49 protein-coding genes (1 of these 49 running past the window's edge) are annotated in these 57,671 nt (G+C 62.4%); 12 read left to right on the top strand and 37 right to left on the bottom strand.

The window, feature by feature from the left end:
* Positions 1-2,324 carry the 5' portion of a xanthine dehydrogenase family protein molybdopterin-binding subunit gene (locus C5J22_RS23890; protein WP_105440347.1) on the bottom strand. 22 nt of this gene lie to the left of the window's left edge, so only the first 2,324 of its 2,346 coding nucleotides appear in the window; it begins with the start codon at positions 2,322-2,324; the stop codon falls past the left edge of the window.
* Between the two features lie 120 nt (positions 2,325-2,444).
* A complete protein-coding gene (locus tag C5J22_RS23885) occupies positions 2,445-2,933 on the bottom strand; it encodes a (2Fe-2S)-binding protein (protein ID WP_105404613.1) in 489 nt (162 codons plus the stop codon).
* Positions 2,934-3,246: 313 nt separating this feature from the next.
* On the opposite strand from C5J22_RS23885, the gene C5J22_RS23880 reads away from it, so the two are divergent.
* The 6 genes from C5J22_RS23880 to C5J22_RS23855 all read left to right on the top strand — a co-directional run bounded on the left by C5J22_RS23880 (position 3,247) and on the right by C5J22_RS23855 (position 13,667).
* Positions 3,247-3,510, top strand: a complete 264-nt coding sequence (locus tag C5J22_RS23880; protein ID WP_046633911.1) for a YMGG-like glycine zipper-containing protein — start codon at positions 3,247-3,249, stop codon at positions 3,508-3,510.
* A 169-nt stretch (positions 3,511-3,679) separates the two neighbouring features.
* On the top strand, positions 3,680-5,605 hold the full coding sequence (locus tag C5J22_RS23875; RefSeq protein ID WP_371412663.1) for an autotransporter assembly complex family protein: 1,926 nt from the start codon (positions 3,680-3,682) through the stop codon (positions 5,603-5,605).
* Between the two features lie 27 nt (positions 5,606-5,632).
* Complete coding sequence (locus C5J22_RS23870) at positions 5,633-10,132, top strand: translocation/assembly module TamB domain-containing protein (protein ID WP_105440278.1); 4,500 nt, start codon at positions 5,633-5,635, stop codon at positions 10,130-10,132.
* A 44-nt stretch (positions 10,133-10,176) separates the two neighbouring features.
* On the top strand, positions 10,177-11,106 hold the full coding sequence (rocF, locus tag C5J22_RS23865) for an arginase (RefSeq protein WP_105440277.1): 930 nt from the start codon (positions 10,177-10,179) through the stop codon (positions 11,104-11,106).
* Positions 11,107-11,400: 294 nt separating this feature from the next.
* Positions 11,401-13,188, top strand: a complete 1,788-nt coding sequence (locus tag C5J22_RS23860) for a methyl-accepting chemotaxis protein (protein WP_105440276.1) — start codon at positions 11,401-11,403, stop codon at positions 13,186-13,188.
* The gene (locus tag C5J22_RS23855; protein WP_038546443.1) at positions 13,188-13,667 is read left to right on the top strand and encodes a chemotaxis protein CheW; all 480 of its coding nucleotides are present in this window, start codon (positions 13,188-13,190) and stop codon (positions 13,665-13,667) included. The genes C5J22_RS23860 and C5J22_RS23855 overlap by 1 nt, the downstream gene beginning before the upstream one ends.
* Positions 13,668-13,800: 133 nt before the next feature.
* Here C5J22_RS23855 and C5J22_RS23850 read toward each other — a convergent pair whose 3' ends face one another.
* From C5J22_RS23850 to C5J22_RS23785, 14 genes are all read right to left on the bottom strand, one after another.
* Entirely contained in the window at positions 13,801-14,850 is a 1,050-nt protein-coding gene (locus C5J22_RS23850) for an aldo/keto reductase (RefSeq protein ID WP_105440275.1), read from the bottom strand.
* A 240-nt stretch (positions 14,851-15,090) separates the two neighbouring features.
* On the bottom strand, positions 15,091-16,749 hold the full coding sequence (locus C5J22_RS23845; protein WP_105440274.1) for an OFA family MFS transporter: 1,659 nt from the start codon (positions 16,747-16,749) through the stop codon (positions 15,091-15,093).
* Between the two features lie 72 nt (positions 16,750-16,821).
* A complete protein-coding gene (locus tag C5J22_RS23840; RefSeq protein ID WP_046665055.1) occupies positions 16,822-17,181 on the bottom strand; it encodes a formate dehydrogenase subunit delta in 360 nt (119 codons plus the stop codon).
* A complete protein-coding gene (gene fdhD, locus C5J22_RS23835; RefSeq protein ID WP_105440273.1) occupies positions 17,171-17,998 on the bottom strand; it encodes a formate dehydrogenase accessory sulfurtransferase FdhD in 828 nt (275 codons plus the stop codon). The genes C5J22_RS23840 and fdhD overlap by 11 nt, the downstream gene beginning before the upstream one ends.
* A 4-nt stretch (positions 17,999-18,002) precedes the next feature.
* Positions 18,003-20,882: a formate dehydrogenase subunit alpha gene (gene fdhF, locus C5J22_RS23830; RefSeq protein ID WP_105440272.1), complete on the bottom strand. Its 2,880-nt coding sequence runs from the start codon at positions 20,880-20,882 to the stop codon at positions 18,003-18,005.
* Positions 20,883-20,886: 4 nt separating this feature from the next.
* Positions 20,887-22,443, bottom strand: a complete 1,557-nt coding sequence (locus tag C5J22_RS23825) for an NADH-quinone oxidoreductase subunit NuoF (protein ID WP_105440271.1) — start codon at positions 22,441-22,443, stop codon at positions 20,887-20,889.
* Complete coding sequence (locus C5J22_RS23820) at positions 22,440-22,919, bottom strand: formate dehydrogenase subunit gamma (RefSeq protein ID WP_105440270.1); 480 nt, start codon at positions 22,917-22,919, stop codon at positions 22,440-22,442. The genes C5J22_RS23825 and C5J22_RS23820 overlap by 4 nt, the downstream gene beginning before the upstream one ends.
* Before the next feature lie 184 nt (positions 22,920-23,103).
* Positions 23,104-23,997 (bottom strand): LysR family transcriptional regulator, encoded by an 894-nt coding sequence (locus C5J22_RS23815; RefSeq protein WP_105440269.1) that lies wholly within the window; start codon positions 23,995-23,997, stop codon positions 23,104-23,106.
* A gap of 151 nt (positions 23,998-24,148) precedes the next feature.
* Entirely contained in the window at positions 24,149-24,556 is a 408-nt protein-coding gene (locus C5J22_RS23810; RefSeq protein ID WP_105404599.1) for a F0F1 ATP synthase subunit epsilon, read from the bottom strand.
* A 170-nt stretch (positions 24,557-24,726) separates the two neighbouring features.
* A complete protein-coding gene (gene atpD / locus C5J22_RS23805; RefSeq protein WP_105422655.1) occupies positions 24,727-26,157 on the bottom strand; it encodes a F0F1 ATP synthase subunit beta in 1,431 nt (476 codons plus the stop codon).
* Between the two features lie 23 nt (positions 26,158-26,180).
* The gene (locus tag C5J22_RS23800) at positions 26,181-27,059 is read right to left on the bottom strand and encodes a F0F1 ATP synthase subunit gamma (protein WP_105422653.1); all 879 of its coding nucleotides are present in this window, start codon (positions 27,057-27,059) and stop codon (positions 26,181-26,183) included.
* 30 nt (positions 27,060-27,089) lie between these two features.
* Positions 27,090-28,619 (bottom strand): F0F1 ATP synthase subunit alpha, encoded by a 1,530-nt coding sequence (atpA, locus tag C5J22_RS23795; RefSeq protein WP_105440268.1) that lies wholly within the window; start codon positions 28,617-28,619, stop codon positions 27,090-27,092.
* Positions 28,619-29,185, bottom strand: coding sequence for a F0F1 ATP synthase subunit delta (locus C5J22_RS23790; RefSeq protein ID WP_080950990.1), 567 nt, complete (start codon positions 29,183-29,185; stop codon positions 28,619-28,621). Before C5J22_RS23790 ends, atpA begins: the two co-directional genes overlap by 1 nt.
* 261 nt (positions 29,186-29,446) lie before the next feature.
* Positions 29,447-29,830 carry a DUF4345 domain-containing protein gene (locus C5J22_RS23785; RefSeq protein ID WP_105440267.1) on the bottom strand — a complete coding sequence of 128 codons (384 nt, stop codon included), beginning with the start codon at positions 29,828-29,830 and terminating at the stop codon, positions 29,447-29,449.
* Positions 29,831-30,055: 225 nt separating this feature from the next.
* Between C5J22_RS23785 and C5J22_RS23780 the strand changes: the two genes are divergently transcribed.
* Positions 30,056-31,099 (top strand): nucleotidyltransferase domain-containing protein, encoded by a 1,044-nt coding sequence (locus tag C5J22_RS23780; protein WP_105440266.1) that lies wholly within the window; start codon positions 30,056-30,058, stop codon positions 31,097-31,099.
* Positions 31,100-31,133: 34 nt separating this feature from the next.
* Here the strand turns inward: C5J22_RS23780 and C5J22_RS23775 are convergent, their stop codons facing one another.
* The 3 genes from C5J22_RS23775 to C5J22_RS23765 are packed head-to-tail and all read right to left on the bottom strand — an operon-like array spanning position 31,134 to position 35,523.
* Positions 31,134-33,356 (bottom strand): primosomal protein N', encoded by a 2,223-nt coding sequence (locus C5J22_RS23775; RefSeq protein ID WP_105440265.1) that lies wholly within the window; start codon positions 33,354-33,356, stop codon positions 31,134-31,136.
* A 48-nt stretch (positions 33,357-33,404) separates the two neighbouring features.
* Positions 33,405-34,541 (bottom strand): AAA family ATPase, encoded by a 1,137-nt coding sequence (locus C5J22_RS23770; RefSeq protein ID WP_105440264.1) that lies wholly within the window; start codon positions 34,539-34,541, stop codon positions 33,405-33,407.
* Between the two features lie 52 nt (positions 34,542-34,593).
* Positions 34,594-35,523 carry a GNAT family N-acetyltransferase gene (locus C5J22_RS23765; RefSeq protein ID WP_105440263.1) on the bottom strand — a complete coding sequence of 310 codons (930 nt, stop codon included), beginning with the start codon at positions 35,521-35,523 and terminating at the stop codon, positions 34,594-34,596.
* A gap of 152 nt (positions 35,524-35,675) precedes the next feature.
* Between C5J22_RS23765 and C5J22_RS23760 the strand changes: the two genes are divergently transcribed.
* Positions 35,676-36,611, top strand: a complete 936-nt coding sequence (locus C5J22_RS23760; RefSeq protein WP_046605268.1) for a tyrosine recombinase XerC — start codon at positions 35,676-35,678, stop codon at positions 36,609-36,611.
* A 97-nt stretch (positions 36,612-36,708) separates the two neighbouring features.
* Positions 36,709-37,788 carry a TraB/GumN family protein gene (locus tag C5J22_RS23755; protein WP_105440262.1) on the top strand — a complete coding sequence of 360 codons (1,080 nt, stop codon included), beginning with the start codon at positions 36,709-36,711 and terminating at the stop codon, positions 37,786-37,788.
* A 13-nt stretch (positions 37,789-37,801) separates the two neighbouring features.
* Here C5J22_RS23755 and C5J22_RS23750 read toward each other — a convergent pair whose 3' ends face one another.
* Positions 37,802-38,293 carry a cytochrome b gene (locus tag C5J22_RS23750; RefSeq protein WP_105440261.1) on the bottom strand — a complete coding sequence of 164 codons (492 nt, stop codon included), beginning with the start codon at positions 38,291-38,293 and terminating at the stop codon, positions 37,802-37,804.
* 234 nt (positions 38,294-38,527) lie between these two features.
* Between C5J22_RS23750 and C5J22_RS23745 the strand changes: the two genes are divergently transcribed.
* Entirely contained in the window at positions 38,528-38,920 is a 393-nt protein-coding gene (locus tag C5J22_RS23745; protein WP_105440260.1) for a GFA family protein, read from the top strand.
* A 76-nt stretch (positions 38,921-38,996) separates the two neighbouring features.
* Here the strand turns inward: C5J22_RS23745 and lpdA are convergent, their stop codons facing one another.
* The 15 genes from lpdA to sdhC all read right to left on the bottom strand — a co-directional run bounded on the left by lpdA (position 38,997) and on the right by sdhC (position 55,309).
* Complete coding sequence (gene lpdA, locus C5J22_RS23740) at positions 38,997-40,403, bottom strand: dihydrolipoyl dehydrogenase (protein ID WP_105440259.1); 1,407 nt, start codon at positions 40,401-40,403, stop codon at positions 38,997-38,999.
* A 25-nt stretch (positions 40,404-40,428) separates the two neighbouring features.
* Positions 40,429-41,181: an SDR family oxidoreductase gene (locus C5J22_RS23735; RefSeq protein WP_105440258.1), complete on the bottom strand. Its 753-nt coding sequence runs from the start codon at positions 41,179-41,181 to the stop codon at positions 40,429-40,431.
* Positions 41,178-41,666 carry a hypothetical protein gene (locus C5J22_RS23730; protein ID WP_245440517.1) on the bottom strand — a complete coding sequence of 163 codons (489 nt, stop codon included), beginning with the start codon at positions 41,664-41,666 and terminating at the stop codon, positions 41,178-41,180. The genes C5J22_RS23735 and C5J22_RS23730 overlap by 4 nt, the downstream gene beginning before the upstream one ends.
* A 16-nt stretch (positions 41,667-41,682) precedes the next feature.
* Positions 41,683-42,099, bottom strand: a complete 417-nt coding sequence (locus C5J22_RS23725) for an MAPEG family protein (protein ID WP_046665075.1) — start codon at positions 42,097-42,099, stop codon at positions 41,683-41,685.
* Between the two features lie 15 nt (positions 42,100-42,114).
* Entirely contained in the window at positions 42,115-43,371 is a 1,257-nt protein-coding gene (odhB, locus tag C5J22_RS23720) for a 2-oxoglutarate dehydrogenase complex dihydrolipoyllysine-residue succinyltransferase (protein WP_105440256.1), read from the bottom strand.
* A gap of 57 nt (positions 43,372-43,428) precedes the next feature.
* Entirely contained in the window at positions 43,429-46,425 is a 2,997-nt protein-coding gene (locus C5J22_RS23715) for a 2-oxoglutarate dehydrogenase E1 component (protein ID WP_105440346.1), read from the bottom strand.
* Between the two features lie 238 nt (positions 46,426-46,663).
* A complete protein-coding gene (gene sucD / locus C5J22_RS23710) occupies positions 46,664-47,569 on the bottom strand; it encodes a succinate--CoA ligase subunit alpha (RefSeq protein WP_046665078.1) in 906 nt (301 codons plus the stop codon).
* Between the two features lie 19 nt (positions 47,570-47,588).
* Positions 47,589-48,782 carry an ADP-forming succinate--CoA ligase subunit beta gene (gene sucC, locus C5J22_RS23705; protein ID WP_046665079.1) on the bottom strand — a complete coding sequence of 398 codons (1,194 nt, stop codon included), beginning with the start codon at positions 48,780-48,782 and terminating at the stop codon, positions 47,589-47,591.
* A gap of 36 nt (positions 48,783-48,818) precedes the next feature.
* Positions 48,819-49,781 (bottom strand): malate dehydrogenase, encoded by a 963-nt coding sequence (gene mdh / locus C5J22_RS23700; protein WP_007757753.1) that lies wholly within the window; start codon positions 49,779-49,781, stop codon positions 48,819-48,821.
* Between the two features lie 176 nt (positions 49,782-49,957).
* A complete protein-coding gene (zapE, locus tag C5J22_RS23695) occupies positions 49,958-51,121 on the bottom strand; it encodes a cell division protein ZapE (RefSeq protein WP_105440255.1) in 1,164 nt (387 codons plus the stop codon).
* Positions 51,122-51,151: 30 nt separating this feature from the next.
* Entirely contained in the window at positions 51,152-51,691 is a 540-nt protein-coding gene (locus tag C5J22_RS23690; RefSeq protein ID WP_046637470.1) for a protease inhibitor Inh/omp19 family protein, read from the bottom strand.
* A gap of 187 nt (positions 51,692-51,878) precedes the next feature.
* Positions 51,879-52,658, bottom strand: coding sequence for a succinate dehydrogenase iron-sulfur subunit (locus tag C5J22_RS23685; protein WP_007757759.1), 780 nt, complete (start codon positions 52,656-52,658; stop codon positions 51,879-51,881).
* Positions 52,659-52,675: 17 nt separating this feature from the next.
* Complete coding sequence (gene sdhA, locus C5J22_RS23680; RefSeq protein ID WP_105425954.1) at positions 52,676-54,517, bottom strand: succinate dehydrogenase flavoprotein subunit; 1,842 nt, start codon at positions 54,515-54,517, stop codon at positions 52,676-52,678.
* A 7-nt stretch (positions 54,518-54,524) separates the two neighbouring features.
* Positions 54,525-54,905, bottom strand: coding sequence for a succinate dehydrogenase, hydrophobic membrane anchor protein (gene sdhD, locus C5J22_RS23675; RefSeq protein WP_105404581.1), 381 nt, complete (start codon positions 54,903-54,905; stop codon positions 54,525-54,527).
* An 11-nt stretch (positions 54,906-54,916) separates the two neighbouring features.
* On the bottom strand, positions 54,917-55,309 hold the full coding sequence (gene sdhC / locus C5J22_RS23670; protein ID WP_046637443.1) for a succinate dehydrogenase, cytochrome b556 subunit: 393 nt from the start codon (positions 55,307-55,309) through the stop codon (positions 54,917-54,919).
* 288 nt (positions 55,310-55,597) lie between these two features.
* On the opposite strand from sdhC, the gene C5J22_RS23665 reads away from it, so the two are divergent.
* Positions 55,598-56,023 (top strand): hypothetical protein, encoded by a 426-nt coding sequence (locus C5J22_RS23665; RefSeq protein WP_105440254.1) that lies wholly within the window; start codon positions 55,598-55,600, stop codon positions 56,021-56,023.
* A 54-nt stretch (positions 56,024-56,077) separates the two neighbouring features.
* Here the strand turns inward: C5J22_RS23665 and C5J22_RS23660 are convergent, their stop codons facing one another.
* Complete coding sequence (locus tag C5J22_RS23660) at positions 56,078-56,446, bottom strand: helix-turn-helix domain-containing protein (RefSeq protein WP_105422611.1); 369 nt, start codon at positions 56,444-56,446, stop codon at positions 56,078-56,080.
* A 125-nt stretch (positions 56,447-56,571) separates the two neighbouring features.
* On the opposite strand from C5J22_RS23660, the gene C5J22_RS23655 reads away from it, so the two are divergent.
* The gene (locus C5J22_RS23655) at positions 56,572-57,156 is read left to right on the top strand and encodes a glutathione S-transferase N-terminal domain-containing protein (protein ID WP_105440253.1); all 585 of its coding nucleotides are present in this window, start codon (positions 56,572-56,574) and stop codon (positions 57,154-57,156) included.
* 44 nt (positions 57,157-57,200) lie between these two features.
* Here the strand turns inward: C5J22_RS23655 and C5J22_RS23650 are convergent.
* The coding region (locus C5J22_RS23650) for a methyltransferase (RefSeq protein ID WP_105440252.1) at positions 57,201-57,671 on the bottom strand (471 nt) is incomplete at its 5' end.

Below are 57,671 nucleotides of genomic sequence, written 5' to 3'. Positions count from 1 at the left end.
TGCCAGACCTTCATCGGGGTCGCCGGCATGGTGAGCTTGTTATGGCCGATCGCATCGGTGATGGCGTTGATGAGCGCCGGTGGTGAGCCGATGGCACCCGCCTCGCCGCAGCCCTTGATGCCGAGCGGATTGCTGGGGCAAGGCGTGTTCTGATGCGACAGCGTGAACGACGGCAGGTCGTCGGCGCGCGGCATCGCATAATCCATGTAGCTTGCCGTCAGCAGCTGGCCGTTCGCATCATACTGCACGTTCTCGAGCAGCGCCTGGCCGATGCCCTGGGCAATGCCGCCATGCACCTGGCCCTCGACGATCATCGGGTTGATGATATTGCCGAAATCGTCCGCCGCGACGAACTGGACAATGTCCGTCTCGCCGGTATCCGGATCGATCTCCACCTCGGCAATGTAGCAGCCGGCCGGGAAGGTGAAGTTGGAGGGATCGTAGAAGGCGGTTTCCTTCAGGCCCGGCTCCATGCCCGAAGGCAGGTTATGGGCGGTATAGGACGCCAGCGCCACCTGGAACCAAGGCACCGACTTGTCGGTGCCTGCGACCTTCAGCTCGCCGTTCTCGATGACGATATCCTCTTCGGAAGCCTCCATCAGATGCGCAGCGATCTTCTTCGCCTTGGCCTCGACCTTGTCGAGCGCCTTGACGACGGCCGACATGCCGACGGCGCCGGAGCGCGAGCCGTAGGTGCCCATGCCCATCTGCACCTTGTCGGTATCGCCATGGACGATGCTGATGCTCTCGATCGGCACGCCGAGACGACCGGCGACAAGCTGCGCGAAAGTCGTTTCATGGCCTTGGCCATGGCTGTGGGAGCCGGTCAGCACTTCGATCGTGCCGACCGCATTGACCCGCACTTCGGCGGATTCCCAGAGGCCGACCCCGGCGCCGAGCGAACCGACCGCAGCCGATGGCGCGATGCCGCAGGCCTCGATATAGCAGCTCATGCCGATGCCGCGTTTCTTGCCTTTGGCTTCGGATTGCGACCGCCGGGCGGCAAAACCTGCCCAGTCGGCGGCCTGCATCGCCGCATTCAGCGAAGCTTCGTAATCGCCCGCATCGTAGTTCATGATGACGGGCGTCTGGTAGGGGAAGGAACGGATGAAGTTCGTCCGGCGCAGTTCCGCCGGCGAGACGCCGAGTTCGCGGGCCGCCGTCTCCATGGTCCGTTCCAGCAGATAGGTTGCTTCAGGACGGCCGGCGCCGCGATAGGCGTCGACCGGCACCGTATTGGTATAGACGGTGCGGACATTGGCGTGGATCGCCGGGATCGCATACTGGCCGGACAGCAGCGTCGCATAGAGATAGGTCGGCACGGCCGAGGAGAACAGCGACATATAGGCGCCGAGGTTGGCGATCGTATCGACCTTCAGCGCCGTAATCCGGTTGTTGGCGTCGAAGGCCATCTTCACCTTCGAGACGTGGTCGCGGCCATGCGCGTCGGTGAGGAAGGCCTCGGTGCGGTCCGATGTCCATTTCACCGGCACGCCGGTCTTCTTCGAGGCCCAGAGACAGATGATCTCTTCCGGGTAGATATAGATTTTCGAGCCGAAACCGCCGCCGACATCCGGCGCAATGACGCGCAGCTTGTTTTCCGGCGCGACATTATAGAAGGCGCTCATCACCAGCCGTGCCACATGCGGGTTCTGGCTGGTCGTATAGCAGGTATAGTGATCTTCCGCCGTGTCGTAGATGCCGAGCGTGGCGCGCGGCTCCATCGGGTTCGGCGACAGGCGGTTGTTGAGGATCTCGATTTCGGTGACATGCGCTGCCGCCGCAATCGCCTTGTCGACGGCATCAGGTTCGCCGATCTGCCAGTCGAAGATCAGGTTGCCGGGCGCTTCCGGATGGATCTGCGGCGCGCCGGAGGCGAGTGCTGCAACGGCCTCGGTCACCACCGGGAGCTGTTCGTAATCGATGACCACGGCTTCCGCGGCATCGCGGGCCTCGCCGGAGGTATCGGCGACGACGATGGCGATCGCGTCGCCCACATAACGCACGGTATCGACCGCGAGCGGATGCCAGGCGCCCATCTTCATCGGCGACCCGTCCTTGGAATGGATCATCCAGCCGCAGATAAGATTGCCGATGCCGTCCGCCTGAAGCTGCTTGCCGTCGAGCACGTCGATGACGCCCGGCATGGCCTTCGCCGCGGTCGCGTCGATATTGCCGATTTTCGCATGCGCATAGGGACTGCGGACGAAACAGGCATATTTCATGCCCGGCACGGTCATGTCGTCCGTGTAACGACCCTTGCCGGTCAAGAAGCGTTTGTCTTCCTTGCGGGTAACGCGTGCACCGATTCCTTCAACACCCATGTTCATCTCCTCCCGAGATGGTGGTTAAGTGAGTAGTGATTAGGAATTAGTCGGTAGTAAGGAGTTCAAAACCAAAGCGGCGCGTGAACTACTGCTCACTAACGACTACTCACTACTCACCTATTCAGCGGCCTGACGCCCCGTTGCCATTTCGGCATCGGCGGCAAGGATCGCCTTGACGATGTTGTGGTAGCCGGTGCACCGACAGATATTGCCTTCGAGCCCGGCGCGGACCGTCTCTTCGGTGAGCGTCCCGCCTTCGCGGTTGATCAGGTCGACTGCCGTCATCACCATGCCGGGCGTACAGAAGCCGCATTGCAGGCCATGGTGCTCCTTGAAGGCGGCTTGAACCGGATGCAATTCGCCCTGGCCGGCGAGCCCCTCGATCGTCGTGATCGACGAACCGGATGCCTGCACCGCCAGGATCGAACAGCTCTTCACCGAATGGCCGTCCATATGAACGACGCAGGCCCCGCACTGGGTCGTATCGCAGCCCACATGCGTTCCCGTCAGACCAAGTTTTTCGCGGATGAAATGCACGAGCAGGGTGCGGTCCTCGCACTCGCCGCTCATAGCGCGGCCGTTCACGGTCAGCGTCACTTTCGTCATATGATCCTCCTCGTATCCCTCCCGGACACGCCCATCATCATTTGCTTTTTTACCTAAGGGATCAACCGCTACTTTCTAGGGAAACGGCAATATTTTGGTCGGCAGCCAGACGAGCGGCCGCCCTTCGCTTCCGTCGAATACCGAGTAACTATCGGCAAACCAAAACAAAAATCGGTGCGCAAAATATTGAGCTCATATGGACTCTTGTTCGCCGCGACCTATTGTTCCCATTGATGGCTGTTGAATTGACCCGCGGAAACGTTCGGAGTCTGCGAGACAGCCGGGCAAGATGAAGAACAAACAGGAGGATCTCATGAAGAAGGCCTTGGTGCTTTTGATCGTCGGCGCTTCGCTCGCGAGCTGCACGGCAACTGAACAGGGCGCCGGCATCGGCGCAGCATCCGGCGCCGTGATCGGCGGCCTGGCTACCGGCAACGTCCGCGGCGCGGCCGTGGGTGCTGCGATCGGCGGCGTTTCCGGTGCCTTGATCGGCTCCGTCGCCGAACAGCCGGGACAGTGCTACTACCGCGACCGTTATGGCCGCCGCTATATCGACAGCTGCCCGCGCCGTTACTGATAGACGCGTGGATTGCAGGGAAAAACTGTGGCCCCGGAGCACACTCCGGGGCTTTTTCTTTCATGAAATCATCACGAAGGGGTACCCGGCTTCGTCTTTTGCAGTTAGATAGTCCGCTTCGTCGGATGCTATGAAGGCTTCCAGCCGGGGGATCCACAGCAGTTTGCGTATGCGGAACGAAAACACTGGGCGGACAGAAAAGCGGAGGTTGAGGGGGGCAGGCACGGCCACGATGCTCGCCGCTGCACTTCTCGTTTCCCCGCCGCTTTCCGGCAACGCCTACGCTTTCAAACTCTTCGGCATCACGCTCTTCGGCGACGACGAAGACAAGGTCGAGGTCATCGATCCCGTCCGTTACGACGCGACACTCGAAGCCGGCAATGCGGACAAGGACCTCAAGAAGCGTCTCGAATCCGCAGCCTCCCTGATCACCGACGAAAAGCAGCCGGTCTCCGGCGATCTCGGCGTCATCATCAAGGCGCGCGAAGACCGCGACCGGCTCGTCGCCGTGCTCTACGAAGAGGCCCGTTACGGCGGCACCGTGCATATCTCCGTCGCCGGAACCGATATCGACCGCCTGCCGCCCAACCCTGCATTCGACCACGCGGCACCCGTGCCGGTCACGGTCCGCGTCGATCCCGGCCCGGTTTTCAAACTTGGCTCGGTCCGTTTCGAGGGGGACGCCGTCGGCCGCGATCCGGAAAAATACGATCTCGTCGCCGGCGGCGCGGCGGGTTCGCGGCTGATCCTGAAGGCCAGCCAGCAGCTTCTCGTCGATTTGAAAGACGAGGGCCGTCCGCTCGCAAAGCTGACCGAGCGGCAGGTGACGGCCGATCACCGCACGAACACGATCAACGTGGTGCTCGGTGCGATCGGCGGCCCCGTTGCCCCGTTCGGAGCTGTCGCCGTCAAGGGATCGCGCACCGTCGATGCCACCTTCATCAGCCGTTATTCGCGGCTCGACAAACATGGACAATATTCGCCCGGACAGTTGAAGAAGGCGAACGACCGTCTGCGCGAGCTCGGCGTCTTCTCGAGCGTGACGATCCACGAGGCGGACAAGCTGGCGCCGGACGGTTCGTTGCCGCTGACGATCGAGGTGTCGGAAGGCAAGCATCGCTATTTCGGCTTCGGCGCCGAATATTCCTCGATCGACGGCGCAGGCCTCGAAGGATACTGGGGCCACCGCAACCTTTTCGGGGAAGCGGAATCGCTTCGCATCGAAGGCAAGGTGTCCGGCATCGGCGCCACCACCGATGTCACCACCTTCGATTATTCCGCCGGGATCATCTTCACCAAGCCTGGCGCTTTCGTGCCCGAAGCGACCTTCGAATCCCGCCTGGAAGCCAAGAGTGAAACGCCTGACGTCTACGAGGCGCAGACCATCATCTATTCGGCCGGCATCACCTACGAGCTGAACGAGACCGACAAGCTCAAGGGCGGCGGCGAGATCGCCTATATCGACGCCGACGATGCGTTCGGCAACAACCAGTACCTCACGCTCAGCCTGCCGGTCAGCTTCGAGCGCGATGCGCGGGACAACAAGCTCGACCCGACCAAGGGATATTACGCGACCCTCTCCGCCAAGCCGAGCTACGAGCTGATGGACGGCACGATCTTTTCGTCGTTCGAGGGCTCGATCTCTGGCTATCTCGGCCTCGGGCAGGAGGACAACATCGTGCTCGCCGCCCGCCTGGCCGCCGGAACGCTGGTCGGCGGAAGCGACCTTGAAAGAATCCCGGCGACACGCAGATTCTTCGCCGGCGGCGGCGGATCGGTGCGCGGTTACGCCTATCGGGAAATCTCGCCCTATAACAGCGCCGATGAAGCCACGGGCGGGCGGTCCTATACGCTGGGATCTTTTGAGGTGAGGGTAAAAGTGTCAGAAAACATAGGCATTGTACCTTTCGTCGACATTGGTACGGTATCGACCGGAATCGTGCCCGATTTTTCTGATATACGTGCTGGTGCAGGGATTGGCGTGCGATATGCCACGCCTTTTGGACCGCTGAGATTGGACGTTGCAATTCCCTTGCAGCGCTATGACGGCGGTAGCCAGTACGGTATCTATGCGGGCATAGGACAGGCTTTCTGAAAGGCAGTGAAGGGTAGCGTTTAAGGCATGATGCTGATGGTACGCCTGTTGAAATGGGTCTTGAAGGCTGCGCTTGGCGTGGTCGCGATCCTGTTCGTCATGGCCTTGGGCGTCTTCCTTTTCGTCGCCCTCACCCCGGTCGGCGGACGCGTCGCCGCGGACCGCATTTCCGCCATCGTTTCCACGCCCGACCGCAGCATTTCCTTCACGCGCCCGGAAGGCCTTCTGACCGGCGACCTGCGTATCGATGCCCTTACGCTGTCCGACGACGCAGGCCCCTATGCCCAGATCGGCGGAATCAAGATCGACTGGTCGCCGACATCCCTGGTGACCGGGGTCTTCCGCGCCGAGCACATTTCGGCCGACACCGTCAATTTCATCCGTGCGCCGCGGCCGCCGAAAGCGCCCGCCCCGACCCAGACGGCATCGACGGGCTCCTCCGGATCGCCCTTGCCGGTCGGCATCCGCGTGGCACAGATCGACCTGCCGGACATCAATCTCTCCCAGGCATTTTCGGGACGGGACTTTTCCCTTTCGGTGAAGGGATCGATCGACGCGACCGGGCCCGACATTTCGCTCGACCTGCAGGCAACCCGCAAGGACGAGCCGGATGCCAGGGCATCTGCCGACGTGGTCTACGCGCCGTCCGAAAATCGCCTGACCCTCAAGGCTGCCGTGTCCGAGCCGCAGGGCGGCCTGCTCGCCCGCCTTCTGCGTCTGCCCGGCACTCCGGCGGTCGAGCTGGCGCTCGATGGCGAAGGACCTCTTTCCGACTGGGCCGGCAAGTTGCAGGGCAGCGTCGGCGGCACTCCCGTCATCGCGGTCGACGGCAAACACGTGCTGGTCGAAAACGGCAGACACAGGGTGGAGGTGACCGGCGGCGGCCAGCTGTCGACGCTTCTTCCGCCCGCCTTTCGTCCGCTGTTCGGCGGCACGACGGATATCAACATCGCCGCGATCTATGCGCCCTCCGGCCGGGTGGACATCGAACGCGGCGATCTCACCTCCGGCGCCGTGAAGATCGCCGCCAAGGGGGCCTGGGACCCGACGGGCGACAACAGCCTCACCGCCAGCCTCAACGGCGTGAAGGGCCCCGTCGATTTCGTCTGGCCGATCAGCGGTCAGGAGAGCCGCTTCTCCTTCGAAAGCATCAATTTCACGCTGACCGGAGCATCCACCTCGGCGCGCTTCAACGCGACGGCGGCGCTTAGTGCCGCCGAACTGCCGCAGGGGCGCTTCGGCCAGATCCGCCTGCAGGCGGAAAGCGAGGACCTCAACCTCATCAGCCGCTCGGGCAGCATCCGCAGCCGCTTCACCGTCGCCCGCACGGATTTCGCCAACGACGATCTCGACCGGGTGATCCGCGGGCCGGTGACATTGGATGCGCCGCTCAGGCTCGCACCACCGGCGATCGGCCTGGATGCGGCGACCTTCGACAGCGGCAACGTCAACGGTACGCTTTCCGGCGCCTATGACATGTCGAAACAGGCGGTCACCGGCAATTTCCGGGTTTTCGCCAATCCCGCCGTCCTGCCACCGGGACTGGTTTCGAAGTTCGAGGGCAAGCTTTCCGCCGAAGGCTACGTCAATATGGTGAACGGCGGCCGCGTCAGTCTCGAGAACTTCGTGATGCGCTCGAACGCCATCGAAGCGCACGGAAACATGCTGCTCGACAATCGGACCGTCACCGGGCGCCTCGCCGGCCGCGTGCCGGATCTGAAGCGTTGGCTGCCGGAGGCCGAGGGGGCTGCCGGTTTCGACATCTCCGCCAAGGGACCGTTGACTGCAATGGGCGTCAGGGCGGTAGTCAATTCCGCCGACGCGCGACTGGTCGGCCGCAAGCTCCAGGACATGAGCTTCATCCTCGAAGGCACCGCCGATCCGAACGCACCCAAGGGCAAGCTGACCGGCACGGGTTCGCTCGACGGCCAGCCGATCCGTGTCAATGCCGACGTCGCCTCCGTCCAGGGCCGCACAAGCGCGCCGGCGATCACTGCCCAGATCGGCCCGAACAAGCTGACCGGCGCCCTGAACTTCTCTCCCGCCTTCCTCCCGGAAGGCCAACTCACGTTCGATTTCCCGGATGTCTCCCTGCTTGCGGCACTTGCAGCCCAGCAGGCCCAGGGCGACCTGAAAGGAACGGTGATGTTCAGCAATACCGGCGGCAAGGCCGGCGCCGTGATCCGGGCTTCCGGCAAGGCACTTCGCCGCGGCACGATCGAGATCGCCCAGCCGAATATCGACCTCGCCATTGCCGACATCAAGGCGATTGCGGCCGAGGGTACGGTCCGCGCCGCGCGCATCGGCGCCGGCTCAGTCGGCGTCAGCGACGTCAACCTCGGCGTCAGCCAGGGCGGCAACCGGACCAACTTCAATCTCGCCGCTCAGTATGACAACGCCCCCCTCACCGCGGTCGGCGATATCCAGACCGGCGCCGATATCTCGGTCGGCATCGAGAGCTTCGCAGCTGCGCCACGCAACATCCCGGTCCGGCTTGCTGCCCCGACCCGCGTCGCGGTCGCCAATGGCGGTGCGCGTCTTGCCGACCTCACGATCGCAACCGGGTCCGGCAGCGTCACCGTCAACGGCACGGCCGGCTCGGCACTGGATTTGACCGCCAATATCAGGGCGCTGCCCGCCAATCTCATCAACGCGTTCGTCCCCGCGATCAACGCTGCCGGCATGATATCCGGCACGATCAACGCCACCGGCGCCGCGTCTGCCCCTGCCATACGTTACGATTTAGAATGGAGTGATGCACAGCTTCGCCAGTCGCGCGATGCTGGCATCAGTCCGTTTCGAGTCCAAGCAAGCGGCAGCTTCGCCAACGGAACAGTCACGTTAGACAAGACCCGCCTGACGGGCTCCGGCGGCCTCGATCTCTCGGCTGCCGGCAAGGTCATCCTGAAGGACGGCATTCCCGCACTCGACATCAACGCCCGCGCCAATGCCGTGCCCGCCAGCCTGGTCAACGCGTTTGCGCCGAGCCTCGGCGCCCGCGGCACGATTTCCGGCACGGTTACCGCGACGGGAACGCCGCAAGCTCCCGCTGTCCGTTATGATCTGCGCTGGGCCGATGCCGGTGTTGCGCAGACCACCTCCGCCGGGGTCGCGGCTTTCAACATCACCGCCGGCGGCACGTTTCAGAACGGCACCGTTACCCTCGACACCCGCCTTTCGGGCGGCGGCGGCGTCTCGTTGTCGGGCGGTGGCTCCATCTCGCTTGCAGGCGAAAAACCGCTCAATCTGAAATTCAGCGGGAAACTGCCCTTCTCGATCCTCGCCGGGCAGATGGCCGCGCAAGGCTTCGTCCTGGAAGGCACCGGCAATGTCGACCTCGCGATCGGCGGCACGGCGGCAGCGCCGGCGATCACCGGCACGGCATCCTCGTCCGGCGCGAGGCTGGTGGATGTCCGACGCAATCTCGCCCTGACGGATCTTGCCGCCAATGTCGCCTTCGATGGCAAAAGCGCCAATATCTCCAGGCTCACGGGCAAGCTCTCGGGTGGTGGCACGGTTTCGGTCCAGGGTTCGGTCGGCATCACGCCGGGCTCCGGCTTCCCGGCCGACCTCAGGATCACTCTGGCTCAGGCAGCCTATGCCGATGGCGCGCTTTTCGCCGCCACCGCCGACGGCGCCCTGACCATCACCGGCCCTCTGACCTCAGGCCCCGTCCTCGGAGGCCGTGTAACGCTGACCAAGGCGGCGATCACCGTGCCCGCCCGCCTGCCGACCTCGCTTTCCGCCATCGATATCCGCCACCGCAACGCACCGCCCGACGTGCTGCGGCAGATGGAAAAGATGCGGCCGAAGAGCGCCAGCGGCAGCTCGAACCCGATCGCCCTCAACCTTCAGATCAGCGCACCGAACGGCATCTTCGTTCGCGGGCGCGGCATCGACGCCGAACTCGGCGGCGAGCTGACCGTGTCGGGCACGGCGATCGCACCGGTCGTCGCCGGCGGCTTCGAGATGCGCCGCGGCCGTATCGTGATCCTCGCCAAACGGATGGATTTCACCGATGGCGACATCACCTTCGGCGGCGGCCTGATCCCGGTTCTCAACATGGAGGCGAACACGACCTCCGCCTCGACGACGATCACGGTGAAAGTCACCGGCGTCGCCAACGACCCGACAATCGCCTTCTCCTCCTCGCCCGCCCTGCCCCAGGACGAGGTTCTGGCGCGGCTGATCTTCGGCCAGTCGATGTCGCGGCTGTCGCCGCTGCAGATCGCCCAGCTGGCCGACGCCGTCGCGCAGCTGGCGGGCGGGGGCTCCACATCGCTGCTCGAAACGCTGCGCAATAATCTCGGTGTCGACGATCTCGACATCAACACCGATGCGACCGGCCAGACCACCGTGTCGGTCGGCCGCTACATCAACAACCGAACCTATATCCAGGTCGAGCAGGGCGGCGAGAGCGGTGCCGAAGCGACGATCAACCTCGATGTCGGCCGCGGTGTCAAGCTCAAGGCCGGGGCCGGCACCGAAGGTGGCAAGGCCGGCATCTTTTATGAGCGCGAATACTGATCTCGCATATTTCGTTTCATTCCTGCTTGCTCGGGAGAAAAAGCATGACCTCCAAAGACATCACATTGATCGGCGTTCCTCTGGAAGAGGGCTCCGGTCGCGGCGGATGCGCCATGGGTCCCGCGGCCTTCAGGCTTGCCGGCATCGTCAAGGCGCTGGAGGGCCTCGGTTTCCGGGTAGTCGACAATGGCGACCTGCGCCCGGAACCGGCATCTGACCTGCCGGAGAGAAACGACGCGAAGAACCTGCCGATCGTCGCTGCGTTCACGCGCGCGCTCGAAACCCGGACTTATGAAATGGCCAAGGCCGGCACCATTCCGGTGATCATGGGCGGCGACCACGCCCTTTCCATGGGCAGCGTGCCGGGCATGGCGCGTTACGCTGCCGAGATCGGCCGGCCGCTCTTCGTTCTCTGGCTCGATGCCCATACGGATTTCAATACGCCCGAAACATCACCCTCCGGCAACATCCATGGCATGCCGGTCGCCTTCTTTACCGGCCAGGCGGAATTTGCACCTATCCTCGACAGCGCCCGGCCCAAGGTCGATCCCAAAAACGTCTTCCAGATCGGCATCCGCTCCGTCGATGAGATCGAGCGGAAACTCATCGCCGATCACGGCGTCAACGTCTTCGACATGCGCGCCATCGACGAGCACGGGATCGCCGCCATCATGCGCCAGGTGATCGCGGCGGTGAATGCCGCCGATGGCCTCCTGCATGTGAGCCTGGACGTCGATTTCCTGGATCCCGACATAGCGCCGGGCGTCGGTACCACCGTGCCGGGCGGCGCGACCTTCCGCGAGGCGCACCTGATCATGGAAATGCTCCACGATACGGGGCTCGTCGCATCGCTCGATCTCGTCGAGCTCAATCCGTTCCTCGACGATCGCGGCAAGAGCGCCCGGATCATGGTGGAGCTGGCGGCAAGTCTTTTCGGCCGGCGTGTTCTGGATCGTCCAACCCGCTCTGCATAATCAGAGGCAAGTCTATATCTGAAATAAATCCGTCAGTTATTCGCGAAAAATCTCAATATAAGTTCTTAGTATAGAAAATAAACGAAGATCTACTTATCGTCCGGAAATTTGACAATAGACAAGTGGATACGTATTTTCCACAAGTTCGCGACAACGGAACTATTGACCTTCCGTTAATTCATCAATGCTATTTTTAGCAAGACTCAGTGTCCCGCCGGCGAGATGGTTATCTCGTTAGGCTGCTGGAAAATTGAGCCAGTTCGGGAACTTACAGACGGGGGGCCAGCAAGCCAGATGTCCATACTTTCACTTCCAGGCGCTGACGCGAAAGCAGTACTTGCTGCGCTCAACAAGTCTCAGGCCATTATCGAGTTTGATTTATCCGGAAAGGTTCTCACGGCCAACGAGAACTTCTGCAAGACGCTTGGCTACACACTTTCCGAAATCGTCGGCAAGCATCACAGCATGTTTTGCGACCCGGATTACGTGAAATTGCAAGCCTATAAGGATTTCTGGGCGAACCTCGGCAGCGGCAAATTTGATGCCGCCGCCTACAAGCGGATCGGCAAGGGTGGCCGCGAGATCTGGATTCAGGCCTCGTACAATCCGGTGATGTCCGGCGGCAAGCCTTACAAGGTGGTCAAGTTCGCAACCGACATCACCGCCGCGAAGCTCAAATCCGCCGATGACGAAGGCAAGATCAACGCCATCTCGCGCACCCAGGCCATCATCGAGTTCACGCCCGGCGGCGACGTCCTGACCGCCAACGAAAATTTCCTCACCTGCCTCGGTTATCAGCTTTCGGAAATCACCGGCAAACATCACAGCATGTTCTGCGAGCCGTCGTTCCGCGACAGCGCCGAATACCCGCAATTCTGGAAGAAGCTTTCCGGCGGCGAAGCGATTGCCGCCGAATTCAAGCGCATCGGCAAGGGCGGCAAGGCAGTCTGGATCCAGGCGTCCTACAACCCGATCTTCGACGCCGACGGCCGCGTCTTCAAGGTGGTCAAGTTTGCAACCGACATCACCGAACGTGTCCGCGCCGTCGATGACATCGCCGACGGCCTGACATCTCTTTCGAACGGCGACCTGACGTTCCGGATCGAAGTGCCCTTCATTTCGACACTCGAACAGATCCGCGTCGATTTCAACGAAGCCATCGGAAAGCTGGCCGGGGCCATGCGCACCGTCGGCGAGAACGCCGAGGGGATTGCAGGAGGCTCCAGCGAGATCCGCCAGGCTTCCGACAGCCTTGCCAAACGCACCGAGCAGCAGGCGGCGGCAGTCGAGGAGACCGCTGCGGCGCTTGAAGAAATCAGCCGTACCGTCACCGATAGCGCCAAACGCGCGGAAGAAGCAGGTACCCTTGTCTCGCATGCTAAAAAAAGCGCCGAACATTCCGGCGCCGTGGTGCGCAACGCGGTAAACGCGATGGGCCAGATCGAGACGTCGTCCCGGGAAATCTCCAATATCATCGGCGTGATCGACGAGATCGCCTTCCAGACAAACCTGCTGGCGCTCAATGCGGGTGTCGAGGCGGCACGCGCCGGCGAAGCGGGCAAGGGCTTTGCGGTCGTTGCCCAGGAAGTCCGCGAACTGGCTCAACGTTCCGCCAGTGCGGCCAAGGAAATCAAGACGCTGATCTCGACCTCCTCCGAACAGGTCAAGCGTGGCGTCGCGCTCGTCGGCGAAACCGGCAAGGCGCTCGACGAGATCATGTCCCAGGTGGACGAGATCAACGGCAATGTCACAGCGATCGTCGAAGCTGCCCGCGAACAGTCCACGGGCATCAAGGAGATCAGCAAGGCCGTGAACTCCATGGACCAGAACACGCAGCAGAATGCTGCGATGGTCGAGGAAACAAGCGCTGCCAGCCACAGCCTGGCGCGCGAGGCCGAAACCCTGCGCGATCTTCTGTCACGGTTTAGATTTGCGCAACATTCTTCGCATAAGATTGCAATAGCGCGACCTGATGCACGACCCGTTGCATCGCCGGCACGCAAACTCATGGCAACGGTCGCGCGGACCACAACGGGTGCCGCCGCTGCCGCTCAGGCAACGGATAGTTGGGAAGAATTCTGATGGCTACGACGATCAACTCCACAAGCTACAGCGGCGAAACGCTGGAAATCATCGCCTTCCGTCTTCATGACCAGGAGTTCTGCGTCAAGACGACGACGATCCGCGAAATCCGCGGATGGGCACCTTCGACGCCGATCCCGCACGCTCCGGCCGATGTCATCGGCGTCATGAACCTTCGCGGTTCGGTAATCCCGATCATCGACCTTGCCTACAAGCTCGGCATGAAGAGCACGGTTGCCAACGAGCGCAGTGCCATCGTCGTCGCCGAAGTCCACAACATGGTCATCGGCATGCTCGTCGACCGCGTCTCGGACATCCTGACGATCCCCTCGAGCCAGGTTCAGCCGGTTCCGGAAATCTCCGCCTCCTTCGACAAGTCGTTCTCCGAAGGCATCATCGCCAACGAGAACGGCATGATCTGCTTCCTGAACCTCGCCAAGATGTTCAAGGGCACCGAAGCCGACGATCTGGCTGCCTGATTTGCGATAGCGGAGGCCGAAGAAAGGCCTGCGCATCCGACCTCAAGGCCAAGGCGGTTGGCTGGAAAGACGTTTAAGCCGCTATTCGATTACGGAGCCCGCAGCGTTGAACCGCCGCGGGCTTTTTTCATGATTATTCCTTCGGCTCGAACGGAGCCGGACGGCGCCCGGCACCCTGGCGGACCAGCATCCAGCCCGGATATTCCGGAGCAAGCGCGCTGACCTCGTCGAGCTTTGCCATGTCCTCCGTTTCGAGCTTCAGCTTCACGGCCTTCAAATTTTCCTCGAGCTGCTCCAGCCGCTTGGCGCCGATGATGACGCTCGTCACGAAGGGCTTCGCCAGGATATAGGCCAGCGCCACTTCCGCGACACCAGCACCGTGCCTGGCGCCGACCTCGCGCATGGCCGCGACGCAGGCCCAGGCGCGATCCTTGTCGACCGGCGGGAAATCGAAGTTGGCGCGGCGGCCTTCCCCGTTGCCCGGAGCGCCCGGACCGTATTTGCCGGAAAGCAGCCCGCCGGCGAGCGGCGACCAGACCATCAGGCCGAGCTTCTCTTCCTGCATCAGCGGCACGATATCGCGCTCGAGGTCCCGGCCGGCGATCGAATAATAGGCCTGCACCGTCTCAAAGCGGGCATAACCCTTGCGTTCGGAAATACCGAGCGCCTTCGCCATCCGCCAGGCAGCCCAGTTGGAGAGCCCGATGTAACGCACCAGGCCGCGCGATACGAGATCGTCGAGCGCCCGCAACGTCTCGTCGATCGGCGTTACCGTGTCGGTGCCATGGATCTGGTAGAGATCGATATGGTCCATCTGCAGCCTTTCGAGGCTCTGCTCGACGGAATCCATGATGTGGCCGCGGGAGGCGCCGCGGTCGTTCGGCTTGTCGCCCATCTGGCCATAAAATTTCGTGGCGATGACCACGTCCTTGCGCGGCACGACGAGATTCTTGATCGCCTGGCCGAGGATGTGCTCGGATCTACCCTCGGAGTAGACATTGGCGGTATCTATGAAATTGACACCCGCGGCGAGCGAACGCTCGACGATCTTGTCGGCGGCGTCCTGATCGAGACCGGCGACGGCACTCCAGACGGCGCCCGTCTGGTTCTCGCCGAAGGTCATCGTGCCGAGGCAGAGTTCGGAGACAAAAAGACCGGTATTGCCCAATTGATTGTAGCGCATGGAGAGCTCCCGTGTGCACTGAAGATATGAAGCGATATAAGCAGTCGTTCGGAGCCGGATCGGGCACGCGGGCGCGTGCGTCCCGCAAGAGAAAGCGGCTTCGGGCTCCGGAACCCAATCTAGTCCGGAATCCCGCGACGTCAATCGGAGCCGCCTCCGTTTTTGTCCTCACATTTGCGTGCGAGACGAAAAGAAAGGGCGGCACAGGCCGCCCTCCTTGGTCATTCCTGTCGACGAATGTCAGCCGAACAGAACCAGACTGCTCCGCAGCGTCACCCAGACGCCCCACAGAAGCGGGATGCCGACCACGGCCCAGGCGACTGCCGCCTTGGCGTCGATACCACCCGTGCCGATGCCGAAGGAACCCGTCGGACCGGCATTCGCGGCGGCTGTCTTTGCCTGCAGCGAAGCGACTTCCTGGTCCGACATGAACCATTTGTCGGCAAGCGGGCGCACCAGCGAGTTGGCGATCAGACCCAGCACCAGCATGCCGGCGAGGATGTACATCGTGCCCGTATAGAGCGCCGGCCCGGCCGGCACGCCGGCGGTGAGCTGCGCTTCGCGGATATAGTTGACGACGACGGGACCGAGAATGCCGGCCGTCGCCCAGGCCGTCAGAAGACGACCGTGGATGGCGCCGACGAACTGGGTACCGAAGATATCCGCGAGATAGGCAGGAATGGTCGCAAAACCACCGCCATACATGGACAGGATGATGGCGAAAGCCGCCACGAAGAGCGCCTTGTTGCCCATGTCGGCCAGCGTCGGAGCGAGTGCGTAGAGCACGATGCCGAGCACGAAGAACGTATAATAGGTGTTCTTGCGGCCGATCTTGTCGGAGAGCGACGCCCAGAAGAAACGCCCGCCGATATTGAAAAGCGACAGGAGACCCGCAAAACCGGCGGCGATCGTCGCGATCTGCCCCTTCTGACCCGCATCAAGCTGCGAGAAGGTCAGGTTCGGCAGGCCGATCAGCGATCCGGCGAAGATTTCCTGCAACATCGGCGAGGCCATGCCGATAACCCCGATGCCAGCCGAAACGTTCAGGCAAAGCACCGCCCAGATCAGCCAGAACTGCTTGGTCTTGTGCGCATTGCGCAGGTGGACGTGCTTGGTGGTGATCATCGTCGTCTTGGAGACCGGAGGGGTCCAGCCTTCCGGACGCCAGCCAGCCGGCGGGATGCGGTAACCGAAGGCGCCGCCCATCATGAAGCCGAAATAGATCACCGCCATGCAGATGAAGGTCTGCCATACGCCAACCGAAGCATCGGTCTTGAAATAGTTCATCAAGAGATTGGCGAGTGGGGCACCGATCATCGCACCGCCGCCGAAGCCCATGATGGCCATTCCCGTCGCCATGCCGCGGCGGTCGGGGAACCACTTGATCAGCGTCGAGACCGGCGAAATATAGCCGAGGCCGAGGCCGACACCGCCGATCACGCCGGCGCCGATCCACATCAGCCACAGCTGATGGGTCATGACGCCGATTGCCGCGACGATAATGCCGCCGCACCAGCAGCAGGCCGAGACGAAACCGGCCTTGCGCGGGCCGACCCGTTCCAGCCAGCCGCCCCAGATCGCCGCCGAGCAACCGAGCAACACGAAAAACAGCGTGTAGATCCAGCCAAGGTCCGCGACACGCCAGTTGCAGCTTGTCGTGAACAGCGCCGAGATGAGGTTGAGGCTGGTGCAGGACGGGTCCTGCGTGGTACCCAAGGCACGGGACAGCGGCAGCCAGAAGACGCTGAAGCCGTAAGCCATGCCGATGCAAAGATGAATGGCCAAAGCTGCCGGCGGCACGAGCCAGCGATTGAAACCTGGTTTTGCGATAATACGTTCCTTATCGAGGAGCCCGACATTGCCTGTCAGGCCCTCGTCCGTCGTTCCTGCAATTGCCATTTAAAATATCCTCCCTCGGATGATGGCTAGGCTCTATTCCTCCTCCGGCCCCTCACCTGCCGGATGGATGAATCATGCGGCGCTTTCCGGAACGCTCGGTTCCGACAACGATTCTCCTTCGGCGGGACCTTTGCCGCCCGGCGCCCCCTGCCTCGCATCCTGGCCAACACCAACGCCCGATCCAACCTTGGCTTCCGGCCGGCGGATCAGCGTCGAGGCCTCGACGACGAGCGGCAGCAATCCCGCCCCGCCATTGTCGAGATGCTCGAAAAGGTGGCGCCGCATGCGGGGCTCCCAGAACTTGTTGATATGCGTCGCGACGCCCTCGGCGCGTACCTTTTCCGGCTGCGACAGGAAGAAGGTGGCGATCTGGTTGGCCATCCGGACCAGTTTGTCGAGCACGAGTTGCTCGGGGCTTTGGTCATGCGACATCGGCGACAACTCCAGTGACTATGCGATCGGTACGCGTAAAGATCTCGAAATCCTCGCCGCGGGTCAGCGCGATCAAGGTCATGCCCGCCGCTTCCGCCGTGCGGATGGCAAGTGCTGTCGGCGCGGAAATGGCAATCAGCACCGAACTTCCGAGGATCGCCGTCTTCTGCACCATCTCGACGGAGATGCGGCTGGTGACGACCACGACGCCCTCAGAACCCTTGAGGCCCTTGGCGATGACCGCTCCGGCGAGCTTGTCGAGCGCATTGTGGCGGCCGACATCCTCGCGGACCGCAACCAGCCCCCTGCCCGGCACGACGAAGCCGGCGCCGTGAACCGCATGGGTTTGACGATGCAGCGGCTGCGCACTGTTGAGCGCCGCGACAGCTTCACTCACTTCTTTGGCGCTGAGCGCCATCGTCAGCGCGGAAACATCCGGCACCGGACGCATGGCCTGCTCGATCGATTCGATACCGCAAAGCCCGCAGCCGACCGGCCCCGCCATATGCCGCCGGCGGGCGCGCAACGCCTCTTCCTTATCTTCGAGAAGCGTCACCTGGACATCGAGGCCGGCACCTTCCTCGACGACGGTTATGCTCTCGATCTCCGCCATCGACGTTATGATGCCTTCCGTCAGGCTGAAGCCTACCGCGAAATCCTCGAGATCGGCAGGCGTGCCCATCATCACCGCATGAGTGGAACCGCCATAGGAAAAGGCGATCGGCACCTCCTCCGGCACCACCCGCGAGCCGGCGCGGACCACGCCGTTGCGGCGGGCGATCTCGGGGGCTGTGGCGGTGGTTTTGAATAAGGTCATGCGATTATTCCGCGGCCTCCAGCTTCCCCGCTATCCGCCGAGACCGCCGCGACAGTTCGTCATAGTCGCTCTGCCACTCGGTCGGGCCGTTGGAAGGCGATACCTGCACCGCCGTCACCTTGTATTCCGGGCAGTTGGTCGCCCAGTCGGAGAAGTCGGTGGTGATGACGTTTGCCTGCGTGTTCGGGTGGTGGAAGGTTGTATAGACCACGCCCGGCGCGACGCGATCGGTGATCAGCGCACGCAGGGTCGTATCGCCGGAGCGGCTGGCGAGCTTGATCCAGTCGCCTTCCTTGATACCGCGCTGTTCGGCATCGTGCGGATGGATCTCCAGCCGGTCTTCCGCATGCCAGGTGACATTTTCGGTACGACGCGTCTGGGCGCCGACATTGTACTGGGACAGGATGCGGCCGGTGGTGAGCAGCAGCGGGAACCGCGGGCCGGTGCGTTCGTCGGTCGCGACATATTCGGTGCGGATGAACTTGCCCTTGCCGCGCACGAAACCGTCGACATGCATGATCGGCGAACCGACCGGATGCGCCTCGTTGCAGGGCCACTGAACCGAACCCATCTTGTCGAGATAGTCGTAGGAAACCAGCGCGAAGCTCGGCGTCGACACGGCGATCTCGTCCATGATCTCGGACGGATGTGCGTAGTTCCAGGCAAGTCCCATCGCCTGCGCCAGCTTCTGGGTAACTTCCCAGTCGGCATAACCGTTCTTCGGGCTCATCACCTTGCGCACGCGGTTGATGCGGCGCTCCGCATTGGTGAACGTGCCGTCCTTTTCGAGGAAGGTCGAACCCGGCAGGAAGACATGCGCGTAATTGGCCGTCTCGTTGAGGAAAAGGTCATGGACGACGACGCATTCCATCGCGGCGAGACCGGCCGAGACATGTTTGGTGTCCGGGTCGGACTGCAGGATGTCCTCGCCCTGGATGTAGATGCCCTTGAACGTGCCCTCGACGGCCGCATCCAGCATGTTCGGAATGCGCAGGCCCGGTTCGTTGTTGAGCGTCACGCCCCACAGTTTTTCGAACGTGTCGCGGGTCGCATCGTCCGAGATATGGCGATAGCCCGGCAGTTCGTGCGGGAACGAACCCATGTCGCAGGAACCCTGGACATTGTTCTGGCCGCGCAGCGGGTTCACGCCGACGCCCGGACGGCCGATATTGCCGGTCACCATCGCAAGGTTGGCGATCGCCATGACGGTGGTCGAACCCTGGCTGTGCTCGGTGACGCCGAGACCGTAATAGATCGCCCCGTTGCCGCCCTTGGCGTAAAGCCGGGCCGCACCGCGCACGAGATCCGCCGGCACGCCGGTATATTTCTCGGTCGCCTCCGGGCTGTGTGCGTCTTCCGAAACGAAACCGGCCCAGTCCTCGAATTCGGACCAGTCGCAGCGCTCGCGGATGAACTTCTCGTCGAACAGGCCTTCGGTGACGATGACATGCGCAAGTGCGGTCAGCACGGCCACGTTGGTGCCCGGCTGCAGCGGCAGGTGATAATCGGCTTCCACATGCGGCGTGCGGACGAGATCGATGCGACGCGGATCGATGACGATCAGTTTTGCACCCTGGCGCAAGCGCTTCTTCAGGCGCGAACCGAACACCGGATGGCCGTCGGTCGGGTTGGCGCCAATGACGATAACGACATCCGTATGCTCGACCGAGTCGAAATTCTGGGTGCCGGCCGAGGTGCCGAAGGCCTGGCCGAGGCCGTAACCGGTCGGCGAGTGGCAGACGCGGGCGCAGGTATCGACATTGTTGTTGCCGAAACCGGCGCGGATCAGCTTCTGGACGAGGAAGGTTTCTTCATTGGTGCACCGCGACGAGGTGATGCCGCCGATCGATTCCCGGCCGTACTGATACTGGATGCGACGGAATTCGGAGGCGACGTACGAAAAGGCCTCTTCCCAGGTCACTTCCCGCCACGGATCGGAGATCTTCTCGCGGATCATCGGGTTGAGGATGCGGTCCTTGTGGGTCGCATAGCCATAGGCAAAGCGGCCCTTGACGCAAGAATGGCCGCGGTTCGCCTGGCCATCCTTCCACGGCACCATGCGGACAAGCTCTTCGCCGCGCATTTCCGCCTTGAAGGAGCAGCCGACGCCGCAATAGGCGCAGGTGGTGACTTCCGAATGCTCCGGCTGGCCGATCGCAATCACCGACTTCTCGGTGAGCGTCGCCGTCGGGCAGGCCTGCACGCAGGCGCCGCAGGAGACGCATTCGGAATCGAGGAAAAGTTCATGCGCGCCGGGCGAAACGCGGCTTTCGAACCCGCGGCCCTCGATCGTCAGCGCGAACGTGCCCTGCACTTCCTCGCAGGCGCGGACGCAGCGCGAGCAGACGATGCATTTCGACGGGTCGTAGGTGAAATAAGGGTTCGACTCGTCCTTCGGCATCCACTTGGCGTTGATCGCACCGTCGTTGCGAGCCTTGACGTGATTGTCGCCCTCATAGCCATAACGAACGTCGCGAAGGCCCACTGCGCCGGCCATGTCCTGCAATTCGCAGTCACCGTTGGCGGCGCAGGTGAGACAGTCGAGCGGGTGATCGGAGATATAGAGCTCCATGACCCCTTTGCGGATGTCCTTCAGTCGGCCGGTCTGCGTGTGCACGACCATGCCCGGCATGACCGGCGTGGTGCACGAGGCAGGTGTTCCATTGCGGCCTTCGATCTCCACGAGGCACAGGCGGCAGGAGCCGAAGGCGTCGACCATGTCGGTGGCGCAGAGTTTCGGAACCTTGATCCCGGCCTCCATGGAAGCTCGCATGATCGAGGTGCCTTCCGGCACGGTGATGGCGCGGCCGTCGATGGTGAGCGTCACCTGGGCTTCGGATCGGGAAGCCGGCGTGCCGTAGTCGATTTCATGAACGAGGGACATGATATTACTCCGCCGCTTCGATAAGGGGTGCCGGAGAAAAATCCTCCGGGAAATGGTTCATCGCGCTCATCACCGGATAGGGCGTAAACCCGCCGAGCGCACAGAGCGAACCGAACTTCATCGTGTTGCAGAGATCCGCCAGCAACGCCTTGTTCTTCTCCGGCTCGATCCCTTGGGCGATCTTGTCAGCCGTTTCGACGCCGCGGGTCGAACCGATGCGGCAGGGGGTGCACTTGCCGCAGCTCTCTATGGCACAGAATTCCATCGCGAACCGCGCCTGCTTCAGCATGTCGGCGCTGTCATCGAACACGGTGATGCCGGCATGGCCGATCAACCCGTCCCGGGCCGCGAAGGCTTCATAGTCGAACGGCGTATCGAACAGCGAGCGCGGGAAATAGGCGCCGAGCGGCCCGCCCACCTGCACCGCCTTCACAGGCCGGCCGGTTGCCGTGCCGCCGCCGATTTTATCGACGATCTCGCCAAGCGACAGGCCGAAGGCCGTCTCGTACAGCCCGCCGTATTTGACATTGCCGGCGATCTGGATCGGGATCGTCCCGCGCGACCGGCCCATGCCGAAATCGCGATAGAAGGTGGCGCCCCGATCCATGATCACAGGCACCGATGCGAGCGAAATGACGTTGTTGACCACCGTCGGACGGCCAAGAAAACCCTGCAGCGCCGGCAGCGGCGGCTTGGCGCGCACGATGCCGCGCTTGCCTTCGAGCGAATTCAGCAGCGAGGTCTCCTCGCCGCAGACATAGGCGCCGGCGCCGGAGCGGATCTCCATGTCGAAGGCATGCACCGAGCCCAACACCGACGGTCCGAGGATGCCGGCGGCACGGGCGATCTCGACGGCTTGGCGCATCGTCGCGATGGCGTGCGGATATTCCGAGCGGGTATAGACATAACCCTTGGTGGCTCCCGTCGCGATGCCGGCGATGATCATGCCTTCGATCAGGACGAAGGGATCGCCCTCCATGATCATCCGGTCTGCGAAGGTGGCGCTGTCGCCCTCATCTGCATTGCAGACGATGTACTTCTGCGGTCCCGCCGCATCCATCACCGTTTTCCACTTGATGCCGGTCGGGAAGCCGGCGCCGCCGCGGCCGCGAAGGCCGCTGTCGGTGACCTGGGCGACGATCTCGGCCCGGCTCATGGCGATCGCATTCTCAAGACCCTTCAGCCCCTGGTATTGGCGATAATCATCCAGCGACAGCGGATCGGTGACGCCGCAACGGGAGAAGGTCAGCCGCGTCTGCTGGCGCAGGAATGGAATGTCCTCGGTCGGCCCGAGATGCAAAGCATGCTGTCCACCGTCTACAAAGCCGGCATCGAACAACCCCTTCACGTCGCCGGCCTTGACCGGCCCATAGGCGATACGCCCGTGTTCGGTACTCACCTCGACCAATGGCTCCAGCCAAAACATGCCGCGCGAGCCGTTGCGCACGACTTTCGCATCGAGGCCGCGGGCTGCGATCTCCTGGGTAATCGCGTTTGCCACCTTTTCGGCTCCGAGAGCGAGCGCTGCGGCATCGCGCGGCACGTAGATCGTCACCGTCATCGGCTTAGCCCCGCAACGATTTCGGAAAGACAGTGCTCGTCGACGCGGCCGTAGACTTCGCCGTCAAGCATCGCGGCCGGCGCGCAGGCACAGAGCCCGAGACAGTAGACCGCTTCCAGCGTCACCGCGCCGTCGAGCGTCGTCTGGTGGAAGTCGATCCCGAGAAGCTGCCGGGCGCGGTCCGCAATGCGGTCGCTGCCCATCGACTGGCAGGCTTCGGCGCGACAGAGCTTTAGCACATGCCGGCCGGCCGGGTGGTCGCGGAACTCGTGATAGAAGGTGACGACGCCGTGCACTTCGGCGCGCGACAGGTTGAGTTCGCTGGCGATGACCGGCTTCACCTCTTCCGGCACATAACCGAACTCCGCCTGGATCGCATGCAGGATCGGCAGCATCGGGCCTTCCAGATGCTTCAGATCCCTGATGATCTGAAGCGACCGCTCGGTGAATTCACCAGCGGAAATTCGCATATTCATAGTCTGTAGCCTCCCGGGCTGATCCGTTTCCGTTTTCGGGGCATCGACGCCGCTACGGCCGTATTGGGATCAGAAAGCCGACGAAGTTGTCCGACAATCGTACTTCGCCTACTGGGAATGGAATGTCGCAACCAGTGCCGCAACCGTCAATAAAGGAGATCGGTTACGCGATAGAAAAAAGCTATCAAGCCATGGCGGCGGGAGTGAGGCTGCGAGCCTCGTGAAGCAGGGCCGACACCAGCGGCGTAAACGGCTCGCGGTGTGTCGCAACAAGCCCGACGATATGTGTGGCTTCCGGATCGACGATCGGGATCGTCCTGATTTCTTTTGCAAAGCCGAATGATCGCGCCACGTTGCGCGGCATGATGCTCGCCCACCGCCCGGTCCCCACATGCGAAAGAAGCACCACCATGGAGTTCGATTCGAGCATTGGCTTCACCGTCACCCCCGCTTCCGCGAGGTGCTGGTTGATGATCCGGCGGTTTTGCATGTCGGGCGTCAATAGACAGAGCCTAAGATCGGCCATCTCCCTCCAGGTCACGCTTTCCCGGTCCGCATATGGCGCGCCTTCGGCGGTCACCAGATTGTAGCGCTCCGCATAAAGCGGTACGCTCGTCACACGGCCCAGCGGCTCGTTGTCGAGATAGGTGATGCCGGCGTCGATTTCGAAATTGTCGAGCTGCGAAAGCACCTGCAGCGAATTGCGCGAGACGACGGAAAACGTGACCTCCGGATGCTTGGCCTGGAAGGGTTCCGTCAATCTGGGGATCATCGCCAGTGCCGTCGGGATCGACGCCAGTCTTATATGGCCGACAAGACCCTTGCGGGCGGCACGCATCTCCTCGCGCATGGTGCGCGCGTCGCCGACGATCCGTTTTGCCCACTCCAGCACGCGCTGGCCCTCCGGCGTCAGGCCCTGATAGCGTGAGCCGCGCACCACCAACTGCACGCCGAGGCTCTCCTCGAGCTGGCGGATGGCGGCCGAAAGCGATGGCTGCGAGATGCCGCATTCCTCCGCCGCCCGGCCGAAATGGCCTTCTCGCGCCAGGGCAATGAAAAATTCCAGCTTGTCGATCATCGCGTTCCTCCGCCGACAAGGGCTAACAAGATGGCGCGGGACATACAAGCAGTCATCCGGCCATGACGATAACCACGGGGGGCCGACCACCGTCCAAAGAAAAAGGCGGCCTTTCGGACCGCCTCGATCTTTCGCAGAGAATTTTGGAAACTCAGGCCGGATTGACGACGCCGTTGAGATGGGTCAGTTCCGCCAGGAACTGCTCGAGCTTGGTCTTGTGCTCGTCGTTCTGCGCGTGGTTGATCTCGGACTGCGTCGTCTCGATCCGCTTCTGCAGCGTCGCGTGGGTCAGCTCGCTCGCCGGAACCGCAGATTCGGCCAGCAGCGTGCAACCGGTCGGCAGGATGTCGGCAAAACCGCCGAACACGACGTATTTGGTGACCTGGCCCGAGGCAAGCTTCACCGAAACCACACCCGGCTTGATGGTCGTCATCGTCGGCGCGTGATTGGCAAGCACCGTCATTTCGCCAAGCGTCGCCGGGATCACCACTTCGGTGACCTTTTCCGAGACGAGCAGGCGCTCGGGCGAAACCAGTTCAAAGTTGAAAGCCTCGGCCATGAAGGTCCACTTCCTCAAAGCAATTCCAGCAAAAGTGCAGAGCGGTTTTGCGTCCGGGATTGCGAAAAACTAAATCACCAGGGCATCGAGGCAATTCCTTGCCGAGAAGCCCGCGTGTTTTATGCGGGAAAGGCGCGCCGGAGAGTTCCCGCGCGCCATCTCGTTCAGGATCAGGCGGCTTCAGCCAGCTTCTTGGCCTTTTCGACGGCTTCTTCGATCGAGCCGACCATGTAGAAGGCAGCTTCCGGAAGATGGTCGTAATCGCCGTTGACGAGGCCCTTGAAGCCCTTGATCGTGTCTTCGAGTGCAACCAGCTTGCCCGGCGAACCGGTGAAGACTTCTGCGACGAAGAACGGCTGGGACAGGAAGCGCTCGATCTTGCGGGCGCGCTGGACGGTCATCTTGTCCTCTTCGGACAGTTCGTCCATGCCGAGGATGGCGATGATGTCCTGCAGCGACTTGTAGCGCTGCAGGGTCGTCTGCACCTTGCGGGCGATATCATAGTGCTCTTCGCCGACGACCAGCGGGTCGAGCATGCGCGAGGTGGAGTCGAGCGGGTCGACGGCCGGGTAGATGCCCTTTTCGGCGATCGAACGCGACAGAACCGTCGTTGCGTCCAAGTGGGCGAACGAGGTAGCCGGTGCCGGGTCGGTCAAGTCGTCGGCGGGAACGTAGATGGCCTGAACCGAGGTGATCGAGCCCTTGGTCGTGGTGGTGATGCGTTCCTGCATCTGGCCCATGTCGGTGGCGAGCGTCGGCTGATAACCCACGGCCGAAGGAATACGGCCGAGCAGAGCCGACACTTCCGAACCTGCCTGGGTAAAGCGGAAGATGTTGTCGACGAAGAACAGAACGTCCTGGCCCTTGTCGCGGAAGTCTTCAGCGATGGTGAGACCGGTCAGAGCGACGCGGGCGCGGGCGCCCGGCGGTTCGTTCATCTGGCCGTAGACGAGCGCGGCCTTGGAGCCTTCGCCGCCGCCATGCTTGTTGACGCCCGATTCGATCATTTCGTGGTAAAGGTCGTTACCTTCGCGGGTACGCTCACCGACGCCTGCGAACACGGAATAACCGCCGTGTGCCTTCGCGACGTTGTTGATGAGTTCCATGATCAGAACCGTCTTGCCGACGCCTGCACCGCCGAAGAGGCCGATCTTGCCGCCCTTTGCGTAAGGCGCGAGAAGGTCGACGACCTTGATGCCGGTGACCAGGATCTGGCCTTCTGTCGACTGCTCGACATAGGCCGGTGCTTCCTGGTGAATGGCGCGCTTGCCGGAGGTGACGAGCGGACCCGCTTCGTCGACCGGCTCGCCGATGACGTTCATGATGCGGCCGAGCGTTTCCGGACCGACCGGAACGGTGATCGGAGCGCCGGTATCGGTGACCCGCTGACCACGAACCAGACCTTCGGTCGAGTCCATCGCGATGGTGCGGACGGCGCTTTCGCCGAGGTGCTGCGCGACTTCGAGAACGAGGCGGTTGCCGTTGTTGTCGGTTTCAAGCGCGTTCAAAATCGCCGGCAGTTCGCCGTCGAAAGCGACGTCGACGACAGCGCCGATAACCTGGGTCACCTTGCCGAGGGACGTGCCCGTTGCGGTAGCCATGATTCTTACCCTCTTTCTTTACCTCAGAGCGCTTCCGCGCCCGAAATGATTTCGATGAGTTCCTTGGTGATCTGCGCCTGACGCTGACGGTTGTAGGAGAGCGTCAGCTTGTTGATCATGTCACCGGCATTGCGCGTCGCGTTGTCCATTGCGGACATCTGCGCGCCATAGAAGGAAGCGTTGTTTTCGAGCAGCGCCCGGAAGATCTGCACTGCGACGTTCTTCGGCAGCAGGTCTTCGAGGATTTCCTCCTCGCTCGGCTCGTATTCGTAGAGCGCCGAGGAGGCATCCGCAGCCTGCGTCGCATCGAACTTGGCCGGGATGATCTGCGAGGCGGTCGCCACCTGCGAGATTACCGACTGGAAGCGTGCGTAGAACAGCGTCGCGATGTCGAATTCGCCGGCATTGTAGAGCGCGAGCACCTTGTGTGCCACCTCGTCCGCCTGGGCGAAACCGAGCTGCTTGACTTCGCGGAACGTCACGTAGTCGACGATGTTTTCGCGGAACGTGCGGCGCAGGATGTCGTTGCCCTTGCGGCCGACGGTGAGGATCTTCACCGTCTTGCCCTGGGCAAGCAGCTTCAGCGCGTGATCGCGGGCGAGACGGATGATCGAGGAATTGAAGCCCCCGGCCAGACCGCGTTCGCCGGTCGCGACGATCAAGAGATGAACCTGATCCTTGCCCGTGCCCGAAAGCAGGAGCGGCGCTTCCGCATTGCCGGCATTGGCGGCCGAAAGGCCTGCCAGCACCTTGGTCATGCGTTCCGCGTAAGGACGGGCGGCCTCGGCCGCCTCCTGAGCACGGCGCAGCTTCGCCGCGGCGACCATTTTCATCGCCTTGGTGATCTTCTGCGTCGCCTTGACGGAGGCGATCCGGTTTTTCAGATCCTTAAGTGAAGGCATCCGTTATCGGTCCTCGAGATTGATCCGTTCTCAGGCGAAAGACTTGGCGTAGCTGTCGAGAGCGGCCTTGAGCTTCGCGCGGGTGTCGTCGGAAAGCTGCTTGTCGGTGCGGATCGCATCGAGGATAGCCTTGCCTTCGGAGCGGAGGTACGACAGGAAGCCCTGCTCGAACTTGCCGACCTGGGCAACCGCTATCTTGTCGAGGTAGCCGTTGACGCCGGCGAAGATCACCGCAACCTGCTCTTCCGTCTTCAGCGGCGCGAACTGCGGCTGCTTCAGAAGTTCCGTCAGGCGTGCACCGCGGTTCAAGAGGCGCTGCGTCGAGGCGTCGAGGTCGGAGCCGAACTGGGCGAAGGCGGCCATTTCGCGATACTGGGCGAGTTCGCCCTTGATCGAGCCGGCAACCTGCTTCATCGCCTTGACCTGCGCAGCCGAGCCGACGCGGGAAACCGACAGACCGACGTTAACGGCCGGGCGGATGCCCTGGTAGAACAGGTCGGTTTCAAGGAAGATCTGGCCGTCGGTGATCGAGATCACGTTGGTCGGAATGAAGGCCGAAACGTCGTTGCCCTGGGTTTCGATGACCGGCAGAGCCGTCAGCGAGCCATTGCCGCGCTCGTCGGAGAGCTTTGCAGCGCGCTCCAGAAGACGGGAATGCAGGTAGAAGACGTCGCCCGGATAAGCTTCGCGGCCCGGCGGGCGGCGCAGCAGAAGCGACATCTGGCGGTAGGCGACGGCCTGCTTGGAAAGGTCGTCGTAGCCGATCAGGGCATGCATGCCGTTATCGCGGAAATATTCGCCCATGGCGCAACCGGCGAACGGTGCGAGATACTGCATCGGAGCCGGATCGGAAGCGGTCGCAGCAACGATGATCGAGTACGGCAGAGCGCCGCGCTCTTCGAGAACCTTCACGAACTGGGCAACCGTCGAGCGTTTCTGACCGATAGCGACGTAGACGCAGAACAGCTTTTCCGACTCAGGGCCGTTGTCGTGAATGGCCTTCTGGTTGAGGATCGTGTCGAGAATGATCGCGGTCTTGCCGGTCTGGCGGTCGCCGATGACCAGCTCGCGCTGGCCGCGGCCGACCGGGATGAGCGCATCGATGGCCTTGAGGCCGGTCGACATCGGCTCATGAACCGACTTGCGCGGAATGATGCCCGGAGCCTTGACGTCGACGCGCGAACGGCGGGTCGCGTTGATCGGGCCCTTGCCGTCGATCGGGTTGCCGAGTGCGTCGACGACGCGGCCGAGCAGTTCCGGACCAACCGGAACGTCGACGATGGCGCCGGTCCGCTTGACGGTGTCGCCTTCCTTGATCGCACGGTCGGAACCGAAGATGACGACGCCGACATTGTCGGCTTCGAGGTTCAGCGCCATACCACGGATGCCGCCCGGGAATTCGACCATCTCACCGGCCTGGACGTTGTCCAGACCGTAGACGCGGGCAATGCCGTCGCCGACGGACAGAACCTGTCCGACTTCGGAAACCTCAGCCTCCTGGCCGAAGTTCTTGATCTGGTCTTTCAGAATTGCGGAAATTTCCGCGGCGCGGATATCCATCAGCCAACCTCTTTCAGTGCAAGCTTAAGGGTGGAAAGTTTGGTGCGAAGGGAAGTATCGATCTGACGAGAACCGACCTTGACGATCAGGCCGCCGAGGATCGACGGATCGATGGTCACGGCGATTGTCACGTCCTTGCCGGTTACGCCCTTCAGCGCCGACTTGAGTTCGTTTTCCTGCGCCTGGGAAAGCGCATGCGCCGAGGTGACCTCGGCAGTGATTTCACCGCGATGCTCTGCGGCGATCTGGCGGAAGGCGCGGATCATGCCGGGCATCGCGAAAAGACGACGATTGCCGGCGACCACCTTCAGGAAATTGGCGACGAGACCGGAAATGCCAGCTCGCTCGGCAACGGCGAGCACGGCCTTCTGCTGATCTTCGGCGGAAAATACCGGGCTTGCGACTAGGCGTCGCAGGTCTTCACTCTCATCCAGCAGCGCCTGAAAACGATCAAGATCGGCACCGACCTTGTCGATCGAACCAGCCTCGAGGGACAGTTCGAAAAGCGAGGAAGCATAACGCTCCGCTACACCGGAAATAAGCTGGGACGTGTCAGCCACGGGCACAGTTTCCCTGTATTGCCATCCAAGCGCCAGACCCTACGGGAGAGGTGAAGCAAGAGCTTGAAATCGTTTGATTTTTTCTCAGAACCTGCAGAGCTTGCGCCCTACCCTTTCCGACTTTCGCGGTCCGTCTAGCATAGGCTGTAAGGACTCGCAACACGCCTGATAACGGAAAAAGCCGGACACGCAAGGGCTGAGAGCGATTTTATACCGGAAGCGGAGGGATTTTCGGCAGGCAACCGCCTGCAATCTTCGAATTATGCGTCAGATATAGCCGAAGACATAGGCGAGCGGCCCGCCGGCGAGCACAACCTGAAGTAGGGAAAACGCTATATTTCTGGGGGTGAAGCCTCGATCGAGGGCACAGGACATCAACCGCCCCAGAGCGGCAAATCCGAGCGCAATGCCGAGCGTCATGTAGATCCAGTCCTGGGCGAGCATGATGGCCGCAAGACCGAAGCCCAGATGATGGGCGCCGGCGGAGCGGACCGCGGCATAACCTTCCGGCCGCACCTCGCCGATCTGGAATGCGGTCAGGCGCAAAACGACGGCGGGAAACAGGAAGACGAGGAAGCCGAGCGCAGCCGTTGCCGCCGCACAGACGAAAGCCACCTGCTCGCCGAGTTCAGTGGGAAAATAGAGTTCCATGTCGCCTCCGCCGCGTTGAGATTCGCAAGATATGCCACAACGTATCCTGAGCCGGAAGGGCCGGATGAGCCGGCCCCGCAGACAGGTCGCGCGGAGCAAGTGCCATTGAAATTTAATGATTTATCCCTATTATTGGGAAAATACGCCAAGCAGGGATAAATCACGGGACGAGGCGTCGATTCGATTTATCCCTTTGCCGCCTGCTCGGGAATGAAAAGGGATAAGATGTTCGAAATCAGCGTCTTGAGCGGAGAACAATCCCGTCAGATCATCGATACCGAACAAGCCTTTTCGGCATGGAAAGCCGCATCGGCGGAATTGAAAAGCCGGTATTCAGGTTCCATGGCCTTCAAGACCGTCGCTGGCCGCGACTATCTCTACCGTAAGACCGGCACGATATGGAAATCACTAGGCCCGCGGAATGACGAGACCGAACTAACCCATCAGCGATTCCACCAGGGCCGGGAGAGATTGAGGGAGAGGACTGCCGCGCTCACCCGACGCCTGGACGAACTGGCTGCCGTCAACCGCGCGATGCGGCTCGGGCGTCTCCCACTGATCGCAGCACGCATCCTGCGCGCCCTCGGCTCCTCGTCTCTTATGGGCAGCGCCGTCGATGTGGTCGGGACCCATTGCATTTTCGCCTATGAGCGGATGGCGGGTGCGAGGGTGGATAGCCAGCTCGTCGCGACGGGCGATATCGACCTGCTCTTCGACGCCCGCACCAGCCTGAGACTGCTCGGCAAGAGCCTCCCCGAAAACGGCTGGCTCGGCCTTCTGCAGCAGGTGGATCACTCCTTCCACCTCCTCGCGAAAGGCGATTTTCGGGCCGCCAACGACGAGGGTTTTCTGGTCGATCTCATCACACCCACCGGACCGAACCCCATACGGTCGAAGCGTACGCCCCCCGCCAAGGGCGCAGGCGACCTGACGGCTGTCGAGATCGAAGGGCTCGTCTGGTTGGTCAACAGTCCGAAAGTCGAAATCGTGGTGCTCGATGCACGGGGCTATCCCGTCATCATGTCCGTGCCGGATCCCCGCAGCTTCGCGCTTCATAAACTCTGGGTATCGGAACGGGACGATCGCGATGCGATCAAGAAAAGACGGGACAGGGACCAGGCCGATCTCGTGGCGCGGCTGCTCGCCGAACATATGCCGCATCTGCGCTTCGATGATCCGGCGCTGCAGGCGCTCCCTTCCGAACTTCGCCAGTTGGCGGCCAGATTTGCGGACAAACCGGAACCGGCTTCGCTGGAACCCGGCTGGTAGCCGACACGGCCGGAAAACAGGACCATCGCGTACGCTAGAGAAAACTCTGCGGGTCGATATCGAGCTGGATCTGCACCGAGCCACGCTGTTTCGGGCCGTTCTCCATCATCGCCCGCAAAAACGCCTGCATGTCGGAATTGCGCCGTCCATGCACCAAAAGCCGGAAGCGATGCCGGCCACGCACCAGCGCCAGCGGCGCTTCCGCCGGACCGAGCACCGAGATGCCGGTGACCTTTGGCGCGGCGGCCCTGAGGCCTCGCGCATGGGTTTCCGCATCCGCCCGGGTATCGGCGGAGACGATCAGCGAGGCAAGCCGGCCGAACGGCGGCAGGATCGCCTTCTCGCGCTCGGCGATCTCCCGCTCGTAGAAAGCGCCGGCATCGCCGGAAACGATCGCCTGCATCACCGGATGCTGCGGCTGGAAGGTCTGCAGCAGGCCATGGCTCTTGAGGCCGGTTCGCCCGGCACGCCCCGTCACCTGGGAGAGAAGCTGGAAGGTGCGCTCGGCGGCGCGCGGATCGCCATTGGACAGACCGAGATCGGAATCGACGATGCCGACCAGCGTCATCAGCGGAAAGTTGTGGCCCTTGGCGACGAGCTGCGTGCCGATGACGATATCCGCCTCGCCCTTGGCGATCGCCTCCAGCTCCAGCCGCATGCGCTTGACGCCGCCGAGCAGGTCCGACGACATCACGATCGTCCGTGCCTCCGGAAAATGCTTTTCGACCTCCTCGGCAATCCGCTCGACGCCCGGCCCGCAGGCGACGAGGTGGTCGAACGTGCCGCATTCGGGACACGCTTCCGGGGTGCGTTCCGAATAACCGCATTGATGGCACTGGATCTGGCTCTTGAACCGGTGCTCCACCAGCCAACTCGAACATTGCGGGCACTGAAAGCGGTGGCCGCAGACGCGGCAAAGCGTCAGCGGCGCATACCCACGTCGGTTGAGGAACAGCAGCGATTGCTCCTTCCGTTCAAGGGTTTTCTTCATGGCCCGCAAAAGCACCGGCGACAGGAATCCGCCGCGCTCCGGCGGGTGGCGCCGCATGTCGATCAGATGCAGGTCCGGCATCGCCGCATCGCCGAAACGGGTCGGCAGGTGCACGGTGTTGTAGCGGCCGGCCAAGCCGTTGACTTGGCTTTCCACCGAGGGCGTCGCCGAGACCAGCACGATCGGGAAATCGCCGATGCGGGCCCGCACCACCGCCATGTCACGGGCATTGTAGAAGACCCGGTCTTCCTGCTTGTAGGCCGGGTCGTGCTCTTCATCGACGATGATCAGGCCGAGGTCCTCGAAGGGCAGGAACAGCGCCGAGCGTGCCCCGGCCACCACCTTCACCTCGCCGGTCACCACGCCGCGCCAAACCTTTTCGCGCATGCGGGGGGCAAGGTCCGAATGCCATTCGCCGGGCTTGGCGCCGAACCGCTCCTGGAAACGTTCGAGGAAGCTTGAAGTCAGCGCAATTTCCGGCAGCAGGATCAGCACCTGGCGGCCGCGCCTCAAGGTTTCGGCGATCGCCTCGAAATAGACTTCTGTCTTGCCCGAACCGGTCACGCCGTCAATCAGCGAGGCGGAGAACCCGCCGGCCCGGATCGATTCCAGGATGTCCACTGACGCCTGTTTCTGCGGCCCCTCGATGCGCGGGCTGATATAGTCCGGATCAGGCCGCGCGACGACCGGCGGCGGAGGCAGGAAGACAGTCTCGAAAATCCCTTGCGCGGTCAGCCCGTCCACGACGCTCATCGAGACGCCGGCGGCATGCGCCAGCCCGCTGCGCGTCCACGGAATCTCCTCTTCGCCGGCGAGATCGAGCACACGCGCTCGCGCCGGTGTGAGCCGCTCCGGCTGGCCGCCGAGATACCGCAATCCCTCGACCATCGGCTCGGGGTCGAGTGCTGCCGGCGCGCGGATCGCCATGCGCGCCACGAGGCCCGGCGGAGAGAGGGTATAGCTCGCCACCCAGTCGACGAAATCACGCATTTCCTTGGAAAGCGGCGGGCAATCGAAGACCAGTGTGAGCGGCCTCAGCTTCTTGGGATCGAGCCTGTCGTCGTTCTCACCGTCCCAGACGACACCGATCAGCTGCCGCGGCCCGACCGGCACCTGGACCACCGAACCGGGCTCCACATGCACGCCCTCCGGCACGGCATAGCTATACGCGCCCGGCACCGGCAGCGGCACCAGGACCGGCACCACCCTTGCCAATGACGGCGCTTCGAACAGTGAACCGAAGAGATCGGACGAATCTATGCCCATGGGCGGGACCATGCCCAAACGCGGAACAAAAGTGAACCCTAAACAGGATTACTCATCTTCCCCGTCGATGACGCCGGTCAGCCGCATGCCGTCGATCCAGGTGGCGCCTTCCTTTCGGATCACCCGCCGCGGCCGCGTGCCGCAACGCTCCTCGACGGCGGAAGCAAGTGGCTCCGAATGGGTGACGATCCAGATCTGGCTGTAGCGAGCGGCCTGGGCGATCATGTCTGCCAGCGGCGGCAGCATGTCCGGATGCAGGCTCGCCTCCGGCTCGTTGAGCGCGATCAGCGGCGGCTGGCGATAGGACATCAGCGCCGCCGCAAGCCCGAGGAAACGGATCTGCCCGTCGGAAAGCTCACGCGGCTGAAACACCCGTTTGGGAAAATCCGGGAAGATCAGGCCGAATTCCGCATATTCGCCGGGCTCGGGCACATGCAGTTTCGCCCCGCCAAGAGCCGCGGCAACGGCGCGGTCGAGCTCCACCGTGTCGCCGCGGGTGTGGACGAGCGTCGCGAACACCGCCGCCATGTTCCCGCCGTCCTGATCCAGCAGCGGCGAGGTAACGGCAAGGCAGGGCTGCCGCAGGGTGGAATCGCGATCCGTTCGAAAACCGTGGAAGAACCGCCAGCCATCGATCAATCGCCGAAAAGCCCCGGCTTCCGGATAATGGCCGGCATCCCCGAGCAGCGCGATTGCCGTTTCCGAGGTCATCGCCTTTTCGGGATATTCCTCCATGCGACCGCTTGTCCCGCGCACCATGATTCCCGGCCCGGTGCGTTTTATCATCGTCACGGGCCGCGAACCGGTTTCAACGACAAGCTCCTCCTCCTTCACCTGCGGCTCGAAGGCAAAGCCCGCTGCATCGATAGGCGGACGAAGCCCCGCCTCGACCCGGTAGCGGAACGTCACCGCGCGCTCTTCATCAAGAACCTCGACCTCGAGCTTGATGCGGAAATTCTTCTCCTGTCGCCGCTGACCAGACCAGAGCGCCGAGGCCATGCCGCCTTCGGCCGCGATCTCATATGCCAGATTGCCGCGAACCGCCGCCTGCACCAGCTGCAGGGCGCGGTAAAGGTTGGACTTTCCGACACCGTTCTCGCCGATGAACAGGTTAACACCGGCCAGATCCATGCGGATCGAGCGCAGCGAGCGATAATTGGCGGCAAACATCGAGCGAAGCAGCATTTTACATTCCTAGCCGAACAACAGGATGAGAAAAATGCTGTTCAACCCGACTTCATGCCGCCGAAGCTGTCTGTGATTTCTCCACGGCCTTGAACGTCGCATCGCCATCCGCGGCAAGTTCGAACACGGTGTGCTGTTCCAGCGCCTTGGAGACCTCCGTCATGTCGCCATCGAGCGCGCTCGGCGGGATCATCTGACCGACGGTGAAATCGAAATGGTCGCCCTTCTTGTTCAGGAGCTCGTAGAACACCGTCATGTCGCGCAGCTCCGTCGACCATTTGGCGAACCAGTAGAACAGGCCGGAATTGCGCGCCCGCATGTGGATCGGCAGGATCGGCAGATTGTACTTGCGGGCGAGACTGACGGCGGATGTTTTCCACGGCCGTTCGTTGAGCTTGCCCTCCGCCCAGTAGGCGATGCGCCCCGAGGGAAACAGCACCATGACCTTGCCGTCCTCGATGGTCTTGTTGGTCAGAACCAGCGTCTCGCGCGCCTTCAGCTTGGTCTTGTATTCCTCCCGCCATTCGACGGGGATGATCATCTCGGAAAAACGGGGATTGACGCGCACCGCATCTCGGTTGGCGAACACCATCATGTCCGGACGGCGCGACTTCAGGAGGTCGAAGACGGCAACCCCGTCGGCGATCCCGGTCGGATGGTTGCTGACGAGAATGAAGCCGCCCTTTTCGGGAATGCGCTCGGCATTGGCGACCGTCACATCCAGTTTCAGGAGGTCGCTCATGTATTCGAAGCACTGGAAGCCGCTGAGCGTCGAGATGTCGTTTGCGAAGTTGATCGCCCGTCCATAACGCAGCAGCGTGTAGAGAAATGGCCGCATCACCGGCCAGAGCGGATTCTGGACGATCCGCTGGCCGCGCTCGGCAATCAATGTGTCGACGATGTGGCCGGGTCTGCCTTGTGAAACGAGGGCGATTGTTTCCGCGAACTGTCCAAAAGTGGTCGTAGAATCACGGCGCGCCATAGAAACTCCCGCAGGCAGGACCTGCTTGATATGGCAGCCCCGTATGATCGAACGATGACATCGTTACCCACGACTAAGGCAGTCTTAGGGATTTTGTAACGCCGTCCAGAGCAATCTGGGGCGCAACCAATCCAAATTCAACGGGGCCGACAGTGAATGAGCTGCTGATTATCGCCGCACCCGATCTCGTGGAAAAACGTCGCGAATGGCTGGAGAGCCTGGCAAACGAACGCCGGCTGTCGGACAATACGCTCGATGCCTATGAGCGCGATACACGGCAGTTTTTGACGTTTCTGACCCGACATCTGGCAGGTCCGGCGAAAATTTCCGATATCCACACCCTGCGCCCGGCCGACCTGCGTGCTTTCCTGGCTGCTCGCCGCAGAGACGGTTCCGGAGCAAGGTCGCTCGGCCGTCATCTCGCCGGGCTCCGTTCATTTCTTCGTTATCTCGAGCGAAAGGGCCTGGTGAACGCTGCAGCCGCCGGCGCCATCCGGGCGCCGAAGCAGCCGAAGTCCCTGCCGAAACCGCTGACCGACCGCCAGGCGCTCAACCTCGTCACGACAGGTGCCCAGCTGCAGGAAGAGCCGTGGATCGCCGCTCGGGATGCGGCCGTTCTGGCCCTGCTCTACGGCTGCGGCCTGCGCATCTCCGAGGCCCTGGGTCTCAGACCAACGGACCTGACGCCGGGCGCGACAACCCTGCGGATCACCGGCAAGGGCGGCAAGACCCGTCTCGTACCGCTGCTGCAGGCCGTGTTCGATGCCGTCGCCACCTACAGGAAACTCTGCCCCTACCATCTGGAAGCCGAAAAGCCGCTGTTTCGCGGCGCCCGCGGCGGGCCGCTGCAGCCGGCGATCATCCAGCGGGAAATGCAGAAGCTCCGGAGCGCCTTCGGGCTGCCGGAGACGGCAACGCCGCATGCGCTGCGGCATTCCTTCGCTACCCATCTGCTCGCCGGCGGCGGCGACCTGCGCACCATCCAGGAACTGCTCGGCCATGCCAGCCTTTCGACGACCCAGGTCTATACCGGCGTCGATTCCTCAAGGCTGCTGGAAGTTTACGACCGCGCCCACCCCCGTGCTTAGCCTCTAAATCTGCCTGAACGAAGTTTTAACCAACTGCGTTAAGCGCTTGTGCAGCCGCCATCGCTAATATGCCAGCAACTTTCAGACGGATGACATGATGACTCCCGCCTTTGCCTCCCCCACCGGCGCTTTGATGAAGCGCGCCCAAGGTTTCGTGCTGTGGCTGATCGCGGCTGCCCACGTCGTGGCGCTTGCCTCTTTGCTTCTCGTCCTCGGCTCGCTGTCCCCGGCACGGGCGGAAACGCCCGCCTGCGACGGCCGGAACCTCCTCGAAGAGATGAAGGCCGAAAAGTCGGCGCTCTACGAACAGATCGTCACTGAAGCCGCCAAAGTGCCGAACGGCAAGGGCATATTCTGGAAGATCGAGAAGGACGGGCTGGCACCATCCTATCTGCTCGGCACCATGCATGTGTCCGATCCGCGGGTTCTGAAAATGCCGCTCGGTGCCGCCGAAGCCCATTCCAAGGCGAAAACGATCATCATCGAATCCGACGAGGTCATTGACGAGAAGAAGGCGATGGCCAAGATGCTGGCCAAACCGGAACTGATGATGCTGACGGACGGCAGCACGATCGATTCGCTCTTGCCGAAGGACGATGTGGTGCTGCTCGAAACCGGTCTGAAGGCCCGCGGAGTGCCGCTCTCTGCCGTCTCGCGCATGCGGCCCTGGATGCTGATGGCACTCGTTTCCGTGCCGGCCTGCGAGCTTGCCCGCAAGGCCCAGAACGTCGCCTTCCTCGACAAGAAGATCGCCGAACAGGCAACGGCCGAGGGCAAGCCGGTCAAGGGTCTGGAAACGCTCGAAGAGCAGGCGGCGGCGCTGAACGCCATCCCGATCGAGCTGCATCTCAAGTCGTTGATCGAAACCATCAAGCTCGGCAAGCGCGTCGACGATGTCTTCGAGACGCTGACGGAAGTCTATCTTTCCGGTGAGATCGGCCTTGCCATGCCGATGCTGAAAGCCGTGGCACCTGATGGCACCGAGGACGAGGCCGGTTATGGCGACTTCGAAAACCTGGTGGTCAGCAAGCGCAACCATGTGATGGCCGATCGGGCAACCCCGATCCTCGATCAGGGCGGCGCCTTCATGGCCGTCGGCGCTCTTCACCTGCCGGGCGAGGAAGGCCTTGTCGAGCTCCTCCGGAAGAAGGGCTTTAAGGTGACGGCGGTCAATTGACGCCGCCGATCCTTCATCGACCACTCGTCATCCGCTTCAGCACATCGGTCTTCCAGTAGAACTGATGCACCAGCACGCCGCCGATATGGGCGACGATCAACGCCCACATCAAAAGTTTCAGCGGTCCCGCATGGGCGAAGCCAGCCGTCGCGTTGGCGAAGAACCAGGCACCGATGCCGGCGAGCGGCATGGCGACAAAAAGCGCGTAAAAAGCCCAGTGGCTGATCTTCGCCACCACCCGCAGGAACGGCGGCTCTTGCCTCGGCTCCGGCGGCACACCTTGGACCAGCCGCAGACAGAGCCGGATCAGGCCGAGAACCAGCACGCTGATGCCGACATAGGCGTGGATGTTGGCCGCACTCACCTGTTCCGGCGTCAGCGCCTGGCCGCGGAACATCAGCCGCGCGGCAGTCTCCATCGCATCGGTGAAAAGCAGGTTGAAGAGGATCAGCGCCGCCATCAGCCAATGCAGGATACGCTGCGGCAAGGTGAACGAGAGAGCCATTTCTCGGCCTTTTCAGAACGTTGGAAGAATGGAATCCAGTCTATGGCCGTTTGCCCGAGGCTCAAGCGAAAGCGGCAAGCCTGTCCAAGATTTAATCCTGGAATTGACCAATCGTAATTCCAGGCGTGTGTTCGGCTTGGTAGCGGTGAATATTGTCGTCCGCTGCAGACAATTGCACCGGAGGCGCTGCTCGGTGTAAAAATTCCGGCCGTTTGATCTTGGAGGAGATGCGACATGGATCGATTTACCGGCGGTTGCCTGTGCGGCAATGTGCGATTTGTGGCGTCGGGACTGCCGTACCGGGTCGGCCTCTGCCATTGTCTCGACTGCCGCAAGCACCATGGAGCGCTTTTCCACGCTTCCGCGATATTTCCGCAGGACGCGGTAACGGTCGATGGCGAGACACGCGAATACGCCGGGCGATTTTTCTGTCCCCGCTGCGGTTCCTCGGTTTTCGCACGCACCGGGGACGAGATCGAAGTCAACCTCGGATCCCTGGATGCCCCCGACCAGCTGACGCCAACCTACGAAAGCTGGATCATCCGCCGCGAGTCCTGGTTGCCGCCGTTTCCGCGCACAAGACTATACGAGCGCGACCGCGACGCCACGGGCCGCTTCGAGGGATAGGGAGCGCGGACAGCGAAAAGGGCAGGACAATGTCCCACCCTTTCTGATCGTATCGCGATGAAAGCGCTAAACGGGCTCACATATGGATCGGCTTGAAGAAGGTGGCGAGCGCGGCTTCCTTGACCGCTTCCGACATGGTCGGATGGGCATGGCAGGTACGGCCGAGATCTTCCGACGAACCGCCGAATTCCATCAGCACGGCGATCTCGTGGATCATTTCGCCGGCGCCGAAACCGACGATATGGCCGCCGAGAACCCGGTCGGTATCCTTGTCGGCGAGGATCTTCACGAAGCCGTCTGTCGCCAGCATCGCGCGGGCGCGGCCGTTGGCGGTGAACGGGAACTTGCCGACCTTGTAGGCGATGCCCGCAGCCTTCAGCTCTTCCTCGGTCTTGCCGACGGACGCCACTTCCGGCTGGGTGTAGACGACGCCGGGGATGACGTCGTAGTTCACATGGCCATGCTGGCCGGCGATGATCTCGGCGATCGCAACGCCCTCGTCTTCCGCCTTGTGAGCGAGCATCGGGCCGCGAACGACGTCGCCGATCGCGTAGATGCCTTCGACATTGGTCTTGAAGTGGCCGTCGATCTCGACGCGGCCGCGGTTGTCGAGCTTGACCCCCGCTTCTTCCAGACCGAGACCCGCCGTGTAGGGCTTGCGGCCGGTGGCGATCAGCACGACGTCGGCTTCGAGCGTCTGGGCGTCGCCGCCCTTGACCGGCTCATAGGTGACCTTGGCGCCATTGGCGGTCTTTTCGACGCCGGTGACCTTGGCATCCGTGCGAATGTCCATGCCCTGCTTCGCCATCATGCGCTGGAACTGCTTGGAAACGTCGCCGTCCATGCCACCGAGCAGCTTGTCGAGATATTCAACCACGGTCACCTTGGCGCCGAGGCGCGACCAGACCGAACCGAGCTCCATGCCGATGACGCCGCCACCGACCACGATCAGGTGCGCCGGCACCTTTTCGAGCGCGATGCCGCCGGTGGACGAGATGATTACCTTCTCGTCGATCTCGACATTGACGCCAGGAATGCCGGCAACGTCGGAGCCGGTGGCGATGACGATGTTCTTGGCTTCGAGTTCCTGGACCTTGCCGTCGTCGCCGGTCACGGAGACCTTGGCCGCCGAAACGATCTTACCGGTGCCGATGAAGCCGTCGATCTTGTTCTTCTTGAACAGGAAGGAGACGCCGTCGACGTTCGACTTAACGGTCGCGTCCTTGTGGGCCATCATCTTTTCAAGATTGAGTTTTGGTGCGGAAACCTCGACGCCGAGCGCATCCATGCCATGGGCGGCGTGGGCGAACATTTCGGAAGCGTGCAGCAGCGCCTTGGAAGGGATGCAGCCGATGTTGAGGCAGGTCCCGCCATAGGTGGCGCGCTTTTCCACGACCGCGACCTTGAGGCCGAGCTGGGCAGCCTTCACCGCGCAGACGTAACCGCCGGGGCCGCTTCCGATGACGACGAGATCATATGCCATAGTACTTTTTCCTTCTCTTCATCTCTTAGCGCCCGCCGCTCACGTCGAGTATGGCGCCGGTTACGTAGGAAGCCGCTGGCGACAGAAAATAGAGGACGGCATCCGCCACTTCTTCCGCCTTGCCCGGCCGTTGCATGGGAACGCTGGGCGCCATGTCGCGCGCCCGGTCCGGCAGGCCGCCGGACGCGTGGATATCCGTGTCGATAATGCCCGGGCGGATCGCGTTGACGCGCACGCCTTCGGTCGCAACTTCGCGCGCCAGGCCGATGGTCAGCGTATCGATCGCCGCCTTCGAAGCGGCGTAATCGACATATTGTCCCGGGGAGCCAAGCTTGGCGGCCATGGACGAGATATTGACGATCGCGCCACCCTTGCCGCCATGTCTCGTCGACATGCGGCGCACCGCTTCCCCGGCACAGAGGATCGAACCCGTGACATTGATCCGCATCATCCGCTCGATGCGTTCCGCGCTCATCTCGTCGATGCGCTGCGGCATGTCGACGATCCCGGCATTGTTGACCAGCCCGTCCAGCCGCCCGAAATGTCGGTCGACCGCCTGAAACATCGCGACGATCTCGGCCGCATTGCCGACATCCGCCCGAACGGCGATCGCCTCGCCGCCGGCTGCCTCGATTTCCGAAACCACCTTTTCGGCAGCCTCCTGATTGGAGGCGTAGTTCACCGCTACGCGCCAGCCACGGCTGGCGGCCATGAGCGAGACCGCCGCACCGATGCCGCGGCTTCCGCCGGTCACCAGGAGAACAGGGTTTTCGCTCATGCCTTGCATTCCTTGAACTCGTACAGGTCCCAGGGGACCTGTTTCAGACCGCTCTTGCCCCACAGTGTCGAATGGCGGACCGCCGGGCCGAAGCCCGGGATCAGGATCGCGTCCGGTGCCGCGGTATTCGCGGCGCCCAATATGTCGACATGGCCGGTCGCCACATCAAGGGCATAGGGCACGCCGGTCCAGACGGTGCAGGCCCGAAGTTCCGCGCCCGTCGCATCGCCCTGCGGGCAATTGTTCGTCACCATGCCGCCGGGACGCTTGGACTCGTCGTCATACATGACGTTGCCGTCGAGCTTCAGCTTGCCCCCGGTGATCGTGAAGAGATGGCTGACCACGGCGGCATCCGAACCGACCGGCTTGAACGCAAGCACGGTCCCGGCAGTCGCCTCGACGAACACCGCCTTCTCGATCGCGCATCGCTCGGCAGCCGCTGCCACGCCCGGCACAAGGCACAGTATCGGAAGCCATGTTTTCAAGGATGCGATCATGGCGTCACCGGAAGAGCGCGATGGTCATGGCGAGAAGCCCGATCAGGCTCACCGTCCAGACGAGGGACCGGATATAGGGCACGCCGCCCATGTAGAGCGGGATATAGACGACCCGGGAGACCAGCCAGATCCAGCCGCCGATCAGTCCCCAGCCGGACGCGTCGTCTCCCGCAAAGGCAACGCCGAGCAGCAGGCCGACGAACGCCGGATAGGTCTCCTGGAAATTCTTCGAGGCGCGTTCGGCACGCCCCGCGAATCGGCCCCTCGGCGCCAGTCCCTGGTCCCGCGGGCCGGCGTTCCATTCACGACCAAGTTCGCGAGTAGAGAGTGTACCCTGCAGCAGAATGTGGAACACCAGAAGGACAACGCTCAAGGCCAGCAGCGTCATGTATGGCGTTGCGGTAACCCCGAGCGTTTCCATGGGTCCATTCCCGTCTTAGAGATCGAGAACCAGGCGTTCCGGATCCTCGAGGCTTTCCTTGACGCGCACCAGGAAGGTCACGGCTTCCTTGCCGTCCACCATGCGGTGGTCATAGGAGAGCGCGAGATACATCATCGGGCGGATGACGATCTGGCCGCCGACGACGACCGGGCGGTCCTGGATCTTGTGCATGCCCAAAATGCCGGACTGCGGCGCGTTGAGGATCGGCGAGGACATCAGCGAACCGTAGACGCCGCCGTTGGAGATGGTGAACGTGCCGCCCTGCATGTCTGCCATGGAGAGCTGGCCGTCGCGGGCGAGCTTGCCGAGGCGGCCGATATCCTTCTCGATTTCGGCGATCGACATCTGGTCGGCATTGCGCACGACCGGAACCACGAGGCCCTTGTCGGTGCCGACGGCGACGCCGACATGGCAATACTGCTTGTAGATGATGTCGGTGCCGTCGATCTCGGCGTTGACGGCCGGCAGTTCCTTCAGCGCGTGGGTCACGGCCTTGGTGAAGAAGCCCATGAAGCCGAGCTTGACGCCATGCTTCTTCTCGAACACGTCCTTGTAGCGGTTTCGCAGGTCCATCACCGCCTTCATGTCCACCTCGTTATAGGTGGTCAGCATGGCGGCGGTGTTCTGCGCGTCCTTGAGGCGGCGGGCGATCGTCTGGCGCAGGCGCGTCATCTTCACGCGCTCTTCGCGGGATGCGTCGTCGGCCGAGGAAACCGGACGCGGTGCCGCCGGAGCGGCAGGTGTCTGGGCGGGAGCGGAAATGCCCTTGGCGACGGCAGCGATCACGTCGCCCTTCAGAACCTGACCACGCTTGCCCGAACCATCGATATCGGCAGTCGAGACGTTGTTGTCCGCAGCGATCTTTGCGGCAGCCGGAGCCGGCGGCATCGATGTGGCGGCAGCAGAGGCGCTGGCGGCGGCAGCCACCGGTGCCGGAGCAGCCGGTTCGGCAGCCTTGGCCGGCGCGGCTTCGGCAGGCTTTGCAGCCGGAGCGGCGGTCGCGGTGCCAGCAGCACCTTCCGCGATCTGGCCGAGCAGGGCGCCGAGGCCGACGGTCTCACCGTTTGCGGCGACGATCTCGGTCAGGACGCCTGCAGCCGGCGACGGAACCTCGACGGTCACCTTGTCCGTTTCGAGCTCGAGGAGCGGCTCGTCGGCCTTGACCGTATCGCCGACCTTCTTGAACCAGGTGCCGACGGTTGCCTCGCTGACGGACTCTCCGAGGGTTGGGACGCGGATTTCGGTGGCCATGATCTGTTTCCGTGTTTGTCAGGTTGTGTCTGTGAAAAGTGGAGAAGCGGCTGGGAATCAGCCGCCGAGCGCGTCTTCGAGGAAGGCTTCGAGCTGTGCGAGATGCTTCGACATCTGGCCCGTCGCAGGCGAAGCCGCTGCCGGCCGGCCCGTGTAACGAACGCGCTGATACTTCGCATCGATATGCGCCAGAACCCATTCCAGATACGGGTCGATGAACGACCACGCACCCATGTTCTTCGGCTCTTCCTGGCACCAGACCATTTCCGCGTTGCGGAAGCGGGAAAGCTCGTTGATCAGGGCCTTGGCCGGGAACGGATAAAGCTGTTCGATGCGCAACAGGTAGATGTCGTCGATGCCGCGCTTTTCGCGCTCCTCGAGAAGGTCGTAGTAGACCTTGCCGGTGCAGAGCACGACGCGACGAATCTTGGCATCCTTCTGCAGCTTGATCGGGCCGTCCTTGATGACCTCCGCATCGTCCCAGAGCAGGCGATGGAAGGAGGATTCGCCGGCCATTTCGGCAAGCGTCGAGGTAGCCCGCTTGTGGCGCAGCAGGGACTTCGGCGTCATCAGGATCAGCGGCTTGCGGAAGTCGCGCTTCGTCTGCCGGCGCAGGATGTGGAAATAGTTGGCCGGCGTCGTGACGTTGGCGACCTGCATGTTGTCTTCGGCGCACATCTGCAGCCAGCGCTCCAGGCGTGCCGAGGAATGTTCCGGACCCTGTCCTTCATAACCGTGCGGCAGAAGGCAGACGAGGCCGGACATGCGCAGCCACTTGCGTTCGCCCGACGAGATAAACTGGTCGAACACGACCTGCGCACCGTTGGCGAAGTCGCCGAACTGGGCTTCCCAGAGGGTCAGCGCGTTCGGGCGGGCAAGCGAATAGCCGTATTCGAAGCCGAGGACCGCCTCTTCCGAAAGCATCGAGTTGATGACTTCGTAACGGGCCTGGGTCGGCGCCAGGTTGGCGAGCGGAATGTAGCGCTCTTCGGTGTCCTGATCGTAGAGAACCGAGTGGCGCTGCGAGAACGTGCCGCGTTCGCAATCCTGGCCGGACAGGCGGATCTTGGTGCCTTCGACGGCGAGCGAACCGAAGGCCAGGGCTTCCGCCATGGCCCAGTCGATGCCTTCGCCGGTCTCGACCATCTGGGCGCGGTTTTCCATGAACCGCTTGATGGTGCGGTGAGCGTTGAAGCCTTCCGGAATGGTCGACAGCTTGCGGCCGATCTCGCGCAGTTCCTTCATCGGCATCGCGGTCTTGCCGCGGCGCTGTTCGTCGGCATTGTCGGCCGAGCGCAGGCCCGACCACTGGCCGTCCAGCCAGTCGGCCTTGTTCGGCTTGTAGCTCTGGCCGGCCTCGAACTCGGTTTCGAGATTGGCGCGCCAGTCGGCCTTCATCTTCTCGAATTCGCCGTCGGTGAGGAGAGCTTCGGCGATCAGGCGGTCGGCATAGATCTGCGCGACGGTCTTGTGGGCGCGGATGACCTTGTACATCTTCGGCTGCGTGAACGCCGGCTCGTCGCCTTCGTTATGGCCGAAGCGGCGGTAGCAGAACATGTCGATGACCACCGGCTTGTGGAACTTCATCCGGTATTCGGTCGCGATCTTGGCGGCGTAGACGACCGCTTCCGGATCGTCGCCGTTGACGTGGAAGATCGGCGCCTCGATCATCTTGGCGACGTCGGACGGGTAGGGCGACGAACGCGAGAAGGCCGGATTGGTGGTGAAGCCGATCTGGTTGTTGATGATGACGTGCATCGTGCCGGCGACGCGATGACCGCGCAGGCCCGAAAGGCCGAGGATTTCAGCCACAACGCCCTGGCCGGCGAAGGCCGCATCGCCGTGCAACAGCAGCGGCAGAACCTTGGAACGCTCCTTGAGGGGGATGATGTCGCCTTCCCAGACCTTGGCACGCATGTCCTGCTTGGCGCGCGCCTTGCCCATGACGACCGGGTTGACGATTTCCAGATGCGAAGGGTTGGCCGTAAGCGACAGGTGCACGGTGTTGCCGTCGAATTCGCGGTCAGAAGAAGCGCCGAGATGGTACTTCACGTCGCCCGAGCCTTCGACTTCGTCGGGCTTGAACGAACCGCCCTTGAACTCGTGGAACACTGCGCGGTGCGGCTTGCCCATGACGTTGGTCAGAACGTTCAGGCGGCCCCGGTGGGCCATGCCGACGATGACTTCTTCCAGGCCGTCCTGGCCGCCGCGCTTGATGATCTGTTCGAGCGCGGGGATCAGCGATTCGCCGCCGTCAAGGCCGAAGCGCTTGGTGCCCTTGAAGCGTACGTCCAGGAACTGTTCGTAACCTTCCGCTTCCACCAGCTTCTGAAGGATCGCCTTCTTGCCGTTGGCGGTGAATTCGACGCCCTTGCCGGGGCCCTCGATGCGCTCCTGGATCCAGGACTTCTCTTCCGGATTGGAGATATGCATGAATTCGACGCCCAGCGTCGAGCAATAGGTGCGCTCGAGGATCTCGATCATCTCGCGGAGCGTCGCGTATTCGAGGCCGAGCACGTTGTCGATGAAGATCTTGCGGTCGTAATCGGCTTCCGTGAAGCCGTAAGCCGTCGGCGAAAGCTCGTTATAGTCCTCGACCGCGCTGGCAATACCGAGCGGATCGAGCTTGGCATGCAGGTGGCCCCGCATGCGATAGGCGCGGATCATCATGATGGCGCGCACCGAATCCCGCGTCGCCTGCAGCACATCGGTTTCGTTGACCGGCTTGCCGGTCGCAACGGCGGCAGCTTCAGCCTTCGCCTTGACTTTGGTTTCGATCGCCTTTTCGACGATCGGCCAGTTGCCGTCGAGCGCCGAGACCAGCTCGCCATTGGCCGTGATCGGCCAGTTCTTGCGCTGCCAGGAGGCACCCTTCGCCGCCGCCTTCACATCGTCCGGATTGTCGGCGAGTGCCTTGAAGAAGGCCTGCCATTCCGGCGCGACGGATGTCGGATCGTCCTCGTAACGAGCATGAAGCTGCTCGATATAGGCCGCGTTCTGTCCGTCGAGGAAAGAGGTGATGAGGAACTGCTCGTTGGCTTCTTGCCGTGCCATGGTTATCTGCGGGCGCCGCGCCCGCCTCCTGACGTAATCGGAGCCGGAATATATCTCCGGCCTCCGCATTTTCTTGGTCTTCGTCTTGGTACCGAACCGCGCTTGGCGGTCACGCGTCTCCAGAAATTGAGAGACGCAAAACATGGACAGGCGAAACAATGTGGCGCTTCGCCTGTCCGAAGCTTGTCGGATCAATCGCCACCTATCTATCTAGGCGGCGAGTGTCCTTTATGTGGCGTCAGCCCTTGAGGACTTCAACCAAGGTCTTGCCGAGGCGGGCCGGAGACGGCGACACCTTGATGCCTGCCGATTCCATGGCCGCGATCTTCGATTCCGCATCGCCCTTGCCGCCGGAAACCACTGCACCGGCATGGCCCATCGTGCGGCCCTTCGGTGCGGTACGGCCTGCGATGAAGCCGGCCATCGGCTTGCTGCGACCCTTCTTGGCTTCGTCCTTCAGGAACTGAGCCGCATCTTCTTCAGCCGAACCGCCGATTTCGCCGATCATGATGATCGAGGTCGTGGCTTCGTCAGCGAGGAACATTTCCAGCACGTCGATGAACTCGGTGCCCTTGACCGGGTCGCCGCCGATGCCGACAGCGGTGGTCTGGCCGAGGCCTTCGTTCGAAGTCTGGAACACGGCCTCATAGGTCAGCGTGCCCGAGCGGGAAACGATGCCGACCGAACCCTTGCGGAAGATCGAGCCCGGCATGATGCCGATCTTGCATTCTTCCGGGGTCAGGATGCCCGGGCAGTTGGGGCCGAGCAGACGCGACTTGGAACGGTCGAGGCGAGCCTTGACGCGGACCATGTCCATGACCGGGATGCCTTCGGTGATGCAGGTGATGAAGGGAACTTCGGCTTCGATCGCTTCGATGATCGCGTCCGCGGCGCCTGCCGGCGGAACGTAGATCACGGTCGCGTCGGCGCCGGTCCGTTCCCTGGCTTCGGCAACCGAAGTGAAGATCGGCAGCGCCGTACCGTCGACGCCGGACGACCACGATTCGCCGCCCTTCTTGGGATGAACGCCGCCCACCATCTTGGTGCCGTAGTAGCCAAGCGCCTGTTCCGTGTGGAAGGTGCCGGTCTTCCCGGTCAGGCCCTGGACGATGACCTTCGTGTCTTTGTTAACGAGAATAGACATTGATTCCGGTCCTTCCAGGTTAGGCTTCGATCGCCGCGACGATCTTCTTCGCCGCGTCGTCAAGATCGTCAGCCGCAGTGATCGCGAGACCGGACTCATTGAGGATTTTCTTGCCGAGTTCGACATTGGTGCCTTCGAGGCGCACCACCAACGGAACCTTCAAGCCGACTTCCTGAACCGCGGCGACAACGCCTTCGGCGATGACGTCGCAGCGCATGATGCCGCCGAAGATGTTGACGAGGATGCCCTCGACCTTCGGGTCCGCGGTGATGATCTTGAAGGCCGCAGCCACCTTCTCCTTGCCGGCGCCGCCGCCGACGTCGCAGAAGTTAGCCGGTTCCTTGCCGTAGAGCTTGATGATGTCCATCGTCGCCATGGCGAGACCGGCACCGTTGACCATGCAGCCGATATTGCCGTCGAGCGCGACATAGGCGAGGTCCCACTTGGAGGCTTCGATTTCCTTGGCGTCTTCTTCGGTCTCGTCGCGCAGCGCCTTGACGTCGTCGTGACGGAAGAGCGCGTTGCCGTCGAACGACATCTTCGCGTCGAGAACGCGCAAGTGGCCGTTCTTCATGACGATCAGCGGGTTGATCTCGAGAAGGGCCATGTCCTTCTCGTTGAAGGCCTTGTAGAGCAGCGGGAAGAGCGACTTGGCATCTTCGCCGGCAGCGCCGTCGAGTTCCAGAGCCTTGGAGATCGCGGCGATGTCCGCAGCCGTCACGCCGGCTTCCGGATCGATGGCGATCGTCTGGATCTTCTCAGGCGTGTCGTGGGCAACGGCTTCGATGTCCATGCCGCCTTCGGTCGAAACCACGAATGCGACGCGGCCGACCGAGCGGTCCACCAGCAGCGAGCAATAGAGTTCGCGGGCAATGTCGGCGCCGTCTTCGATATAGAGGCGGTTGACCTGCTTGCCGGCTTCGCCGGTCTGCGCGGTCACCAGCGTGTTGCCGAGCATTTCCTTGGCATGCGCCTTGGCTTCCTCGATCGAGAAGGCGAGGCGAACGCCGCCCTTGGCGTCGGGGCCGAGTTCCTTGAACTTGCCCTTGCCGCGGCCGCCCGCATGGATCTGGCTCTTGACGACGTAAAGCGGACCCGGCAGCGACTTCGCAGCAGCCTCGGCCTCGTCAGCCTTGAGGATCGCGACACCTTCCGCAACCGGCGCGCCATAGCCCTTCAGCAGAGCCTTGGCCTGATATTCATGAATGTTCATGGGTTTATCCCTGTTTCGATGACTTCAGCGCGTCAATTACTTGAGAGCCGGGGCGATGTTGATGCAGGCTTCGCAGAGGCCGGCAACGGCGCCGACGGACTTCTGGAAGGCGGCTTCTTCGTCCTTGTTGAACTCGACCTCGATGATGCGCTCGACGCCACCGGCGCCGATGATCGTCGGAACGCCGACATACATGTCCTTCACGCCGTACTGGCCGGAGAGATAGGCGGCAGCCGGCAGAACGCGCTTCTTGTCCTTGAGGAAGGACTCGGCCATTTCGATCGCCGAGGCGGCCGGCGCGTAATAGGCCGAACCGGTCTTCAGGAGGCCGACGATTTCGGCGCCGCCGTCACGGGTGCGCTGGATGATTTCTTCGAGACGTTCCTTGGTGACCCAGCCCATCTTGACGAGGTCGGTGAGCGGTACGCCGCCGACGGTCGAATAACGGGCGAGCGGCACCATCGTGTCGCCATGGCCGCCGAGAACGAAGGCGGTGACGTCCTGGACGGAAACGTTGAATTCTTCGGAAAGGAAGAGGCGGAAGCGGGCGCTGTCGAGCACGCCGGCCATGCCGACGACCATGTTCTTCGGCAGGCCCGAGAATTTCTGGAGAGCCCAGACCATCGCGTCGAGCGGGTTGGTGATGCAGATCACGAAGGCGTTCGGGGCATATTTCTTGATGCCGGCGCCGACCTGTTCCATGACCTTCAAGTTGATGCCGAGCAGGTCGTCGCGGCTCATGCCCGGCTTGCGGGCGACGCCGGCGGTGACGATGCAGACATCGGCGCCTTCGATAGCCGCGTAGTCGCTGGCGCCGGAAAGCTTGGCATTGAAGCCCTCGACCGGGCCGGACTGGGCGATATCGAGGCCTTTGCCCTGCGGGATGCCGTCAGCGATGTCGAAGAGGACGATGTCGCCCAATTCCTTCAGGCTGGCGAGATGCGCCAGCGTTCCACCGATCATGCCAGAACCAATAAGTGCGATCTTCTTGCGCGCCATCGAAAAGCTTCCTTTCGAGATCCGAATCCATGGCAGACTACGGCTCGCCTACCAACGTGCCAGACCGCATACCGCCATCCGCCTGAAATGGCAATCGATTATTTCCGGCCCAACTTTTTCAATCGGTTAGATGTTAAAACTCTTACGTAAACGTAAGATTTTCTGTCACCAAACCGTTAAAGTTGGCGGCGCTTTTCCTGGTGCAGTGCAAGATAGTCCGGGCTGCGCATCTCAAAAAGACGCGAGACGGTGCGGTCGAACTCGAAGCCTTCTGTGCCTTTTCGCTCCAGGAGGATATCTTCCGGCGCGGTCGCCGCGGAAATGTAGAGCCGGACCGCGTGGTCGTAGAGCGCATCGACGAGGTTGATCAGCCGCTTGGTTTCGTTGCGCTTCTCCGGCCCGAGCTGCGGAACGCGCTCGACGAAGATTGCGTCGAAGCGAGCGGCGAGCGCCAGATAGTCCGACGCCCCGAGCGGCTTGCCGCAGATGTCCTTGAAATCGAAGCGCGCCGCCCGCCCGGCGACGGAGGGCACGTGGATGCTGCGGCCCTTCATGGGAATCTCGGCAGGCGCCGCCTTCTTGCCTTCGGTCACCTGGTGCCAGGCGGATTCCATCGCGGCGTCGGCGCGCGCATCGAGCGGCGTCACGTAGACCGGCAGGCTTGCTTGCTTCTGCATGCGGTAGTCGTTGGGCGAGTCGAGGGTGACCACGTCCACGTAGCGGTTGAGAAGCGCGACGAACGGCAGGAACAGCCCGCGGTTCAGCCCGTCCCTGTAAAGATCGCCGGGGGCCACGTTGGAGGTCGCGACCAGCACGCAGCCGAGCCCGAACAGCTCCGTGAACAGCCGCGCCAGGATCATCGCATCGGTGATGTCGGTGACCGAGAATTCGTCGAAGCAGAGAAGCTCGGCCTCCGCAAAGAGAGCGGCAGCGACCGGCGGCACGGGATCGGCCTGCTTGGTCTCGCCGCGCTTCAGCTTCTGGCGATGGTCGTGAATGCGGTTATGCACATCCGCCATGAACTCGTGGAAATGCGCCCGGCGCTTCTTTGTCGTCGGCGCCTTCTTGAAGAACATGTCCATCAGCATGGTCTTGCCGCGACCAACGCTGCCATGCACGTAAAGCCCGCGGATTTCGCGCGGCCGCCCGCCGCCCTTGGCGAAAAGCCAGCCGAGCGCGCTCTTCTTCTTGGCAGGTCCCGTCTCGCGAAGGCAGGTCAGCAGATGGTCGAGCTTGACGGCAACCGCCAGCTGGGCTGCGTCAGCGGTCAGCACACCCGACACGGTCAAAGCCTTCAGCTCCTCGCCGACGCTCGTCGTGTATTCGGGAATGGGTTCCAACCGGACGCCCTCGATACTGCGGGGAACCGCTTAGCGGCTGAGGCTGACCGGCTGGCCGGAGTTCATCGTACCGTCGAAGCGGTTCTCGGCGCTCTTGTAGACGCGTCCGATCACGTCGCCGGCCCGGTTCTTGAACTGGACCATCTTGCCCGACACGTCCCAGGAGCCCATCGCCGTCAGTTCGCCGGCACAGCCGCGGGTACCGCCGCGCGAACCGCCGCCGAGATTGGTGAGTGTCAGGAACATGTCGCAGGACGAACCGGAATTGGACACACGCCAGTTGCCGACCATCGCTTCCTTCTTGATGTCGAGCGCAGTCGCAGGCGGTGCGGCATTGGCCGACGCCATGGCAGGATTTGCGCCGGGCGCGCTCGGGAACTGGGAGGAACCGGCAGTGCCGGGAGGCGGCGGCAGCTGGCCGCCCTGAACGGACGGCACGGGCTGCGCCTGAAGCGGCGCCGGCTGAGAGGGTTGGGCGGGCAGATCACTATAGGGGCTATAGGAGGTGCGCTGGCAACCGGCCAGTGCCAAGGCAAGAACAAGTCCCGTCGCCACGTATCTGAACTGCATCATCTAACTCCTGCTTTCAGCTTGACCCGCCACCGATGCCACTGAATTGAGACCGAATTACCGTAAACCACCGTGGTTAATCAAGTCGTACTGGAACAATTCGGCATGGCTGACCAAGAAGAATGCTGCAATGCATCCGGTCCCGCCGACGCGAGGACCGAATGAGGCATCAAATGTCGAGAACGCCTCAGACGCGGCGCTCGACCATCATCTTCTTGATTTCAGCGATTGCCTTGGCCGGATTCAGGCCCTTGGGGCAGGTCTGGGCGCAGTTCATGATCGTGTGGCAGCGATAGAGCCGGAAGGGATCCTCGAGATTGTCGAGGCGCTCGCCCTTGGCTTCGTCGCGGCTATCGATCAGCCAGCGATAGGCCTGCAGCAAGGTGGCCGGGCCGAGGTAACGGTCGCCGTTCCACCAGTAGCTCGGACAGGAGGTGGAGCAGCAGGCGCACAGGATGCACTCGTAGAGGCCGTCGAGCTTCTGGCGGTCCTCGTGGCTCTGCTTCCATTCCTTGGCCGGCGGCGGCGAAACCGTCTTCAGCCAGGGCTCGATCGAGCGGTGCTGGGCGTAGAAGTTGGTGAGGTCCGGAACCAGGTCCTTGACCACAGGCATATGCGGCAGCGGATAGACCTTCACGGTGCCCTTCACGTCGTCCATGCCCTTGGTGCAGGCGAGCGTGTTGGTGCCGTCGATGTTCATGGCGCAGGAGCCGCAGATGCCCTCGCGACAGGAGCGGCGCAGCGTCAGCGTCGGGTCGATATTGTTCTTGATGTAGAGCAGACCGTCGAGAACCATCGGGCCGCAATCGTCGACATCGATATAATAGGTGTCGATGCGCGGGTTCTGGCCGTCATCCGGGTTCCAGCGGTAGATGCGGAATTCCCGGACGTTCTTGGCACCCGCCGGCTTCGGCCAGGTCTTGCCTTCGGTCATCTGAGAGTTCTTGGGAAGAGCGAGTTCAACCATGGTCCAGTTCCCTCAGATCAGTAAACGCGTGCCTTCGGCTCGATCTTGTACGGATCGATGCCTTCGGCGATGAGCTCGGTGTGAACCGGGCGATAGTCGAGCTTGACGTCGCCGTTGTCGCTGACCCAGGCAAGCGTATGCTTGCGCCAGTTCTCGTCGTCGCGGCCGCCGAACGGGCCGGACGTGTAGTCCTCGCGGGCGTGGGAGCCACGGCTTTCCTTGCGGGCTTCCGCGCCGACCACGGTGGCGATCGCGTTTGCCATCAGGTTTTCGAGTTCCAGCGTCTCGACCAGGTCCGAATTCCAGATCATCGAACGGTCGGTGACCTTGATGTCCTTCAGCTCGCCCCAGATCGCCGACATGCGCTTGCAGCCCGATTCCAGCGATTCCTGCGTGCGGAACACGGCGGCGTCATCCTGCATGGTGCGCTGCATCTTGTCGCGCAGCACCGCGGTCGGCGTGCCGCCATTGGCGTTCCGCAGGCGGTCGAAGCGTTCCATGATCTTGTCGCAGGCGGCGATGTTGAGCGCTGGGATCGGCTCGGCCTTGTTGATCACCTCGCCGGCGCGGATCGCCGCGGCGCGGCCGAAGACCACGAGGTCGATCAGCGAGTTGGAGCCGAGGCGGTTGGCGCCGTGAACCGAAGCGCAGCCCGCTTCGCCGACGGCCATCAGGCCGGGCAGCAGGCGTTCCGGATTGTTGCTGTCGGCGTTGAGCACTTCACCCCAGAAATTGGTCGGGATGCCGCCCATGTTGTAATGCACGGTGGGCAGGACCGGGATCGGCTCCCGCGTCACGTCGACGCCCGCAAAGATCTTGGCGCTCTCGGAAATACCCGGCAGGCGTTCGTGCAGAACGGCCGGATCGAGATGGTCGAGATGCAGGAAGATGTGGTCCTTGTTCTTGCCGACGCCGCGGCCTTCGCGGATTTCCAGCGTCATGCAGCGCGAGACGACGTCGCGGGAAGCGAGGTCCTTCGCCGACGGCGCGTAACGCTCCATGAAGCGCTCGCCCTCGGAATTGACGAGGTAACCGCCTTCGCCGCGTGCGCCTTCGGTGATCAGACAGCCGGAGCCGTAGATGCCGGTCGGGTGGAACTGCACGAATTCCATGTCCTGCAGAGGCAGGCCGGCGCGAGCCACCATGCCGCCGCCGTCGCCGGTGCAGGTATGGGCAGACGTTGCCGAGAAATAGGCGCGGCCGTAACCGCCGGTCGCCAGCACCACCATCTTGGCGGCAAAGCGATGGATGGTGCCGTCGTCGAGGTTCCAGGCGACGACGCCGGTGCAGCGTCCGTCGTCAGACATGATCAGGTCGAGCGCGAAATATTCGATGAAGAATTCCGCGTTGTTCTTCAGCGACTGGCCGTAAAGCGTGTGCAGGATGGCGTGGCCGGTGCGGTCTGCCGCAGCGCAGGTACGCTGCACCGGAGGGCCGGCGCCAAAGTTCTGCATGTGGCCGCCGAACGGGCGCTGGTAGATCTTGCCTTCTTCGTTACGGGAGAAGGGCACGCCGTAGTGCTCGAGTTCGTAGACGGCCTTCGGCGCTTCCATGACCATGTACTGCATGGCATCGACGTCGCCAAGCCAGTCGGAACCCTTGACGGTGTCGTAGAGGTGCCACTGCCAGCTATCCGGCGTCATGTTCTGCAGCGAGGCGGCGATGCCGCCCTGGGCGGCCACGGTGTGCGAGCGGGTCGGGAAGACCTTGGTGATGCAGGCGGTCTTGAAACCCTGTTCGGCCATGCCGAGCGTGGCGCGCAGGCCGGCGCCGCCGGCGCCGACGACGATCACGTCATAGGAATGGTCGACATAGGTATAGGCCTTGCCGTTCTGGGCGATGGGGGTGACGGATGCCATGACGGGGTTATCCTGCAAATGCGATTTTCAGGACGGCGAAAAGACAGAGGCCGCCCACCGCGAGGGAAAAGAAGGCGTTGAGGATCAGAAGAACGATCTTCGTGATTTCGGAATGGATATAGTCCTGGATGATCTCTTCCATGCCGAGACGCATGTGGATGATGCTGGCGATGACCGTCAGCCCGTTGATCGTCGCGACGAAGGGATTGGCGAGCGCGCCGACCACTTCGGCATAAGGCCTGCCGCCATAGGCGATCAGGAAGACGACATAGAAGAGGAGAAGCGGGACGAGGGCGAGCGACGTGGTCCGAACACGCCAGAAATGCTCCGTGCCGCTCTTGGCCGAGCCGAGGCCGCGAACTTTTCCGAGAGGAGTGCGCATATCCATGATCGATCCCCTCAGCGAACGATGAGCACGATCGCCCAGACCAGAACGGTCAGCGCGATGGAAGCCACGAGATTGGCCTTGGCGAGCATGGTCGAGAATTCCTTCTCGAACCCGTAGCCGATATCCCACATGATGTGGCGCAGGCCGCCGAGCAGATGGTGAAGAAGGGCCCAGGTATAACCGAACAGGACGATCTGGCCGATGATCGAGCCGAACAGCCAGTTGACCTGGTTGAAATACTCCTCGCCGGACGCGGCCGCGATCAGCCAGGCGGCGACCAGCAGCGTGCCGAAGTAAAGCGCCGCACCGGTTATGCGGTGAACGATCGACATCGCCATGGTGGGAATAAATTTGTAGATTTGAAGATGCGGCGACAGGGGCCGGTTATTTGTCACATTCGCCATCAGAACCTCGCGGCGTCGTATGCGGTATCAAGAGCGGGTGCCCGGCAATGCACGCGATGCCGAAGAAATGTGCATTGCATCATTGGCGTGGTTTAATCGTACGAATGTCGGACGACAAGAACAATTCAAACGGATTTCCAATTTAATCGATTGTGGCTTTCTCGGGGCTGATGCGGTTCAAACCCGGCTGTCACATTAACTACACTTTCGAAAGATTTCGTTGCCGTCGGGACGGGAGGAGCCGTTTTATGATAACGTTTCGTTAATCATATCCTCCGGAGTTTCGCCATGATCGCGAATCGCATCAAGCCTGTCCTGGTCGCCGCGGCGTTTTTTGCGTCGCTCGCATCCGCCACGAACGCCCGCGACGGCCGGAGCGATGCCGACAGCAGCGTCTACCGGCTGGCAGGCAATCGCTGGACGGAACGGGAGGACCGCGCGCCGGACGTGGAAAGCTTCCGCGTCTTCTATACCGGCACGGCATCCTTCGTCCGCCGGCTCGGCATTTTCAGCGGGCCGCTGCAGGCTCCCCCGATCCCCGATTTCGGTATCCATTTCGCGCGCTATTTTTCGGAAGACTACTGGTGGGCGGAGCAAGGCCGCGTGGTGCTCGCGCCCAAGGCCAAGATCATCGATGTCGACAGCGGCCTGCGCGGCTTCGGAAACGCCTGCTCCTACGAAGCCGGCGTCTGCGTCATCCGCGGCGGGAATTGAGGGGCTGAGACGAGTTCAGCGGCGTGATCGCAGCATGAGCCACCGCAAATCGTTTCACGATGTACGGACGTCGTATTGAAGGCGATTGCCTTCGATTTCCAGCTGATGGGCTGCCGCCCAATGGGCAAGCTGATGCGCGGTCTCCGCCAGCGAGTGCCCGAGCGGCGTCAAAGTGTATTCGACCTGCGGCGGGGTGCTGTGGTGAACGGTACGTTCGACCATACCGTCGCGCTCAAGCGTCTTGAGTGTCCGCGTCAGCATCTGCTGTGAAATACCGCTGACATACCGCTTGATCCCGTTGAAACGTCGTGAACCCGACATCAATGCAACGACGACCTGGATCGTCCATTTGTCACCCACCCGGCTTAGAATCTCGCTGACAGCTTTGCAGTCGGCTCCTGCCGGCTTGGTGGTCACATCCATCTGACCAGCTCCTAAAAATATGCTTTTGACGGGGATTATTTGGTCACATAAATGGCTGTGGTCAACATTGTAGACCTTCCCCCGCTAAATCATTGCTGAGGCAGGCCTATCGCAAGGAGACCACCATGAACCTTTTCTACTACCCTGCGGCCTGCAGCCTGGCCGATCATATCGCCCTCATCGAGACCGGAACTGCCTACAAGCTCCTCAGCATAAACCGTGAAAAGAAGACCGAGGACGGCCGAGATTTCTTGTCGATCAACCCGAAGGGCTACATCCCGACCCTTGAGCTCGATGACGGAACGATCCTGACGGAAAACCAGGTCATCCTGAACTATATTGCCGAACAGAGCGGCAAGCTTCTGCCAGAAGGCGGCATTGCCCGGTGGCGGACGCTGGAGGCACTCGCCTTCATGTCGTCCGAAATCCATGCGAACTATGTCCCCTTCTTCAAGGACTTCCCGGAACCGGAGAAGGTGCGTGCCTGCGAAAAGCTTGCGAAAGCCTTCACCATCCTTGCCGACCAGATGGGCGACAGGAAATTCCTGATCAGCGACGAGATGACGATTGCCGACTGCTATTTGTTCTGGGTTCTGATGGTTGCGCCCAGGAGCGGCGTCGAACTGCCGGCTCGCCTGCGCAACTGCTTCGCGCATATGAAGATGCGTCCGTCTGTGATCCAGGCGTTCGCCGAGGAGGGATTGGCCTGATCACCCGGCGATAAAGCAAATCGGCAGCACAAGCTCCGCACCAACTACCCAAACCGCCAGACGGTCGTCGTCTTCACCTCGCTGTCTTCCAGCGCCCGGGTGACCGGCACCTGATAGACCGCCAGCGACTTGAGCCTGTCCTTCGGAAGGTAGCTGCGGCCGGGATCGCCGACCAGAACCAGCTTTCCCTCACCCGCGAGCCGCGTGAACCAGGGGATCAACGCGGCCGCAAAATCACGGTCGTAGAAAACATCGCCGGCCAGGATGACATCCGCCTCGACAGCCTTGCCGATCTGGTCGTCGGCGGTGGAGCGCATCGCCACCACGTTCTCGGCAGCATTCAGCGCTATGGCGCTCGCAGCCCAGGGATCGATATCCGCGGCCAGCACCTCGGCGGCGCCGGCGAGCCGGGCGGCAATCGCCACCAGACCGGAGCCGCTGGCGAAATCCAGCACCTCTTTGCCCGCGACCGTTTCCGGATGATCGAGGATATAACGCGCAAGCCCCTGCCCGCC

This window comes from Neorhizobium sp. T25_13, from assembly GCF_002968675.1.
GTDB lineage: Bacteria > Pseudomonadota > Alphaproteobacteria > Rhizobiales > Rhizobiaceae > Neorhizobium > Neorhizobium tomejilense.
The sequence above is the reverse complement of the archived record's forward strand: the minus strand, read 5'-3'. Positions and strand labels throughout refer to the sequence as shown.

Excerpts from the sequence above, each read along its gene's own strand:
- C5J22_RS23885 (WP_105404613.1), bottom strand. The coding sequence starts at position 2,933 with ATGACGAAAGTGACGCTGACCGTGAACGGCCGCGCTATGAGCGGCGAG.
- C5J22_RS23880 (WP_046633911.1), top strand. The coding sequence starts at position 3,247 with ATGAAGAAGGCCTTGGTGCTTTTGATCGTCGGCGCTTCGCTCGCGAGC.
- C5J22_RS23875 (WP_371412663.1), top strand. The coding sequence starts at position 3,680 with ATGCGGAACGAAAACACTGGGCGGACAGAAAAGCGGAGGTTGAGGGGG.
- C5J22_RS23870 (WP_105440278.1), top strand. The coding sequence starts at position 5,633 with ATGATGCTGATGGTACGCCTGTTGAAATGGGTCTTGAAGGCTGCGCTT.
- rocF (WP_105440277.1), top strand. The coding sequence starts at position 10,177 with ATGACCTCCAAAGACATCACATTGATCGGCGTTCCTCTGGAAGAGGGC.
- C5J22_RS23860 (WP_105440276.1), top strand. The coding sequence starts at position 11,401 with ATGTCCATACTTTCACTTCCAGGCGCTGACGCGAAAGCAGTACTTGCT.
- C5J22_RS23855 (WP_038546443.1), top strand. The coding sequence starts at position 13,188 with ATGGCTACGACGATCAACTCCACAAGCTACAGCGGCGAAACGCTGGAA.
- C5J22_RS23850 (WP_105440275.1), bottom strand. The coding sequence starts at position 14,850 with ATGCGCTACAATCAATTGGGCAATACCGGTCTTTTTGTCTCCGAACTC.
- C5J22_RS23845 (WP_105440274.1), bottom strand. The coding sequence starts at position 16,749 with ATGGCAATTGCAGGAACGACGGACGAGGGCCTGACAGGCAATGTCGGG.
- C5J22_RS23840 (WP_046665055.1), bottom strand. The coding sequence starts at position 17,181 with ATGTCGCATGACCAAAGCCCCGAGCAACTCGTGCTCGACAAACTGGTC.
- fdhD (WP_105440273.1), bottom strand. The coding sequence starts at position 17,998 with ATGACCTTATTCAAAACCACCGCCACAGCCCCCGAGATCGCCCGCCGC.
- fdhF (WP_105440272.1), bottom strand. The coding sequence starts at position 20,882 with ATGTCCCTCGTTCATGAAATCGACTACGGCACGCCGGCTTCCCGATCC.
- C5J22_RS23825 (WP_105440271.1), bottom strand. The coding sequence starts at position 22,443 with ATGACGGTGACGATCTACGTGCCGCGCGATGCCGCAGCGCTCGCTCTC.
- C5J22_RS23820 (WP_105440270.1), bottom strand. The coding sequence starts at position 22,919 with ATGAATATGCGAATTTCCGCTGGTGAATTCACCGAGCGGTCGCTTCAG.
- C5J22_RS23815 (WP_105440269.1), bottom strand. The coding sequence starts at position 23,997 with ATGATCGACAAGCTGGAATTTTTCATTGCCCTGGCGCGAGAAGGCCAT.
- C5J22_RS23810 (WP_105404599.1), bottom strand. The coding sequence starts at position 24,556 with ATGGCCGAGGCTTTCAACTTTGAACTGGTTTCGCCCGAGCGCCTGCTC.
- atpD (WP_105422655.1), bottom strand. The coding sequence starts at position 26,157 with ATGGCTACCGCAACGGGCACGTCCCTCGGCAAGGTGACCCAGGTTATC.
- C5J22_RS23800 (WP_105422653.1), bottom strand. The coding sequence starts at position 27,059 with ATGCCTTCACTTAAGGATCTGAAAAACCGGATCGCCTCCGTCAAGGCG.
- atpA (WP_105440268.1), bottom strand. The coding sequence starts at position 28,619 with ATGGATATCCGCGCCGCGGAAATTTCCGCAATTCTGAAAGACCAGATC.
- C5J22_RS23785 (WP_105440267.1), bottom strand. The coding sequence starts at position 29,830 with ATGGAACTCTATTTTCCCACTGAACTCGGCGAGCAGGTGGCTTTCGTC.
- C5J22_RS23780 (WP_105440266.1), top strand. The coding sequence starts at position 30,056 with ATGTTCGAAATCAGCGTCTTGAGCGGAGAACAATCCCGTCAGATCATC.
- C5J22_RS23775 (WP_105440265.1), bottom strand. The coding sequence starts at position 33,356 with ATGGGCATAGATTCGTCCGATCTCTTCGGTTCACTGTTCGAAGCGCCG.
- C5J22_RS23770 (WP_105440264.1), bottom strand. The coding sequence starts at position 34,541 with ATGCTGCTTCGCTCGATGTTTGCCGCCAATTATCGCTCGCTGCGCTCG.
- C5J22_RS23765 (WP_105440263.1), bottom strand. The coding sequence starts at position 35,523 with ATGGCGCGCCGTGATTCTACGACCACTTTTGGACAGTTCGCGGAAACA.
- C5J22_RS23755 (WP_105440262.1), top strand. The coding sequence starts at position 36,709 with ATGACTCCCGCCTTTGCCTCCCCCACCGGCGCTTTGATGAAGCGCGCC.
- C5J22_RS23750 (WP_105440261.1), bottom strand. The coding sequence starts at position 38,293 with ATGGCTCTCTCGTTCACCTTGCCGCAGCGTATCCTGCATTGGCTGATG.
- C5J22_RS23745 (WP_105440260.1), top strand. The coding sequence starts at position 38,528 with ATGGATCGATTTACCGGCGGTTGCCTGTGCGGCAATGTGCGATTTGTG.
- lpdA (WP_105440259.1), bottom strand. The coding sequence starts at position 40,403 with ATGGCATATGATCTCGTCGTCATCGGAAGCGGCCCCGGCGGTTACGTC.
- C5J22_RS23735 (WP_105440258.1), bottom strand. The coding sequence starts at position 41,181 with ATGAGCGAAAACCCTGTTCTCCTGGTGACCGGCGGAAGCCGCGGCATC.
- C5J22_RS23725 (WP_046665075.1), bottom strand. The coding sequence starts at position 42,099 with ATGGAAACGCTCGGGGTTACCGCAACGCCATACATGACGCTGCTGGCC.
- odhB (WP_105440256.1), bottom strand. The coding sequence starts at position 43,371 with ATGGCCACCGAAATCCGCGTCCCAACCCTCGGAGAGTCCGTCAGCGAG.
- C5J22_RS23715 (WP_105440346.1), bottom strand. The coding sequence starts at position 46,425 with ATGGCACGGCAAGAAGCCAACGAGCAGTTCCTCATCACCTCTTTCCTC.
- sucD (WP_046665078.1), bottom strand. The coding sequence starts at position 47,569 with ATGTCTATTCTCGTTAACAAAGACACGAAGGTCATCGTCCAGGGCCTG.
- sucC (WP_046665079.1), bottom strand. The coding sequence starts at position 48,782 with ATGAACATTCATGAATATCAGGCCAAGGCTCTGCTGAAGGGCTATGGC.
- mdh (WP_007757753.1), bottom strand. The coding sequence starts at position 49,781 with ATGGCGCGCAAGAAGATCGCACTTATTGGTTCTGGCATGATCGGTGGA.
- C5J22_RS23690 (WP_046637470.1), bottom strand. The coding sequence starts at position 51,691 with ATGCAGTTCAGATACGTGGCGACGGGACTTGTTCTTGCCTTGGCACTG.
- C5J22_RS23685 (WP_007757759.1), bottom strand. The coding sequence starts at position 52,658 with ATGGTTGAACTCGCTCTTCCCAAGAACTCTCAGATGACCGAAGGCAAG.
- sdhA (WP_105425954.1), bottom strand. The coding sequence starts at position 54,517 with ATGGCATCCGTCACCCCCATCGCCCAGAACGGCAAGGCCTATACCTAT.
- sdhD (WP_105404581.1), bottom strand. The coding sequence starts at position 54,905 with ATGGATATGCGCACTCCTCTCGGAAAAGTTCGCGGCCTCGGCTCGGCC.
- sdhC (WP_046637443.1), bottom strand. The coding sequence starts at position 55,309 with ATGGCGAATGTGACAAATAACCGGCCCCTGTCGCCGCATCTTCAAATC.
- C5J22_RS23665 (WP_105440254.1), top strand. The coding sequence starts at position 55,598 with ATGATCGCGAATCGCATCAAGCCTGTCCTGGTCGCCGCGGCGTTTTTT.
- C5J22_RS23660 (WP_105422611.1), bottom strand. The coding sequence starts at position 56,446 with ATGGATGTGACCACCAAGCCGGCAGGAGCCGACTGCAAAGCTGTCAGC.
- C5J22_RS23655 (WP_105440253.1), top strand. The coding sequence starts at position 56,572 with ATGAACCTTTTCTACTACCCTGCGGCCTGCAGCCTGGCCGATCATATC.